Source organism: Acuticoccus sp. I52.16.1, assembly GCF_022865125.1.
GTDB lineage: Bacteria > Pseudomonadota > Alphaproteobacteria > Rhizobiales > Amorphaceae > Acuticoccus.
The window spans coordinates 2,275,428-2,330,927 of record NZ_CP094828.1 but is presented as its reverse complement, the minus strand read 5'-3'; the positions used below and the strand labels follow the sequence as shown (position 1 = coordinate 2,330,927).

Below are 55,500 nucleotides of genomic sequence, written 5' to 3'. Positions count from 1 at the left end.
GCCTCGTGTCGACCCCGAAGCCGACCGAGGTCACGACGAGCCCGCCGGCCTCGGACACCAGCTCGATGCGATAGGCCGGGTCGTCGGCCAGGGAGTTGGCCGTTTGCAGGACGGTCATCGCGGCGAGCGACATGAGCTGCATCGGGGGGACGGCGATGAGACCCACGGTAATCATGGCAACCTCGTCCGTTGGCGATGTCGCGAGTAAAGCCGATTTTCCCGGCTTCGACTTCTTATCTCCAAGTATAAATCAGATCGATATTGCGGACAGCCGATGTCCGGAAACGCGGTGCAAACGACCTTCGGCCCGCAGGCAGGGGTCGACTAAGCTTCCCGTATCCGCAGCCCGGACATACCGATGATCACGCACACCGACCCCGCCCGCGTGCCTTGCGTCCGCGCGGCTCCGCTTACGCGGTCACGCGACCTTCGCGGTGCTCGCACCGGTCTCGTCCGTGCTCAGGGCTACGCCGGAATGATCGACACCCCAGGCTCTCAGCGCCGACAGGACCGGCTCGAGCGTCCGGCCGCGTTCGGTGAGGCCGTACTCCACCTTCGGCGGGACCTCGGCATAGACGGTGCGGGTGATCAGCTCGTCCGCTTCCAGCTCGCGAAGCTGGTTCGTCAGCATGCGCTGAGTGACGCTGGGGATCGCCCTGCGGATCTCGTTGAACCGCATCGTCCCGGCGAGGAGGTGGTAGAGGATCACCCCCTTCCACTTCCCGTCGATGAATTGCAGCGCCGCCTCGACGGCGCATCCAGGCGAGCAATCGAACCGCTCGTGCCGAGCCTTCGCCATCCCGGTATCCTTTTCGACACTATGGGTTAGAAATGTGCGTTCTTGGTGAATTGAGAAGTAATCGTCACTTCGGCTGGCAGCAATCCGCAATGGAGACCCTTATGCGCGCTGTCGGCTATCAGACGTCCCTGCCGATCGAGGACGACCGCTCCCTCCAGGACATCACGCTCCCCCGGCCGACGCCGGTGGGCCGCGACCTGCTCGTCGCCGTGCAGGCCGTTTCGGTGAACCCGGTGGACACGAAGGTTCGCATGCAGGCCGCGCCCGCTGCGGGCGATTGGAGGGTGCTCGGCTGGGATGCGGTCGGCGTGGTCGAGGCCGTCGGCCGCGAGGCGACCCTCTACGCCCCCGGAGACCTGGTGTTCTACGCCGGGGCGATCGGCCGCCCGGGCACGAACGCCGAGTATCATCTCGTCGACGAACGCATCGTCGGCACGAAGCCGGCGAGCCTTTCGGCCCCCGAAGCGGCCGCCCTGCCGCTCACGACCATCACCGCCTGGGAGGCGCTGTTCGACCGGCTCGACGTGCGCCGGCCGGTGCCCGGCGCGGCGCGCGCGATCCTGATCATCGGCGGGGCGGGCGGTGTCGGCTCCATGGCGACGCAGCTCGCCGCGAAGCTGACCGATCTCACCGTCGTCACCACCGCCTCGCGCGGCGAGACGACGGCATGGGCGAAGGGCCTCGGCGCCACCCACGTCATCGACCATACGCAGCCGCTGGCCGCGCAGGTCGAGGCGCTCGGCATCGGCGCGCCCGCCTTCGTGTTCTCCACGACCCACACCGACGAGCACCTCCCCGAGGTGGCCAAGCTGATCGCCCCGCAGGGCCGGTTCGCGCTGATCGACGACCCGGAGACGCTCGACGTCTCGCCCTTCAAGCGGAAGAGCGTGTCGACGCACTGGGAGTTCATGTTCACCCGCTCGATGTTCGGCACCGCCGACATCGAGAAGCAGGGCGAGCTCCTGAACGAGGTCTCCCGCCTGATCGACGACGGCACGCTGAAGACGACGCTCGGCGAGAGCTACGGCGCGATCAACGCGGCCAACCTGAAGCGCGCCCACGCTCTGCTGGAGAGCCACCGCGCGAAGGGCAAGATCGTACTGGAGGGGTGGGACTGAGGCGCACCCCCGCGCCGGCGACGCCTGCGGCCTCGCTCGGTGCGGCCCCGAGCGAGGCGCCTGTGGGCCCGGCGCCGCGTCATGAGGGTCGCGCTCGTCGGAGCGCGTCGTCGAGCGCGCTGACGTGTCCGTTGCCGAGGGTCAGGTGGGACAGGCGGGAAAGGGTCGCCTCTCCGATCAGCGCCTCGGCGTCCTTGCGAACGATGAGCGTTGCCGCATCGTTGCCGCCGAGGAGGCCGCGCGGCTCCTCGAGTTCGCGGATCCGGTAGCGGTGGTTCAGCCACTGTGGGTGCCACAAGGGGACCACCACCCAGCGACGCTCGGCGACCGCCCGCTCGTAGCGGCCGAAGCAGTCCGCCTCGGTGCCTGTTTCGAAGTGGTAACCGACCGCATCGAGTTCGTAGGCGGATAGGATCGCCTTCGAAAAACGACTGATGCCGGCGCCGGGATTGATCCCCTGGATGAGCCGCTCCATCCGCCGGAGCGCCATAGGACCGACGAGGTCGGCGACGCTCGATCGCGTCCGGCACGTAGTGCGGCGCGCCCCAGAAGCAGTAGGGCTCGTAGAGAATGCCGAGCTTGCGCACGTCCGCCTCGAAAGGGGCGAGATAGGCGCCGTGACTCGCCGGCAGCCAGGCCGAGACGAGAACGTCCACCTCGCCGCGTCCGAGCCGGGCGAACATCTCCTCGTGCGGCGCGGCGGAGCGTTCGACCGCATGACCCACCTCCACAAGGATGGCCTCGACCGCGCGGGACGACGCGTCGTGGAAGGAAAGGTCGATGTGGCCGACGCGGATCGGCCGGCCGCTCATGCCTCGATCGTGTGGTAGGCGGCGACGGCGTCCATCACGCGCGTCGAGTAGACGAGCGAGGCGCCGGCACCGAGCGCGACCGCGACCCCGAGCGCCTCGGCGATCTCGTCCTCGCTCGCGCCGTTTTTCAGCGCCTGCTCGGTGTGGATCGTAATGCAACCGTCACAGCGCTGGGCGACGGCGACCGCCAGAGCGATCAGCTCGCGCGTCTTGGCGCCGAGGACGTCCTTCTTCGCGCCGGCGGAGGATAGGCCGACATAGCCCCGAACGGTCTCCGGGCTCAGCCGACCCAAGGCACCAACGCCGGCCTTGAGTTCGTCACGGTAAGTATTCCAATCAAGCATCATGACGGGATCTCCTTCTGCCCGATGGATAGACGAAGATCCGCGGCGTGATGATCCATCCATAGATATAGTAATCGCAGCCTCCCAGGCCGTGTAGCGTCCGGTCATGGTTTTCCCGGACGGTCCGGGCCTCAAGGAGCGACCATGACCACGAACACAGGCACCGCGCTCGTGACGGGCGCATCATCCGGCATCGGCAAGGCGTTCGCCCAGGAACTCGCGCGACGGGGGCACGACCTCGTCATCGTTTCGCGCGACGCCGAGCGGCTCGACGCCCTGGCAGCCGGACTGCGGGACGACCACGCCGTCGCCGTCGAGGTCTGCCGCGCGGACCTCACCGATGCCGGCGATGTCGCCCGTGTCGCGGGGCGGATCAGCTCGGACCCGCGGCTCGACCGTGTGGTCAACTGCGCCGGCCTGTGGGTCGCCGGGCCCGTACTCGGGGGCGAGACGCGCAGGTACGCGCCGCTGATGGCGGTCAACGTCGTCGCCCTGCAGGAGCTGACGCTGGCCGCGGCCGCGGCCTTCGCCGCGCGCGGGCGGGGCGGCATCACGAACATCTCTTCGGCGGTGGTGATGGCGCCGCAGCGGTTCCACGCGGTCTACGTCGCCGGTAAGGCGTACGTGCTGGCGCTGACCGAGGCGCTGCAGGGCGAAGTGGCGGGGAGCGGGGTCCGCCTGCAGGCCGTCCTGCCGGGCTTCACGAAGACCGAGCTGTTCGACCGCGCCGGGGCCGACGTGTCCGCCGTTCCCGACGTGATGAAGATGGCCCCCGGCCTCCTCGTCGAGGCCGCGCTCGCCGGCTTCGAGGCGGGCGAGACGGTGACGATCCCCTCCCTCCCCGATCTTGCAGACTGGAACGCCTTTCTCGCGGCCCGGGCTGCGCTGGAGCCGAACCTGTCGCACGACCGTCCGGCGCCTCGCTATCGGCTGGCCGAGGCGGTGTAGTCGACAGGCGGATCCAGGCCGGTGAGGCCAGCCAAGGCGCCCCGGCCGCAACCGCAGGAGCAGCGCCGCGCCACGCCAGCCGCGCTCAGCGAGCGCGGTCGAGCCAGTCCTTGTAGTCGATGACGCCGTCGCGGATATCGGCGAATTTCGGCGTGAAGCCGAGCGTCTCGCGGGCGCGCGAAATGTCAAGCGGCGCGCCGCGGTCGAGGAACTTGCCCGGCCCCATCGTGACGCGGGTGTCGCGGCCGACGACGTCCTGCACCGCCGCGACGATGTCACGATGCGTCACTGCGTTGCCGTTGGAGATGTTGAAGGACTGACCCGCGATGCCGGGGGTGTCGAGGACACGGACGATCCCGGCCGCGGTGTCGCGCACATGGGTCCAGTCCATCATCTGGTCGCCGCCGGCCGGCGTCGACACGCCGTCGATCCCCTCGAGCGGCCCGAACAGCGCCTGGTAGAGGACGTGCATGCGCGACGGCAGCTTGCCGGGCCCGTAGACGGCAAAAAGGCGCGCGTTGCGCACGTCGATCCCGTAGGTCGCGCCGTATTGGAGCGCCAGCACTTCGTTGGCGATCTTCGTGGCGCAGTAGAGATCGGTCGCCATGTACGGCGTCTCTTCGGTCTGGCCGCCCGGATGATTGCCGTAGACTGCGCCCGAGGAGAGGTTGATGAACTTCGGCACGCCGAGGATGCGGCATGCCTCGATGACGTTGAGCATCCCCATCGTATTGATCTCGATGTGGCGGAACGGCCGGCGCGCGAAGTTCGGCCCGGCGATCACCGCGACGCCGAAGATCACGGCGTCGATCCGGCCGTCATAGGCGCGCATGCGCTCGAACAGGGTGTGGGTGTCGAGGACGTCGACCTCCTCGAGGGCGAAGCGGTCGCGGTAGGGCTCGAGATAGTCGATCCCGAGACTGTCGAACCGGCCGGCGCCGGCGTCGAAGATCGCGACGTCGTCGCCGCGCGCCACGAGGTCGTGGGCCACCCACGATCCGACATGACCGAGGGCACCGAAGACGAGCGTAGTCATGGTTTGATCCGTTTCTGGATGGTCAAAGCAGAAGTCCCGGCAGGCCGAGGACCAGCCACGGCACGAAGGTCACGAGGAGGAGGACGACGAAGAGCGGGATGTAGAATGGCGCCACCTCTTTGACGAGCACGCCGAACGGGATGTCGGCGACCTTCTGCACCGTGAAAAGCACCGTGCCGACCGGCGGCGTGATCAGGCCGATCATCAGGTTGATGATCATCACCACGCCGAAATGGACGGGGTCGATGCCGAACTTGGCGATGAGCGGCACAAGCAGCGGCGTCAGCATGAACAGCGCGGGCACCGCGTCGATGAAGCAGCCGACGACGAGCAGGAACACGTTGAGGAGGATGAGCAGCAGATACTTGTTGCCGATGTTGTTCGACAGGAAGTCGACGATCTGCGTGTTCACCTGATAGCGGGCCAACACCCAGGCGTAGAGCGCCGATCCGGCGATGATGAGGAGGAGTGTCGCGGTATCCTTCGCCGTCTCGAGGCAGATCACCCAGAACTGCCGCAGCGTGATCGTCCGGTAGACGAGGAAGGCCACCGCCATGCAGTAAACGAGCGCCACCGCCGACGCCTCGGTCGGCGTGAACAGGCCCGACAGGATGCCGGCGATGATGATCACCGGTGTCAGGATCGGCAGGATCCCGCGGCCGATCGCGGTGGCGAAGGTGCGCAGATCGACCCGCGGCCCGACCGGATATTTGCGCCGGTGCGAGATGATCGCGACGAGCACCATCAGGCTGACCCCCATCAGGATCCCCGGCAGGATCGAACCGATGAACACCGCCGCGATCGAGACGTTGGCGATGGCGCCGTAGATCACCGCGGCGATGCTCGGCGGGATGATCGGGCCGATGGTCGACGAGCTGACCGTGACGGCGGCGGCGAAGCCGCGGACGTAACCGTCCTTCTCCATCGCCTTCATCTGCACGGGACCGAGACCGCCCGCGTCGGCCACCGCCGATCCCGACATCCCGGCGAAGAGCATGCTGGAGAGCACGTTGACGTGGCCGAGGCCGCCGCGCACCGGACCGACGATGGCCCGCGCGATGTTGAAGACGCGATCGGCGATCCCCGAGTCGTTCATCAGCCGGCCGATGAGGAGGAAGGCCGGGATCGCGAGAAGGGTGAAGCTGTTGACGCCGTAGAGCGTGCGCTGGGCGAGCATCTCGAACGGGATCTCGCCGAGCCCGCGGGCGTAGGCGAGGACCGCGAGCGACGCGCCGATCAGCGAGAGGCCGACCGAGACGCCGAGAAACAGGAGGACGAGCAGCGTCCCGAACAGGGCGGCGAAGATGATCATTCGGCGTGGCGTCCCCGGTTGGGCCCGATGCCGGTCCACAGGCTGCGCAGCAGGAGAAGGAGCATCAGCGAGAGGCTGAGGCCCTGGATGGCGTAGAGCCAGGAAAACGAGATCGGCAGCGTCGCCAGCATCTGGTTGCGGCCATTGAGCACCTGGTCGAGCGCGCCGTAGGCGAGCGCCGCGGCGATGATCGCGGACAAGACGTTCGCGGCGAATTCGCATGCGCGCCGCGCCGACGGCGAGAGGTGATCGAGCAGCACCGTGATGCGGGTGTGCTCGGACCGGCGCTGGCACAACGCCGCGCCGATGAAGATCGAGGCGATGAACAGGCAGCGCGACGTCTCGTCCGTCCACGGTACGGCGGTGCCGATCGCATAACGCGCCGCGACCTGCAGGAACATCACGAAGAGAGCGCCGAGAAACGTCGCGACGGTGAGGATTTCGATGGTTTTCCAGAAGGCTTGCATATGACCCCGATGCGGCGAGCCCGCCCGCGGTGGCGGGTCGCGAGGTGACGGCGAAAGGGGCCGGCCGAGGCCGGCCCCGATGTTCGCGCTGGCCCGGATCAGTTCAGCTTGGAGAGGACGTAGTCGCGGACCTCCGGGGCGAAATTCGCCGCTGCGTTCTCCACCGCCGGCTTGGCGAGCGCGCGAAAGGCGGCGAGATCGGGCTCAGTCACCTCCATCCCTGCCTCCTCCAGCTTCGCGTAGAGCTCGTCAGCGCTCTGCGTGACCTGGACGTCGCCCCAGGCGATCGCTTCTTCGGCGGCGGCGTCGACGATGGCACGGTCGTCGTCCGACAGGCCCTGGTACCACTCGTTGTTGGCCAGCCAGTGGAAGAACGAATAGACGTGGTTCGTCTTCGCGACGTGGCTCTGCACCTCGAACAGCTTTGCCGAATAGATGATCTCGACCGGATTCTCCTCCATGTCGATGACGCCGGTCTGCAGCGAGGTGTAGACCTCGGGCCAGGCGATCGGGCTCGGCAGCGCGCCGATCCCCGACCACACGTCGATCCAGGTCTTCACCTCCGGCACGCGCATCCGCACGCCCTTCACGTCCTCCGGCCCGTTGACCGCGGAATTCGACGTCAGGACGCGTGGGTTGCGCAGCGACAGGCCGAGGAGATGCAGGTTGGCGTTCTCCTCGAACGCCTTCTGCACGGCAGCGCCCATGTCGCCTTCATAGACCTGGCGCGCCTCGTCCGAGGAAGACCAGACGAACGGCATGTCGGACGCGGCATATTTCGGTGCGTAGAGCGACATCGGCACCGAGCCGCCGAGAACGATCTGGTACTCGCCGCTCGAGCCGGCCTCGAGCTGGTCGCGTTCGCCTCCCACCTCGGCGCCGAGCACCGCCGTGGACATCGCGCCGCCCGACTTCTCCTCAATACCGGCGGCCATCTTCTCAGCCAGCTTGTACATCACGTTCGAAGGGTCGACGTGGACCGCGATCGCGACGTCCTGGGCGTGCGCCGCGGTGGACATGAGGCCGGCGGCGAGTGCCGCCAAGATCAGGTGTTTCATTTCGTCCGTCCTCCCTGAGGTGTTTTCTGGTTGCGCGCCGGCGAGCGCCCGGCGGTTCGTCGTGGGGTGGGCCTAGGCACCACCCCGCATGCGCCCGAAGTAGTCTGGGCTGCCCATCTGACCGCCCTTCAGGGCGACCTCGAGGCCGTCCGCTTCAGGCGCGTCGGCGTGGGCGCGGAACAGTGCGGCGCCTGGCGTATCGGTCGGCGCCAGCGCGGTCAGCGCGTAGACGCCGAGCTCCGTGGTGGCGTGGCTCGAGGTGTCGCCGCCGGCGATGATGCCGCGCCGCGCCCCGGTGCGGGCGAGCACGTCGGCGAGCAGACGGCCGAGTCCCTGGCCGATCAACGCGTTCACCGCACCGGTGTCGGCGCCGGCGACCGCGATCGCCGCGTTCAGGGCGGCGACCGCGCCATCGTCCGGGCCGCGCGCGGTGAACACTAGCGGGTCGGCGCCCTCGGACGCCGCCGCGGCCGCGCTGTCGGCCGCCGCCGCGAGCGCGGCCTGCCACGGCCGGCCCCCGACCGCCGCGGGCGCGACGTCGAGCCGGATGGCACGGAACCCGTTCGTCTCGGCCCAGGCGATCTGATCGGCCGTCACCGGTGAGCAGGAGCCGGAGACGCACGCGATCCGCGCGGCGCGCGGCATCACCGGCGGCGCGGCCGGCTCGGCGAGCAGCCCGGCAGCGTACCAGTGGGCGAGGAGCGCATAGTTCAGCCCCTGCGAGGCGATCGCGAACAGCCGTTGGCCACGGGTCTCCCAAACCAGGCGCCCGGCTTCGGCCAATGTCTCCGGATCGATTACGTCGAGCGAGACAATCCTGGCGCCGCGCTCCAGCTCCCTTGCCAGCGCCTCGCCGGCCGTGCCGCGCCGCATCGCGACGATGTCGACGAGACCGATCTCGGCGTCCGTCTGGCGCGCGAGGTGGCGACCGAGGTCGGCCTCGGTCATCGGCGTCACCGGGTGGCGGCTCATCGTCGGGTGGCGGTCGATGCGATAGCCGGTCGCGCCGACCGAAGCGAACAGGTTGCCGAACACCTGGAAGCGGCTGTTGCCGGGCGCGGCGACGAGCATCGGCGTCCAGCGCCCAGCCAGGATCGGGGCGGCGAGGTCGTAGGCGTGCCCGATCGAGCCCACGGTCGGCGAGGAATCGAACGTCGAGCACACTTTGTATTGGGTGATCGCCGCGCCGAGCCCCTCCAGGAAGCGGAACACCGGCGGCAGCTCGCGATCCATCCAAGCCGGGCTCTGGGAGCGGGCGATGCCGGCGATACCGACCGCGCCATAGCCGGCGAAGCGGGCGAGCTGGTCGGCTGTGGGGAGCCCCAGGAACAGCACCGCGCCGACGCCGCCGAAGGTCATCGCCTCGAGCACGCCGGAAGCGCCGGTGAAATCGTCGCCGTACCAGGCGAGCAACGGCCGATCGGTGGGCAGAGGACTCATGCGTACGTCTTCATCGCTTCCGCCAGCGGCCCGTGGTCTCTGGCGTATACGTCCAGAGGGATGCCGGCCATGGCGGCCTCCCACCCCTGCCGCAGGCTGGCGAGACCGTCGGCCGGACCGCCGGGATGAGCCATGATTCCGCCGCCGGCGAGATACATGAGGTCGTCGGTTCCGATCGCCGCGAAGGTGTCCGGTGCCTGCAAGGCCGTCTGCCCCGACGAGAACACCGGCATCACGGTGCACGGCTTGGCCTCGAACATCGGCGTGAGGCACTCCTTCGCGGAAGCGATGACGCTTTCGTCCGGCTCCGAGAACTTGTTGCGCAGGCCGTTGACGTGCATGTGGTCGGCTCCCGCGAGGCGCCAGAACTTCTGCCAGGCGAGGTACGACCAGCCGAGCAGCGGATGGCGCGAGAGGTAGCCCCAGCCGTTGCGATGGGCGTGGATCGGCAAAGCCGCGTGCCGGCGCAGCTCGACGAAGCCGACGAGTCCGACAGAGTTGAGGCTCGCCATCACGCAGGTTCCGCCGAGCCGCATGACGAGGTCGTGGCGGCGGCGCATCTGGTCGAGCTCGCCTGTCAGGTTGAACGCGTACATCAACTTCTTGCCGGTGCGGTCGGCGACCTCGTCGATCACCGCCATCACCGCCTCGACACGCGCCTCGAACGGGCAGGACGGTCCGTCGGATTGCAGCTCGTCGTCCTTGATGAAGTCGATGCCGGCCTCGGCGAGCGTCTTCACCAGCGCCGCGGTCTCGGCAGGGCTGAAGCCGACGCTGGGTTTGACGATCGTGCCGATCAACGGCCCCTCGGCGACCCCGGCGAGCCGCCGCGTTCCCGCGACGCCGAACTGCGGTCCCTGGTAGGCCTCCGCGAAGACGTCCGGAAGGCGGATGTCGAGCACACGCAGGCCCGACACCTGCTTCAACTCGGAGAGATTGCCGGAGACGGTCGCCATCAGGTTCGGCAGCGACGGGCCGAGATTGTCGATCGGCCAGGACAGCGTGACCTGCGCCCGCGTCACCTTCGCGTCGGCGGCGACGCCGGCGGTCGGAAGCGACGGCGCCTCTGCGGTACCGACGATCTCGAGCCGCTCGACCCGGGCCGCGGCGCGCGCCTTCAGCTCCTCCGTCTCGCCCGGCACCGGGCGGAACGTGCCGCTCGACTGCTCGCCGGCCATGGTCTCTGCCGCGACCTGAGGCTCGTAGGCGGTCTCGATGAGGTAGTCGGCTTCGATCCGTTCGACGCTCATGCTGTTCTCTTCGATGCTTCTCGGGCTGAGGGCTCGCGCATTCGTTCGGCGGGCGCACCTTGTCGCGCCGCCCCTCGGCGGTATGCTCGCGAGGGCGCACGGCGGGAGGGCATGTCTTGGAAGTCGACGGGCTGCGCTACTTCGTCCGCACCGTAGAGCTCGCGAGCATCTCGCGCGCCGCCCAATCGCTCGGTCTCTCGCAACCGGCAGTGAGCCGGCAGATCCGCCGGCTCGAGGACGAGCTGGGGCAACCTCTGCTCGTGCGGACGGGGCGCGGCGTGCGGCCGACGACGTCTGGACACCGCCTCGCCCTCGAAGCCGCGCTCATCCTCGCCGACCTCGACGCCATCGGCGAGGCGCTGCGGGACGAGGCGGCGCCGAGCGGAACGGTCAGTCTCGCGCTCCCCGTGAGCGTCGGCGATTCCCTGCTGCCGCGCATCCTGTCGATCGTCGACGCCCGTTTCCCGGAGTTGAAGCTGCGGGTGATTGAGGCGCTGAGCCCGGTTTCCGCCGATCTCGTGCGGAGCCGCTCCGCCGACTACGCGATCATCTACGCGGGCGCCGACGTGAGCGGGCTCGCATCCGAGCCGCTGGTCGAGGAGCCCCTTTGCTTCGTCAGCGCGCGCGACGCACCGGTCGCCGACGGCGCCGACCTTGCGGCGGTTCAGCGGATCAAGCTGATCCTGCCCGGCCCCAGCAGCGGTCTGCGCCGCATCCTCGATGCGCAGACCGCCCGGCTGGGGCTGAAGCTCGCGGTGGCGGTCGAACTCGACAGCGTGTCGGCGATCAAGAAGCTGGTCGCGGCGGGGCTCGGGCACTCGATCCTGCCGGCCTTCTCCGTCGCGCCCGAGGTCGCGGCCGGGCTGCTCGTCGTCCAGCCGATCCTGCGCCCGCGGCTCACCCGCACCCTGGCGCTCGCCCACCTCGCCGTGCGACCGCCGAGCCGCGAGATGATGGCGGTTCGCGCCGCCACCCTGGAGGCGATCGCTCAGTCCGTGTGACAGGGCGACGACGGCGACGCTCGCGCGGCGCAATCTCATCCGTACGCTCATTGCTTCCCCCGGAGCTGGCGAAGCGTTCTGCCGACCCGTCCTCCGGCTGCCGGAGATAAGGTCGATCCTCCACCTGGCTCGATCATCGGACCCTAAGTCAGAGAGGTGCTGCCCGGAACGCGCGGTGGGGTACTAGCAGATTTCAGAATTTGTAATGTCTGTTATGCTGGCTTGATGCCGACCTTCCGTCATCTGCGCAGCGTCATCGTCATCGCCGAAACCGGCAGCGCGACCAAGGCCGCCCGGCTTCTTGGCACGGTACCCTCCGCTCTCACCGCCGACGTCGCCGCGCTCGAGGCCGAGTACGGGTGCCGCCTCTTCGAGCGCGACGGCCGCGGAATGCATCCGACCGAAAAGGGACGCGAACTGTCGCGTCGGGCCGAGCAGGTGCTCGCCTCGCTGCGTGCGCTCGAGCGTGGGATCAAAGTGCCGACTTCCGCGATCCGTGGCCGGGTGCGGCTGGGGCTTCTCGCGAGCCTGGCACCCTCGATCGCGCCTCCGACCGTCGCCGAGGTGGCGGCCCGGTTTCCCGATGTCGGCCTCACGCTGGTCGGTGCGCAAAGCGGCGATCTGGCAGATGGCCTCGCGTCGGGAACGCTCGATCTCGCATCGCTCTACCGCGACGAGATTCTGCCGATCCACGCCGCGGGGCCGTTCTGGCGCGATGACCTCGTCCTCGTCGGCTCGCAGACGTTGGTGGCGGATCACGCGGTGACGATCGAGGCCGCGCTCGCCCTGCCGCTCGCCCTCCCGAGCCCGCGGCATGGTCTTCGCCGTCTGGTCGAGCGGGCCGCCGCCGCGCGCAGTCTTTCCGTGGCGCCGAGGGTGGAGGTCGATGCGCCGACCGCGCTGCCCGCGCTGCTCGCCACGGGCGAGGTCGCGGCCATCGTCGCTGCGAGCCGGCGCCAGGCGCTCGACGCACACCTCGTTCAGGCGCCGATCGCCGGCCTTGCGCGCGAGGTCACCATTGCGAGGCTGCGCGGAACTCGGCTCCCTGCGGTGCTCGCGGTCGAGGAGATCGTGCGCCGTGTCGCGGACGAGCTGTTCGCGGGCGGCGCAGCACATGCCGTCGCGCAGCGTCCGGGACCGTAACCGACTCTCCCCTCTAACGGGGTCCCTCGTTCCACGCGAGTCTACACATCCGGACTGACGATCTGAGAGCCACCGACCGCCTGCGTCGTCGGGAAAATGTCAATCCGAGACAGGTCGACGTGCGCCGGCATGGTCAGCGCCGCGACCAGTGTTGCGGCCACGTCGTCCGGGAGAAGCGGCTCGTAGGCCTCGTAGAAGGTTCGGCGCGCCGCCTCCATGTCCATCGCGTCGCGATAGAGGCGGGTCGCGACGCGCCCCGGCGCGATCTCAGTGACACGCACGTTCGTGCCGAGTAGATCGCATCGCAGCGCCTGGGCGAAGAGCGACACGCCGGCTTTCGTAGCCCCATACACTGCGAGTTGGCCGTGCGGGACAAAGCCCGCGCTGGAGCCGATGAAGGCGATGTGTCCACGCCGGCGTTCCAGCATACCCGCGAGGCAATGCTGCGTCAGGAGCACCGCCGCGCGGAAATTGACGTCGATCATTGCGTCGATGTCCGGGACGGGCTGATCCTGAACCTTGCTGTGGGACGGGATCACACCCGCGTTGTTGACGAGGACGTCGACCGCATAGGGCGCCAGTTCGGCGGCCATTCGCTCCCGGTCCCTGATGTCACAGGCGATGGGAATCATCCCACATTCGCCGCCGAGGGCATCGAGCGCTGCGCCGTCGCGACCGACCCCGACGACCGTTAGCCCGATCCCCGCGAGTGCCCGGACTATGGCCGCGCCGATCCCGCTGGACGCGCCGGTCACGAGCGCCGTCGCGCCGGTCCAGTCCTGTGGTTTCATGAACTTGGTCCTCATAGGGCCATGAAGGCCTGGCGGGGGAAGCGGGACAGTTGCCGTGGCCGCTCGGCTTCCATGACGAAGGTATCGGCGACGTAACCGAGCGGTCCGGCAAGCTTCGAATGAATCATCGGGTGAAGCGCGACGACCATCCCCGGCTCGAAGGTTTGCTCACCCGGATCGCCCCGGACGATCATCGGCTGCTCGATCACGTCCTGGCCGATGGCGTGGCCGGACGCAGGGCACACCTCGAAGGCGGGATCGACCCCCTCCTCCAGTGCGCGCTGCACCTCGCGCCCGACCGTGCCGGGGCAGAGCGCCCTGAGGCCCGCTGTCGTGCTCGCCTCGCAAAGCTCGGCCATCTCGCCGGCCGAAGCGCCGGAAAAGCCGACGATGCGGCAGAACTCGACCCAATGTCCCGATGGGCCGGTCAACTCCAGAGAGAAGCAGAAGGGCGCGTCCGGTGCGATCTCACGCGCGGCCGGCGCTGTGATCCGCGGCACGGCGCCACCCGGCCCCTTCTCCGAGTACATCGTCAGGAAAAGCGTCTCGACGGCGCCCAGCGCGGTCGCCGTCCGCAACATTTCGGCGTGAACGTCGAGATGGGTTCGCCCCGGACGCGCGATGTCGAGAAGTCGCGCAAAGCAGGCGTCGGCGATGGTGGCAGCCTCCGCAACGCCGACGAGTTCGGCGGGGCTCTTGAAGCGGCGCACCCGCTCGAACATCGCGTCCGCGGAGACGAACCGGGTCATCGGCAGCGCTTCGACCAACGCGGCATGGTCGCTGACGCGCATGGCCTGATCCATCGCAACGAGGCCGACCCGGTGATGACGCGGAAATGCGGCGATGACCTGAGCCAGCGTCGACCCCGGGGTCGGAGAGAACCGCTTGTCGCTCACCCAGTCGCTCAGCGTGTCGTAGGCGAGGACGGGGTGCAGGACGGCGACGGGGTCCCCCTCCACAGGCAGCACCGCATAACCGAAGCGGTGGAAAGGCTGCATGTCGGTGACGTAGCGCAGGCCACCCTTCTGCCCGCGGAAGTCCGATCCGGCCACGACGAGAGCGTCGAGCCCATCCTCCCGCATCGCGACCCGAAGCGCGGCCCAGCGGCGGTCGCGCTCGGCGTGGCTGGCATAATCCATCATCGCGGATTCCTTTAAAGGCCGAACATTCGCGGCAACCAGAGCGATAGGCCGGGGACCAGCGTCACGAGTGCGAGCGTGACGAGCTGCGCGACGAAGATCACCGGCATTTGCCGCGAGATTTGCGCCAGCGACACCCTGCCGACCGCGCACGCGACGAAGAGGTTCACACCGACCGGCGGCGTCGTCTGGCCGATCGCGATGTTCACGAGCAGGATCACGCCGAAATGTGTCGGGTCGACCCCGAGGCGTATCGCGATCGGCAGCATGATCGGCGCGAAGATGTAGGTAATGGAGATCCCGTCGATCACGCAGCCGGCGACAAGGACGATGACGTTCACCGCCAGAAGGAAGAGGAGCGGATTGTCCGACAGCGTCGACAGCATGCCGCCGAAGGCCGCCGCGATGCCTTGCGTGTTGAGGAGGAAGGAGAACACCGAGGCGGAGGCGACGATGATCATGATCACGCCCGTGGTGCGGGCCGACCGAATTATGATCCGTGCGACGTCCCGAACCGACAGGTCGCGGTACACGACGACAGCGACGAACAGCGCATAGATGACGACGGCGGTCGCCACTTCACCCGGCGTGAAAACCCCACCATAGAGGCCGCCGAGTATGATCACCGGTGCGAGCAATCCCCAGAAGGCGCGGCCGAAGGCGCGGGCGACGTTGCGAACATAGCCGCATGCAAGTTCGTTCGGCGCGGTTGCAACCGAATCCCCGCCATCGACGCCGGCCGCCGGCGCGTCGCCTTGATCCCACCCGTTGCGGCGCGCCTTGACGTAGGCGACGACCGCGAGCGCCAACGCCAGGAGGATCCCCGGCAGGACGCCCGCCACGAACAGCTTGCTGACCGAAACACGCGCGACGACGCCGTAGATGATAAAACCGAGCGATGGCGGGAAGACGAGGCCGAGTGCCCCCGTCGCCGCAACGAGAGCGCTGGCGAAGGCCCGACTGTAGCCGCGTTTCTCCATCGCCGGAATCAGCGGTGCCCCCAACGCCGCCGTATCCGCCGGGCCGGAGCCGGAGATGCCCGCGAAGAAGAGGCCGACGCCGACGGTGACGAAGGCAAGACCGGCGCGAAGCCGCCCCACGATCGCGAGGGCGAGTTCGATGAGCCGGCTGCCGATCTGCGAGTCCGCAAGGATGTTGCCGGCCAGCACGAAGACTGGGATCGCGATGAGACTGAACGAGTTGATGCTCGATGAAACCGTGCTCGCGACCACGCGCAGCGGTTCGAGGTCGAGCAGGATGATCGCGGCGATCGACGTGGCACCGAGGGCCAGGTAGATCGGGAGCCCCAGGACCAGGGTCACGAAGAACCCGCCCAGGAGAGCAACGGCGACGACGCTCATGATGCTTTGAGGAGCTTACGCATGACGCCGAGGAAGCGTGCCAGAGCGATCGCCGAAGCCACCGGCAGCGCCGCCGTGACGATCCACGCCGGGTAACCGAATGCCGACATCGTGCCGCGACGCATCTGTGCAGCGGTCAGTTCCCACCCGGTCCAGAGCACAACGCCGAAGAAGAGGATGCCGGCGAGGACGTAGAACCAGTCGAGCAGTCGCTTGAAGACGGGCGGAGCACAATCGTGCAAGAGCGTCAGGCCGAGGTGCGCGCCGTGGCGTACGCCGGCGGCCGCTGCAACGAGGGCGAGCCACACGAAGAGATCCGGCAAGAGGATGTCGAGGTAGGCGATGTTGACACCCGGCAGGGCGTAGCGCGCCACGACAGAAGCGGCAGACAGCCCCACGATTCCGGACAGCAGCGCGAAGAGCAGCCAATCCTCCGGAGCAAATCCGCCGTCATCCACGCGGCCGCCCTCGTCGATCGTGGACGGGAGCGGCGGCGTACCGCTCCCGTTTGAAGGGCCGACCGAGGACTTATTCGGCTGCAACGGCGGCCTCGAGCTTCTCGAGGTTCTCCTCCCCGACGATCGGCGCCCACTCCTTGCGGATCGTCGGATAGACGATCTCCCTGAATGCTTCGAAGTCCACCTCTTCGAACGGCGTCACGGTCATGCCTCGCTCGGTCCGCAGAAGCTCCGGCATCGTCTTGTCGGCCTCGACGGCGATGGCGCGCTGGGTGTCGCGTGCGACGACGGCCGCATCGCGCAGGATCTGCTGATCGCCCTCACACATGCCGGCGAAAGTGGCTTCGTTCATCAACAGGATCAGCGGATCATAGACGTAGTTCCAGATCGCGACATAGTCCTGAACGTTGTAGAAGCTTGACGTTTCGATTTCAGACAGCGGATTTTCTTGACCCTCGACAACGCCTTGTTGCAGGGCCGGATAGAGTTCGCTGAAGCTCATCGTGATCGGATCTGCGCCGAGGAGGCCGACCGCCCGGATGAAAAGCTTCGATCCCGCAACGCGGATCTTCATGCCTTTCATATCGGCCGGCGTCTTCACCTTTTTGGACTTGTTCGTCAGCTGGCGGAAGCCGTTGACGCCCCAACCGATCGGCTCCAGCCCCTTCTCGCGCGCCCAGCCTTCCATGATCGTGCCGATCTCTCCGTCGACGACGCGTGCGGCCACCTCGTGGCTCGGCACCAGGAACGGCATGTTGATGAGATCGAACCGGTTGTCGAGGAACAGCGCGACGAGAAGCGTCGACGTCAACGTCGCATCGGCGATACCGTCGAGCACACCGTCGATCTCGGCCTTCGGGCTGCCAGAAAAGAGCTGCCGGTCCGAGTAGGCACGGATGCTGATCCGGCCTTCGCTCTTGTCCTCGACTTCGGCCTTGAAGGCCTCGACCCACTTGGTCCAGTCGGAGGCGATCGGTGAGCCGTAGCTCAGCCGGATCTGGGTGTCGGCGCACTCCTGCGCGACGGCGGTCCCGGCAAGGGAAGCGATTGCCGCGGCGGCGGCGAGGCGGGTCCAGAAGGGTGTCATAGAGTCCTCAAGGCTGGCGGACAGGGGAAGGAATTTGCGCAGCACCGGCAGTCGGTGCGGCGGGAGGGACGGCGAGTGCGACCGGCGTTCGCGGCAGACGGGAGAGCGGCGTGGTCCCCTCTTCACCGATGACGAAGGTGTCGCAGAGGCAGGCGCCTACGCCGCCGTCGGCCGTGACGATGTGCGGGTGGAGGGCGACGACCATACCGGCGGCGAGCGGCGTCGGGTCATCCCCGCCGATGACCGGGAGATCATGGTCGATGCCGACGCCGTGACCGGCCCAGAGGCCGGAGGTGACGCCGTGGCGACGCAGTACCGCCGCAATGTCGGCGAAGGCCTCGGAGGCCGCGCGGCCAGGGCGCAGAGCGGCGCCGGCCACTTCGATCGCTTCGACAGCCGCCGCGGCGACGGCGATCTGGTCGGGTCCGAGCGTTCCGACCGTCACCAGTCGGGCAAGTTCGACCCAGTATCCGTCCGGATCGGAAAACTCGACGAACACCGTGAGAAGATCACCATCCCGCGGCGGCACTCCGTCGGGCCGATGCAGGAAATGCGGCCCCGGGCTGGCATAGACGAGAATTTCGTGTGCGCCCGAGGCGCGCAGCGCCGCCTCGGCATCTCCGGCCGCGGCGGCGAGCGTCTTGCCGTCTCGGAGCGATGCCGTGAAGACCTCGAAGGCCTCGTCCGCAGTCCGTCCCGCGTGTTGCATCGCGACGATGTCGTCGGCGCTCTTCACCATCTTGATCGGCATCAGCACATCGGCTCCGTCGACGAAGGTGGCAGCCGGAGCGGCGGCCACCCAGCGCGCGAACTCTGCCGCGGGGACGACATCTTCCAGCCCGACCACACCGACGGTCCCCTCCCCGGCCATGGCCGCGATCAATGCGGCGAGGCTGTTGGGTGCCGATCCGAAGGCTGCGACCCGGACGTCGCGCAGTGGGGTCCGACCCGCACTGAGGGCGATGTCGGACGGCGTGGTCACGGCCAGGATCGGCTCGCCCGACAGAGCGACGATGGTGGCCGCGTTACGCAGTACCGGGGTGTAGCCGGAGAGGTAATGCTGGGCGCCGAACTCGGCGATGTTGCCGCGGCCGACGACGACGAGACAGTCGATCTCGGCGTCGGCCATACGCTCGCGGATCGCGGCAAGGCGGCGCTCGAGTGTCGGGCGATCGAGGGCGGGGCGGCGCGTGGGAAGGCTCATTGGCCCATGCTCCTGGGCAGGAAGGTCACGAGATCCGGAAAGGCGAACAGGATCGCAACGGTGGCGAGTTCGAACGGGATGAACCAGGCGAGACCGCGAAATGCCTCTTCGACACGCACGCCGGTCGCTCGCCCGGAGATGACAAACGCGTTGATCCCGACGGGGGGCGTGATGAGGCCGATCTCGATCATCTTCACGAGCATCACGCCGAACCAGACGCCGTCGTAACCGAGATTTGTGACGAGTGGATAGACCAGCGGCGTGGTGATCAATAGGATCGAGATCCCGTCCAGGAACATGCCGAGCGGCAGGTAGATCGCGAGGATCGCGACCATCACCAGCCACGCCGGAGCATCGAGGGCGAGCACGAACTCGGACAGAACTCGCGGCACGCCCGCCAGTGAGAGAAAGGCGGTGAAGATCGAGGCCCCGACGACGATGAAGAAGGTCATCGAGGTCAGCGAGGCCGTCTCCTTGAACGCCTCCACGATCCCGGCGAGACCCGGCCCCCAGGCCTTCCGCGCCTCCGCCAGAGCGAAGACGAAGGCGACGACGGCGCCGAGGGCCGCGGCTTCGGACGGGGTGGCGATGCCGGCATAGATGCTGCCGACCGCCACCAGGAAAAGGACGCCCGTCTTCCCCACCCCGCTGACCGCCGTCGCGAGGGTGCCGCTCTCGACATCGGCCGCTGCCCGGCGGGGCGCGACGGCGGGATCGATGACCACGCGCAACATCGCGGCCGTCATCATCATCACGAGCGAGAGGAGGCCCGGCACGATGCCTGCGATCAGCAGTGCGCCAATCGATTCGCCGGCGACGATCCCGTAGAGCACGAGCACGATGGACGGTGGGATCAGGATCCCGAGCGTCCCGGCGGTGCCGACGATCCCCGCGCAGAAGTCGTTGGCATAACCGTAGCGGCGCATCTCGGCGATCGCGAACCGTCCGATGCTCGCGGCGGTCGCCACGCTCGACCCTGTGACGGCCGCGAAGAAGCCGCAGGCGACAATCGTAGCGAGGCCCAGCCCGGCGGGGAGCCGACTGAGCCAGCGCGCCGCCGCCGCGTAGAGACCGGTCGCGATCCCGGCCTTCACCGCAAGCATCCCCATCGCGATGAAGAGCGGGACCGCGACCAGGTCGATGCTGCTGGTGGCCGTGAAAGCGGTGGCAGACAGCGTCTTGGTGGCTACCGTCTCGTTGCGAATGGCCCAGAGGCCCACGCCGCCGACCGCGGCCAGCGCGATCGCGACCGGCACACGCACGACAAGAAGGAGGACGAGACCGGCGAGGGCGACACCGCCGACACCGAGCGGACCGAGAGCCTGGATCATGCCACGCCCTCGGTGAAGTCGCTGGAGGGAAGCGGCGCACCGTTGAGAATGCGCTTCAGGTCCACCAGGAGTTCCAGGATGAGGACCGTGAGCCCGATCGCAATCGCAAACCGTGCTGGCCAGATCGGCACTGCGACGAGGCCGAACCGGTACTCCCCACGCGCAAAGGCCGTGAGGGCGGCGTCCCAGGCCGCGCAGGCGAACCACAGCGTGACGCCGAGGCAGACGAGGATCGCGATGAAGTGGGCACCGCGCTGCCAGCGGCCGCCCAGCCTGTCGACCACCATCGACAGGCTGACATGTTCCTGACGGCGCTGCGCCATCGCCAGACCGAGGTAGACGATGGCCACGAGCGTCACCTCCGTGACCTCGAGGACGCCGGGCACGGAGGCACCGGCGAGATTGCGCGCCGCCACATCGAGTACGACAAGTCCGACGACGGCGACGACGCACAGCGTCGACAGGATCGTGAGCGCGGCGGACAGGAGGCGTACCGGCGTGACGTCACGCTCACGCGTGGGGCCAGTGGGTGAAGCGGGAAGCTGGGTCACGTTGGATCTGGTGCCCTAAATCGTCGGGATCAGGACGGGCTGCGCTCTGCGCACTGAACGACACCCGACGTGTAGTCGGTTTCGGCCTCATACTCGGCGACGAGTTCGGCCCATTGGTCGGCGACCGCCTGAGCCGGGAGGCCGCGCGCCTCACGTTCGGCGATCCAGTTCGACAGGATGTCGTCGCCGAGCATCTCCTTCCAGCGCTCCACCTCGGCGGCGGGCAGCAGAGTGGCCGTGCCGCCGGCCGCGAGAATGGTGTCGCACACGGCGGTCTCGGCCTCGGTCATCACGGCCGCGGAGCGCAGGCTCGCTTCCTTGCTGACCTCGCCGATGATCGCCTTCAGGTCGTCCGGCAGGCCGTCGTAAATGTCCTTGTTCATCAGGAAGACGCCCTGGGAAAAGGCCCCCATGCCGACACCCGTGAGGTGCGGTCCGACCTCGTAGAGCTTCAGATCGCCGAGCACCTCGAAGATCACGCCGGAATAGGCATCGAGCACGCCGCGCTTGACCGCTTCGTAGATCTCGGCGCCGGACATCCCAGTGGGGCTCGCTCCCGCTGCGGCGAGCGCCTGGGAGAGGTAGCCGAAGGCGCGGATCTTCATGCCTTCGAGATCTTCCAGCTTGGTGATCGGCATCTTGGCACCGATCGACGCGCCACCGACCGGCGGCGCAAACAAAAGCTGCACACCGCGCTGGTCGAACTCCGCCTTCACGTCGGCATTCGTGGCGTAGAGCTCCTCGAGCGCCCGGCCCCAGGCGACCACGTTCTCCGTCATGAACGGGATCTCGGTGATCGTTGCGAGCGGCATGTCGGAAGGGTTGTAGGACGGCGTGGTCCAGACGATCGTCGCACGCCCGTCGCCGGCGGCGGCCAATTGGTCCGGCGCCTTCACGAGCGACTGGGAATAGAAGAAGTTCACCACCTCGATGCGGCCTTCCGAGCGCGACTTCACTTCGTCGGCCCACCATTTGAAGACCTGCATCTGCGGCCCGCTCGGACCGAGGTGGGACGCGAAATCGATCGCGACCTCCTGCGCCGCAACCGGCATGGAGAAGGGCAGTGCCGCGAGCGCGCAGAACACCGTCGCGCGGAGAACGTTTGCGAGAGCTTTCGGGGTCGTCATGGGCGAGGTCCTTGGGTCAGCCGGCGAACACGCCGTCGAGGATGAGCTTGAGCGAGACGAGGAACAGGGCCGCATCGAGGATGCGGTAGAAGACCGCCTCCGGGACGGTGCGGGTCAGCCAGATGCCGGCGAATGCCGCTGCGAGAGCGACGGGGATCAGCGCCAGCGAGAGGCGCAACGTCTGGGTCTGAAATCCGCCGAGAGCCACGTAGGGGGCGACTTTCACGGCGTTCACGATTGAGAAGATCACCACCGTCGTCCCGGCGAAGGTCGGCGGGTCGAGGCGCTGCGGCGACATGTAGATCTGCCATGGTGCGCCACCGGCGTGGGACACGAAGCTGGTGAAGCCGGACAGCGCCCCCCAGAACACCCCGGCGAGCGACGACGGGCGGCGGGCCCCGGTCGATTGCACGGCGAACCAGCGGGCGAGGCAGTAGACGACGCCGGTTAGGCCGATGACCACCATGACGGCGCCGGTCGAAACCATCGCCGCCGTCGCCCAGCCGAGCGCGACACCACCCAGCGCCGCCGGCAGCAGCAGGATCACGAGGCGCCGCTCGACGGTACGCCGGTAGGACAGAAGCCCGACGACGTCGCTCGCCATCAGCACCGGCAGCAACGTCGCCGCGGCGGTGATCGGCGGCATCACCAGCGACAGCGTCGGCACCGCGAACATCGACGCGATATGCAATCCGCCTTTGGCCAGGCCGATGAAACTCGCGGCGATGAATGCGGCGGCGACCAGGGTGGGATCGAAGGTCATCGACCGGCTGTCCGGACGAGTGGGACGCAATAGTCGCGGTCGAAATAGAGGAGCGGCATGGCCCCGCTGGTCTCCACGTCGGTCACTTCCCCCACGAAGAGCCGGTGCGATCCGAGGGCGATCGCGTCGAGCCTGAGACAGTCCACCACGATCGCCGCGTCTTCCAGGCTCGGCTCGCGGCCGTCGCCGCGGTCGATCCAGCTTGCGCAGTCGAAATCGTACGGCGTTCCCTCCGGTGGCCTGCCGGCGAACGTGTCGGCAACGTGGGCGTGGTCCTCTCCGAGGACGTGGACCGTGAAGTGCGTATGGTCCTCGAGGGCCGCGCACATCGGACTCGTCGCGCGGATACACACGGAAACGAGGGGAGGATCGGCCGACACGGAGGCGAAAGAGCCGACCGTGAGCGCGCGGCGGGCGTGCGGTGCCCCCGTCGAGACCACGCTCACGAGTGAGGCCGCCCGGCGCATTGCCGCGAGGAAGGCGTCGCGCTGCGGGGGGCTCGTCTCATCGGCCATGTGGAGGTAAGCCGCCCCCATCACAGCGCCGGATTGTCGATCGGCAGGCCGAGCTTCATGCGCCCGAAGGTGCCGAGGTTGGCATCCCAGTTCTGGGTGATGTGGCGCGCCGCGGCACTGATGTCGCGGTAGTAGCGTGACAGCGGATTTCGGTCGTAGATCGCACCGCCGCCGCCCGCGTCCCAAACCACGGCCATGGCACGGGCCGAGAGCTGTCCGGCGAGCGCGGCCTCGGCACGGAACTGGGCACGCTCCTCCAGTGTCGGCAGGCGGCCGCTCTCCAGGATCGCGGTGGCGAGGTCGCAGGTTCCGTAGATCAGCTGACGCGCCGCCTTCAGGCAGGTCACCGCTTCAGCCACCTTCACATGGTGGGTGTTGTAGTCGGCGACCTTCTTGGTGGACATGCGTGCCACCCGGCCGACCGCCTGATCCAGGTAGGTCGCGACGCCGCCTTCGGCGATGCCGAGCTGCGCCGAGCCGATCATGCTTCCGAACATGGCGTAGTTCGGCGCCTGAAAGACGACCGGCTCTCCATCGTATCGCGGCGCCCGCCCACGCAGGAATTCGCCGTCGAGGGTCATGTGCCGCGGCACGAAAACGTCGTCGATGCTCACGTCGTTGCTGGCCGAGCCCTTGAGCCCGATGGCGTGCCAGGTGTCGATGATCTCGAACTGCTCGCGCGGCAGGATGAGATGCAGGTCGATCAGGCGATCGCCATCTGGAACAAAGGCGGTGAAGAGTGCGAAATCGCAGACATCTACGCCGCTGACGAAGGGCCAGCGCCCGGAGAGCCGGTAGCCGCCATCGACGACCGTCGCCTTACCGATTCCGGGAATCAGGATCCCGGATAGAAGCGCCGTCGGGTCTGCCCAAACGGTCTCCTGCGCTTCCTGGGGCCACTGCGAGACCATCATGTTGTGGGTGATGTTCTGAGCGAGCACCCATGCGGTCGAACCGCAGCCGCGCCCGATCGCCGACAAGACCTCGACCCCCGTCCGAAACGGCGCCTCGGCGCCACCGAAACGGGCGGGCTGAAAAATGCGATGGATCCCGGCCCGACGGATGGCGGCGCAGTTGGCGTCGGCGGGACGACGAAGCCGTTCGGTCTCGTCGGCATGGGCCCCTACGACCTCGGTGAGGGCGTTGGCACGGGCGATGATGATCTCGGCGTCGGTCGCGTCCTCGGACGCGATGGATCGACCAGCGTCCGTGTCGGCGGGCAGGACATTATTCAAGAGTCGGCTCCGGAAGAGGGCATCGAGATGCCTTTATGGAATGCGTGTTCTAGAACACGTGACCCATAACCGGGGCAACTTGATCTTTTGTGCAGCATGGGTGATTTTTTGTGCAGCGCCACATGGCGGCGAACACGGAACGAAGGTCCCACCCATGCCAAAGCTCGGAATGGAGATCATCCGCCGCCGTCAGGTGATCGACGCGGTGGTCGTGATCTTGAGCGCTCAGGGCTGGCGAGACCTCACGATCCGCGAGATCAGCGACGTTTCGGGCGTTTCCGCCGGCGTCATCACGCACTACTTCGGCGCGAAGCAGTCGATCATCGCGGACACGATCAATGACGTGAACCAGAAGGTCATCGGCTATCTGAGCGCGATCGAGGAGACGTCCGCCGCCACAGCGCGGCTGGAAGGCTTTGTAGACCTCTGCGTCAACCATCAGGCGTATGGGCTTCCCCCGCCACGCTACTGGATGGCCGTGTACGGCCGCTCTCCGTTCGACGCAGGAATATTGTCGGAGATGCAGCGACTGCACGGTGCAATCACGGGCTTCGTCCAACGCGCGATCGAGGCCGGCGTGCGCGGCGGTGGGTTGAGGCCCGTTGGCCCGGTCGAGGATGTCGCCTTCGAGGCATCGGCGCTGATCTACGGCCAACTGATCGGCTCGGTTCTCGCCGCGTCCGAAATGCCGGTCGAGCGCAGTCGGGAGGCCCTGACCTCGGCCCTGAGTGGGCTGGTCGGCGCCACGCTCGAGCCGCGGCCGGTGCGCGTCCTCGGGACCGATGCCCTGTGATCGGAGCCGCCCTGCAGGTCGCTGGCGTACTTATTGCGTGGAGGCTCTTGCCGACCGAAAATTGAATGAAGGGCCGTTATCGATGTCTGTGATCCACAAATGGCCGGGGCAGCCTGCTGCGGGTCTGGACGAAGATTTGCTGATCGCGCGGGCCGTGGATCTTCTTCCGCAGTTGCGCACCCAGCGCGCGGCGACCTACGCCAATCGGGCGATCATCCCGGAGACGATGGACGTGATCCGCCGCTCTGGCTTGCAGCGCCTTTTTCAACCCGGTCGCTTCGGCGGAGCCCAGGCGCCTATCGGTGCCTGTATCGACGTGCTGATCCCGACGGCCGGCGGTTGCCCGTCGACGGCTTGGTGCCTGGCCCAATATATCATGCACAATTACATGCTCGCGCGCTGGCCGGCAGCGGCACAAGAGGCCATCTGGGGCCAGGATCCGACCGCCCTGATCGCCGGCATCATCATTCCGAAGCTGGGCCGCGCCGAGAAGGTGGACGGCGGCTACCGCGTCACCGGTCGTTGGCCCTTCGTGAGCGGGGTGATCGGGTCCGACTGGTGCCTCGTGGCGACGACGGTCAAGCGCGACACTGGCCGAGAGGACGAGCGCTATTTCATGATCCCGACCGCCGAGGTCGATGTCGAGGACACATGGCACGCGATCGGACTTCAGGGCTCGGGGAGTCATGACATCTCGCTGCACGACCACTTCGTGCCCGACGCGATGAGCCTGTCGATCGACGCGTTGAAGACAGGCCCCTCGCCAGGAGCGGCTTTGAACACGGCAGCGATCTACCGGCTGCCCGTCCATATGACGTTCGGCATTCTTCTGGCCTCACCATTGATCGGCATGGCGGAGGCCATGTTCGAGACGTTCCTCGAGGATTCCCGCGAGCGCCGCTCCCTGATGACCAATCTCGAAACGGCGACATACGGGACGGAGCAGATGCTGGTCGGCGAGGTATCCGCTGCGCTGCAGGCGGCCGAGGCGTTGCTGAGAGCCGACGCGGCGGAAATCGCGGCATTCGCCGCGAGCGGCCGGGAGCTTACGCCGCTGGAGCGCTCGAACTATCGAAGCAACGGCAGCTACGCCGGCAAACTGGTCCGCGAAGCCGCCCAGGCGGTCTGGGATCTCGCCGGCGCTCGTGGGGCTTACGACGACAACCCGATTGCGACCTACTATCAGGACATCGCTGTTGCGAGCCGCCACACCACGATGAATTTGCGAGTGAATGCGACCGAGCACGGGCGAGCGCGACTGCGTCTGCCTCTCACCAGCAACAGTTTGTAAGACGCGGCTCGTGGAGTGGGCGGAGCAGTGAGATCCGATCCAGCTCAGAGCGAGGAGACGAGGTGGCCGCCGTCGACGGCGACGACGGAGCCGGTCATGTAGCTCCCGGCCGCCGAGCACAGGAGCAGCAGCGGGCCGTCCAGTTCCTCAATCTGCCCGAGGCGGCGCTGCGGGATGCGCCGGACGAGCGCGGAGCCCGCCTCGCTGTCGAAGAAGTCGCGGTTGAGATCGGTCGACATGTAGCCGGGGCACAGCGCGTTGACCCGGACGCCGTAGCGCGCCCACTCCAGCGCCATCGCCTTGGTGAGTTGCACGAGGCCGGCCTTGGAGGTGGCGTAGCTCGCGACCTGGCCGGCGACGCGCAGCCCGAGGATCGAGGCCACGTTGACGATCGCGCCGCCGCCGTCCTCGCGCATCGCCTCGGCCACCGCCCGGCCGACGAGGAACGGTCCGCGCAAATTGGTATCGAGGACCCGGTCCCAGTCCGCGGCATCGTGATCGAGCAGCGATTTGGTGACGGTGACGCCGGCGTTGTTGATGGCGGCGTGGATGCGCCCGTGCCGTTCGCGGACCAGTGCGACGGCTTGGGAGACCGACGCCGCGTCGGTCACGTCGAGCGCGATCGCGTCCGCGCGGCCGCCGGCGCGGCGGATCTCCTCGCAGGCGAGGGCGAGTGCGTCGACCCGGCGCGCGGCGAGGACGACGGACGCGCCGTGCCCGGCGAGCATGCGGGCGAAGTGGGCGCCGAGCCCGCTCGACGCGCCGGTCACGAGCACGGTGGTGCCGTCAAGTTCGAACATGGCGGGCTCGTTCGGTCAGGGGTGCAGGCGTTCGGGTGGCCGAGGCGCGGGTCGAGGCGTGCGCCGTCATGCGGTCGGCTCGCGGATGCGCTCCAGGAACGGGGCCCCGGTCTTGGCGCGGACTTCGTCGAGCGTGACCGCAGGGGCGAGCTCGACCAGCGACAGCGGGCCGCCGCGCTGGGCGAACACGAACACGCCGAGGTCGGTGATGACCTGATCGACCACCTGCGCGCCCGTCAGGGGCAGCGAGCAGCGCTCGACGATCTTGGGCGCGCCGCTCCGCTCGACGTGTTCCATCAGCACCGTGACCCGGCGTGCGCCGGCGACGAGATCCATCGCCCCACCCATGCCCTTCACCATCTTGCCCGGCACCATCCAGTTGGCGAGATCGCCGGTCGCGGAAACCTGCATCGCCCCGAGGATCGACAGGTCCATATGCCCGCCACGCACCATGGCGAAGCTGTCGGCGCTCGACATGTAGGCCGTCGTCGGCGTCTCGGTGACGGTCTGCTTGCCGGCGTTGATGATGTCGGCGTCGGCCTCGCCTTCGAGCGGGAAGGGGCCGATTCCGAGCATTCCGTTCTCGCTCTGGAACGTCACCGTGAGGTCCGGCGCGAGGTGGTTCGCGACCAGCGTCGGAATGCCGATGCCGAGGTTGACGTAGAAGCCGTCACGAATTTCGCGGGCGGCTCGCCGGGCGATATCGTCGCGCGTCCAGGCCATCATTCGGCTCCGACGCCGTCGGGGATGCGCTGCCGCGTCGTCATGCGCTCGATCCTCTTTTCGTATCCGGGGCCCTCGATCAGGCGGTCGACGTAGATGCCCGGCGTGTGGACGTGGTCGGGGTCGAGCGTGGCGGCGGGGACGACGGCTTCGACTTCGGCGACGGTGGTCCGCGCGGCGGTCGCCATCATCGGGTTGAAGTTCTGCGCCGTCTTTCGGTAGACGAGGTTCCCCTCGGCGTCCGCCCGCCACGCCTTGACGATGGCAAGGTCCGCCGTCAGCGCCGTCTCCATGATGTGAGGGACGCCATCGAAGACTTCGACCTTCTTCCCCTCGGCGACCATCGTGCCGTAGCCGGTGCGCGTGAAGAATGCCGGGATCCCCGCGCCGCCCGCCCGGATCCGTTCGGCGAGCGTGCCTTGCGGATTGAATTCCAGCTCGAGCGCCCCGGCCAGGTACATTCGCTCGAACATCTTGTTTTCGCCGACGTAGGAGCTGACCATCTTCCGGATCTGGCCCGCCGCCAGAAGGATGCCGAGGCCGAAGTCGTCGACGCCGCAGTTGTTCGAGATCACCGTCAGGTCTTTGACGCCGGCGCGGCCGATCGCGGCGATCAGATGTTCCGGGATGCCGCACAGGCCGAAGCCCCCGGCCATCACCGTCATCCCGTCGCGCAGCAGGCCGTCGAGGGCGCAGTCCGCGTCGCTGTGCAGTTTCTGTCTCAAGTCGCGGATCCTTCGTCTCGATGATCGCGAGGGCGTGGAGGTCTCGTCCGAGCGGAGCCGGCGCCGCCTGTCGGTCGCGCCGGTCGGTCCGCGGCGCTCATCCCGGCAGCGCGGCGGTGTGCGCCTGCGTCTCGGCGTGCGAGCCGAACGCCAATTCCGGGTAACCGCCGGCTGAACTGTTCTCGCACCAGGTCCGGAAGTTCGCCGCGCCGCCGCGGTACATCACGACGTTGCGCGCTTGCTTGCCCTCGACGTTGGTGTTCACGCCCGTCATCCAAGAGTCGATCTTGCTGCTGAGGGGGATCTGCGCCACCTCGCGGGCGTGGTCCGTCCACGCCGCCTCGGCCTCCGGGCGTGCATCCACGACGTTGAACCCGTGCTTGCGCATGTGGACGATGACGTCGGTGATCCAGTTCACGTGGTACTCGAGGGCGCGCGGGATGTTGCCGAGCGCCGAGAGCGGACCGCCCGGCGTGAAGAAGTTGGGAAAGCCGGAGATCTGCAGGCCCAGGTAGGCGCGGGGCCCCTCGGCCCAGGTGTCCTTCAAGGTCCGGCCGTCGAGGCCGCGGATGTCGATCCGATCGAAGCTGCCGGTAATGGCGTCGAACCCCGTGGCGTAGACGAGCATGTCGAGTTCGACCAAACCCTCGGTCGTCTGAACGCCGGTCGGGGTGATCCTCACGATCGGTGTCGCCTTGAGATCGACGAGGTCGACGTTCGGCTGGTTGAACACCTCGTAGTATCCCGTCTCCAGAGGGACGCGGCGGTTGCCGAAGCCATGATCCTTCGGGATCAGCTTCTCGGCGGTCACGGGATCCTCGACCCGCTCGCGGATCTTGGCGTGGATGAACTCGGTGATCGTGCGGTTGGCGGCGGCGTCCGTCATCGTGTCACGGAAGTTGCCCTGCCAGATTCCGAGACCGGGCTCGCCGTACAGCTTCTCGAAGAAGGCGAGCCGTTCCTCGTCGCTCACCGACAGGGCGCCGCGCGGATCGGTGTCGTGGATGAACCAGTTGCCGCTGGTGGCGCAGCGCGTGAACACCTCGTCGTAGGTGGCCTTGAGCGCGGGCTGCTCGGCCTCGGTGATCGGCCGGTTGTTCAGCGGCGCACAGTAGTTCGCGGTGCGCTGGAAGACGGTGAGGTGGCGCGCCGTCTTCGCGGCCTCCTGGATCGTCTGCACACCGGTGGCGCCGGTGCCGATGACGCCGACGCGCTTGCCCGCGAAGGTGACGGGCTCCCGCGGCCAGCGCGCGGTATGGTATGCCTCGCCGGCGAAGCTTTCGACGCCGTCGATGCGCGGCAGCGTCGGCACCGTGAGTGGGCCGACCGCGGCGACGACAAACTGTGCCGTGGCGCTGCTCCCGTCATCCAGGGTCAGCCGCCAGCGATTGGCGTGTTCGTCATACTGCGCGCTGACGACGAGACTGTTGAAGGTGATCGAGGGCCGGAGGTCGAGCCGGTCGACGACGAAGTCGTAGTAGCGCAGCACTTCCGGCTGCGAGGCGAAGTGCTCCGACCAGTTCCACTCGTCGAGGATCTCCTTCGAGAACGAGTAGGCGTAGGAGTAACTTTCCGAATCGAACCGGGCGCCGGGATAGCGGTTCCAATACCACGCCCCGCCAGGGCCGGAGCCGGCCTCGAAGGCATGAACCCTCATGCCGAGCTCACGCAGGCGATAGAGCTGGTAGATCCCGGCGACGCCGGCGCCGATGACGACGGCGTCGTACTCGCGAGAAGGCTCTCTCACCTTCGGACGATGGCTGTCACCTGACGGAGTGATGGTCGCCGATTGAAGGCGCATGGCACCGTGCTCCCCACTGATTGTTCCGCCCCACGGGTCGCGCCCAAGAAGACAGAGGCGCGACGACGCCGTTGGCCGACGTTCTGAGTTACGCTATTATGTTGGTACTTATATGTTGATCGAGACACTCCGGCAAGCGGCTTTCTGGCGGGGCGGATCGGCAAAGCGACCGACCGCCTGACGAGGCTGGGAGCCCAACAGGAAAGAAACGACGAATGGCAACGCTATTTAGGGAGATCGCCTCGGGTCTACGCTTCCCGGAGGGGCCGGTCTGGTGCGCCGACGGCACGCTCCTGGTCGTCGAGCTGGAGGCCGGCGCGTTGACGCGGATCGGGCTGGACGGCTCGGCCGAGCGTGTCGCGATCCTCGGCGGCAGCCCGAACGGGGCGGCGATCGGACCGGACGGCGCCTGCTACGTCTGCAACAGCGGCGGCTTCGCCTGGCACGAAGACGCCGAAGGCCTGCGGATGACCGGACAGGGCACCGCCTACTCCGGCGGCCGGATCGAACGCGTCGATCTTGCGACCGGCGCCGTGACCCGGCTCTACGACCGCACTGAGCACGGCGAGCTGCGCGGGCCGAACGACCTGGTGTTCGACCGGCACGGCGGCTTCTGGTTCACCGATTCGGGAAAGACGCGCCCGCGCGACATGGATCGCGGCGGCGTGTACTACGCGCACCCTGACGGATCCTCGATACGCCAGGTGATCTTCCCGCTGATGACCCCCAACGGCGTCGGCCTCTCGCGCGAGGAGGACAAGCTGTACGTGGCCGAGACGCCGACCGGCCGTCTCTGGGAGTTCGACGTCGTGGCGCCCGGCGAGGTGGCGCCGCTGCCCTGGCCCTCGCCCAACGGCGGGCGGCTGCTCGCCGGCCTGCCGGACTATCAACTGCTCGACTCGCTGGCTGTCGACAGCGAAGGCTCGGTCTGCGTCGCGACGCTCATGAACGGCGGCATCACAGTCGTTTCGCGGGACGGGGTGCGCCATCTGCCGCTGCCGGACCGCTACACGACGAACCTGTGCTGGGGCGGGCCGGATTTGCGCACCGCCTACGTCACGTTCGGCCAGAGCGGCCGCCTCGTCGCGCTGGACTGGCACTGCGCCGGCCTGGCGCTGAATTTTTCCCGGTGAACGCGCGGACGGGGGGATCGGCGACAATGGATGTGAACGGAAAAGTCTGTGTGGTCTCGGGCGGTGCGTCCGGCCTGGGGCGCGGCGCGGTGCAGGCGCTGGCGGAGCGCGGCGCCCATGTCGCGGTGCTGGATCTCGCCGGGCCGGGCGCGTTACCGGCGGGCGGCGAGGGCAACATCGCCCACTACGCCTGCGACATTACCGACGACGCGGCCGTCGCTCGCGCAGTGGACGATGCCGTCGCGCGGTGGGGACGTATCGACGTGTGCGTCAACTGCGCTGGAATCGTGGCGAGCGGGTCCCTGCTCGGGCCCCAGGCGCAGGATCGCTTCGAGGCCTTCCGGCGCACGGTCGAGGTGAACCTCACCGGCACCTTCATCGTCATGGCGCGCACCGCCGAGCGGATGGCGCAAAATGCGCCGGGGCCGGACGGGGAGCGCGGCGTCATCGTCAACACCTCGTCCATCGCCGCGCTCGACGCCAGCAGCAGCGCCGCCTACGCGGCGAGCAAGGGGGGCGTCGCGTCTCTCTCGCTGACCGTTGCGCGGGAGCTGGGCGCGCACGGTATCCGCGTCAACGCGATCGCACCGGGCTTCATGGACACCGCCATGTTCAATGCCCTGCCCGACGATTGGACAGCCTCGCTGGTCGCCAGGACGGTGTTTCCCAACCGGCTCGGCGACCCCGCCGAGTTCGGGGCATTGGTGCTGCACCTGGTGGAGAACCGGTTCTTCAACGCGGCGCTGATCCGCTTCGACGCCGGTGCGCGGGTCTGATCCCGACGCGTATTGTTCGGCTGGTCCGCGCCGGCATATGCGGGCCCGCAGCGGCTCAGGCCGGCGCCCGCGTCGCCTCGCCCATCGGCTCGAAGAAGTAGGCGTACCGGTCGTCGGCCATCGCGTCGCTCAGCGGCATCAAGTCGGTGCCCGCCCGCTCGCGGAGCGCCGCGACGGTGGCGGCGAGGTCGTCGGTCTCCACCTCGTAGATCGCGAGGTAGCGATAGGGCGACGGCGTGGCGGCGCGTTGCAGCGGCGCGAGGTGAAACCGCTGCGCCGACACCACGCCCGGCAGCGCGACCACATCGGCGAGGTGCTGACCGGAGTACCATTCGTTGAACTCTTCCTCGCGCCCCGCGACCGCGTTCGTCAAAACGACCAGCGAATATTTTGGCATCGGTTCCTCCTATGACCTATGGGCGGCGTCGATGGCAGCCCGCATCGGGATCTCGCGGCGCTCCAACTCCCCGACCTCGTAGCGCCGCGGCCCGTCCGGCGTGCCCGCGTATTCGTGAATGACGCCGCGCGGATCGCCGACCGCCGCGAGCGAGAGCACGGCCTCTGCCATCTCGTCCGGCGAAAAGACGTAGCTGCCGGTGGACGTCGCGGCGCGTAGATTCGGCCCGCCCTGCGCCATCTGCGTATCGACGAGGCTGGGGATGAGCGCGTTGACGCGGATCCCGTGCGGCCAGAGTTGCTCGGCAAGGCCCCGTGTGAACGCCAGGATGCCCGCCTTGCTCGCCGAGTACGAAAGGATGTGCGGTTGACCGCGCGAGCCGCCGCGCGAGGACATGTTGACGATGACGCCGCCGCCGGCCGCCTTCATCACCGGGACCACGGCCTGCGCGGCCAGGAACATGCCGACGAGATTGACTTCGACGACGGCTTTGAACGAGGCCGGCGGCACGTCCTCGATCCGCTCGTGCCGGTGCATGATGCCGGCGTTGTTGTGGAGGAGGTCGACCCCGCCGAACGCCGAGACCGCCGTGTCGACGGCTTGGGCGACGGCCTGCACCGAGGTGACGTCGGTGCGCACAAACACGGCCCGCTCGCCGCCACCGAGTTCCTCGACGATGCGGCCCCCGGCCGCCGGGTCGAGGTCGGCAATGACGACCTGGCCGCCGGCCTTCGCGAAGCGACGCGCGACCGCGGCACCAATTCCGGTCGCGCCGCCCGTGACCAACGCGACCTTACCCGTCCATTCGCTCATGCACGCCGCCTCTCCAGCACGGGCCCTCTGAAGGCCCTGTCAATATGTTGGAACATATTGACGTGCGACGCTTCGATCAACGGCCCGTTGCGGCGACTTATTCCAGGCTGAAGGCCAGCTCGAACGCGTAGCGCTCGACGGGATAGACGCTGACGACGATCTCGCGGCAGTTTCCATCCTCGTTGATCATGCCGTGCATCACCTTGAGAGCGAGGCTGTTGTGCGGGACTTCGAGGGTCCGGGCGAGCGCCGCGTTGACTTTGATCGGAAGCAGCATGGTTTTCGTGCGCGTCATCTGCTCGCCGCGATGCTCCTCGATCAGACGGAACTGCTGTCCGGAGCGCCCGCCGACAAGCCGGGAAAGCTCGCCGAGATCCGGCGCGAGGTAGATCTGCGTCCACGACAGGGGCTGCTCGTCCTCGGAGACGCGGAGGCAGTCGACGCGATGCCACGCTTCGTCGCCGGCGTCGGACCAGACGGCGTCGAGTTCGGACGTCAGCGGACCCTCGACCCGGCGCTGCACCACGAGCTTGGTGCGCTGGCTGAGCCGCAGCAGCGAGGCCTGCGGGTCGAGGTCCAGCCGCACCTTCGACTTCGAGTGCTTCATCATCACTCGCGTCCCGGCCCGCCGCCGACGGTCGAGCATACCGGCGTCGGCGAGGTGACGGAACGCTTCGCGCACGGTGTTGCGGCTCACCGCCAGTTCGCTGGCGAGGTCGACTTCGCGTGGCAGGACGCTGCCGACCTCGTACTCGCCGCGCTCGATCCGTTCCTTGATCGTCGTCGCGACCTGGTTCCACAGCGGAGTTGGCATCTTGTCCTCAAAATCTTCACCGCGGCAGCTATCACGTTAGCACCACCGCCGGAAATCGTAGCTTCTCATTCTGCGCGCGAAAAATATGTTGGTACTTAAAGGCGCGCATGTTAGCGTGACTCTCAACGCAGAAAGAGAAACGACTTTAGGGATGGCAGGCAGCCGCAACGGCCGCCGTTCTCGGAATTCGCACCGGATTCTTCAAATCTCTTGATAGTCGCGCGGCGTCGGCCGGCGCTCGTCCGCCGTTCGGCCGGCCGCAGCTCGGTGCAGGATCATCAACGATACGAAGGAGGTGAGTTATGAAATACAGTCGCTCCGAAGCTAAGCAGTGGGTGAAAGACAATCTCCGAGGCTACTCGGTAACCACCACCACCGCGCTGAAGCCGGATCTCGAACTGGACATCGAGGGGATCCGGTCCAACGTCGACCGTTACCTCGCCCTGCCGGGTGTCAACGGGCTCTATATCGGCTCGCTCTACCAGGAATTCTGGACGCAGACGCTCGAGGAGCGCAAACGCGTCACCGAGACGATGCTGACGGAGGCCAACGGTCGCGTTCCGACCATCGTCAACGTCTCCCACACCTCCTACAAGGACACGATCGACCTCGCCAAGCATGCACAGTCCTGCGGCGCCGATCTCGTCATGGTGTGGCCGCCGTATTACGGCCCGCGCAACGACGACGGCATCCTCGGATACTATAAGAAAGTCGCCGACAGCCTCGACATCGGCCTGTGCGCCTACTCCGCGACCTTCGCCGAGCTCGGCTTCTACATCACTCCCGAGCTGATGGCGAAGATCGCCGAGATCGAGACCGTCGTCGCCGTCAAAGAGGCGTCGTTCTCGCTCGACCGCTTCTCGGCGATGATGCAGACGGCCGGCCACCTCGTCGAGGTCAGCGCGCCGCTCGAGGAATACTACTTCTTCGGCAAGACGGCCTTCCCGGAGGTGACGCCGAAATTCATCATCGGCTCGTCCCGGCCGATCTACATGCAGACGGCCGAGAAGCCGAACTGCGCCGAGTTCTGGGCAGCGATCGAGAGCGACGACATGGACGCCGCACGCAAGTCGCTGGACAAGATCCTGCGCGTCGCGAACGAGCTTCACAGCAAGTATCTCGCCAAGGGCACGCATCACGCGACGCTGATGAAGTACATCACCTCGCTCTACGGCTTCGCCGCCGGTCCCGTCCGCCCGCCGCTGACCATGCCGACCGAGGCGGAAAAGGAGAACGCACGCAACGTGCTGGCGGCCAATGGCCTGCTGCCGAGCGAACAGATCCTGCACGCCGCGCAGTAGTCTCGGAGGGCTGCGCGGGTCAGGGCACGCAGCCTCCCGCGCAACCATAAAAAGCCAAAACATAAAGGGGAAACGCATGTCTAAAACGCCTATCCGTACGCTCCTGTTCGGCGCGGCGCTCGCACTGGCCGTCGCGCCGTGGCCGGCCCAGGCCGAGCCCGGCGTCACCGACGACGAGATCGTGATCGGGATGTTCTCCGCACTGTCCGGTCCGCTCATGGTCAACGGTGCCGACCCGCTCAACGCCGCCCGTGCCTACTACGAGGACGTCAACGCGCGCGGCGGCATCCACGGCCGCAAGATCCGCACGGTCATCGAGGACGACAAGTGCGTCCCGGCCGAGTCGAACGCCGTCGCCCGCAAGCTGATCGCGGTCGACAACGTCTTCCTCCTCAACGGCGGGGCGTGTTCCGGTGCGGTCGTCGCATTGCAGGACCTCGTCAACCGCGAGAAGGTGCCGCACGTCTTCATCAACGCCTCGGGCGACACGGCCGTCTTCCCGCCGACGCGCTATCAGTTCGGCTCGATCCCCGGCACCCAGCGATCGACGATGGCCGCGGTGGTGAGCTTCTCCACCGAGCAACTGAAGGGCAAGCGCCTTGCGCTCATCGGCCCGGACGACGACATGGGCCGCGCCGCCTACCGGTTCGTCAAGGCAGTCGTCGAGAAGGGTGGAGCCGAGCTCGTCGCCTACGAGGTGGTGCCGAACAACGCCACCGACGTCACCGTGCCGATCGTCAACGTCCGCGCGGCCAAGCCGGACGTGCTCATGCTCGCGACCTACCCGGCGCCGACCATCCTCGTCGTGCAGAAGGCGTATGAATACGGCCTCGACCTTCCGATCGTCTCGGCGATCCAGGGCGTCTCTTCCGCGCCGGAGGTGTTCGCCAAGAGTGTCGGCGACAACGGTGCGCTGGAGAACTTCTACTACACCGTCCCCCTCGCCGGCCCGCTCGGCGGCCCCGAGTTGAAGCCGTTCTACGACCTCTTCGCCAAGTACAATCCGGACCGAGACACGCCGACCCTGACGATGCCCTACGGCTTCCCGTCCGCGATGGCTGTCGTCAAGGCACTGGAACTGGCCGGCCGCGACCTGACACGCGAAAAGTTCGTCGACGCGCTGGAGCAGGTGGACTTCGACTCCGGCATCATGGTCTCCCACATCAAATTCGGCCCGGATCGGCGTGACGCCATGCGCGGCCAGGTCGTTCTCAAGTACGACGGCGAGACCCTGACTCGGATGCCCGACGTCTACGAGTGGGACCAGATCGTCCCGCCGGACAGCCCTGCCCTGAACTGAACTCGATGAATCGGCCGGCGGCGAAACCGTCGGCCGTCCCCTTCGATCGGCCGCGTCGGCCGAACACAAGCAGGACACACCAGGGATGTGGCAGGGATTACTACAGGCCGCCGTCAGCGGCGTGGTGACAGGATGCGTCTATGCTCTCGTCGCCGTATCGATCGTGTTCGTCTACAAGTCTTCGGAAGCCGTGAACTTCGCCGCCGGTGATCTCGTGATGGCGGGCGCCTATCTCGGCCTGTTTCTGCTGACGTCGGCGGATGCCAACTATGCCGTCGCCTTCCTCGTCGTCGGGATTGCGATGTTCGCGGTCGGCGTCGCATTCGAGCGGACGGCGATCATCACCATCGTGCGGCGCAACGCCGGCCGCACGCGCGATGCCGCGCTCATTCCGATCGTCATCGCGACCTTCGGCCTCTCCTACATCATCAAGGGCCTCATTCGCGTCAGCCCCTATTCTGACGACGTCTACCGGCTCCCCACCGTGTGGCGCGGGCCGCCGATCTTCATCGGCCAGCTGGTCATCCCGCGGCAGGACATCGTCGTCGTCGGTGTGACGATCGCGATCATCGCCGGCTTCTGGTTCTTCTTCAGCCGCACGCTGATCGGCAAAGCCTTGCAGGCGACCAGCCAGAACGCGCGGGCGGCCGTCCTCGTCGGCATTCCGATCGGCCGGATGCGCGCCATCGTCTGGGCGGTCGGCGCCTGCATCGCCGGCCTCGCCGGGGTCCTCCTGGGCTCCAAGCTGCTGATCACGCCGGAAATGGGCAACATCATGATGTTCGCGATCGCCGCCGCCGTCATCGGCGGGTTCTCCAACCTCCCTGGGGCCATCGTCGGCGGGATCACCGTCGGCGTGCTGCAGAACATCATCGGGTTTACGCTCGGCTCGAACGTCCTCGCCGTCGCCCCCTTCCTCGTCATCATGATCGTGCTCGTCACACGCCCGCAGGGCTTGTTCGGCGGGTCGTCAAGCTCGGTCAAAAAAGTCTAGGTATGTTCGGACCGCTCCCTCGCGCGCACCTCATCGGGCCCGCGCTGCTCATCGTCGCGGGATGCCTCCTCCCGCTCGTCGCCAACCAGTACCAACTCTACATCCTCAATACGCTCGCCATGTACGCCGTGCTGGCGATCGGGCTCGACATCCTGGTCGGCCGGGCGGGACAATTCGCCTTCAGCCACATCGCGTTCTTCGGCATCGGCGCCTACACGACCGCGGCGCTGAAGCTGAACTTCGGCGTGACGACGCTGCTGGGCGTCGCGGCGGGCATGTTGATTTGCGCGGCCGTCGGCGCGTTGATCGCCTTCCCCGCGACCCGCCTCAAAAGCATCTACCTCGCCCTTGCGACCTTCGGGTTCGCGCAGGCCGCCCACTGGATCTTCCAGAATTGGATCACAGTGACGGGCGGGCCGGACGGGCTCCGCCCCGGCGGAGCGGACATCTTCGGCCTCCCGATCGAATCCGATCGCATGGCCTTCCGCACCCTCGCGATCATCCTGACCCTCACCATCGTCGCGACGCTTTACCTCATGCGCTCGCGGCTCGGCCGCTCGTTGACCGCGATCCGCGACAGCGAGCACGTCGCGGCGGTTTCGGGCATCAGCGTGCGCCGTACCAAGATCGCCGCGTTCACCATCTCCAGCGCCTACGCCGGACTGGCCGGCGGGATGCTGACGATGTTCAACTCCTTCATCCATCCGGACAACTTCGGCTTCGCCCCCGTGGTCCTGCTGCTCTCGATGCTCGTGGTCGGCGGCATGGGCTCCCTGCCGGGCACCCTCCTCGGCGTCGTCGTCATCGGGCTTCTGCCGGAGCTTCTGCGCACCACGATGAGCGATGTCGTCGTCTGGCAGGAGGTCGTCTACGGCGTCATCCTGGTCGGATCGATCATGTTCATGCCCAACGGGGTGTGGCACCTCGTCAAGCAGCTCGCCGGGGGAGGTCGGCCATGACCGATGCGCTCCTTTCGCTCCGGGACGTCACCGTTCGCTTCGGCGGTCTCACCGCCCTCGACAGGTTTTCGATGGATGTAGAGCGCGGCTCCATCACCGCACTGATCGGCCCGAACGGCGCCGGCAAGTCGACCGCCTTCAACGCGATCTCGCGCGTCTACGCCACCGCCGCCGGCGAAATCATGTTCGACGGCCGCCCGATTACCCGCCGCCCGCCCGAGGCGCTGGCAAGGCTCGGCGTCGCCCGCACGTTTCAGAACATCGAGGCGTGCGGCCAGCTCACCGTGATCGAGAACGTCCTCGTCGGGATGAGCAGCCGCATCCCCTCCTACAACCCGTTCCTGCCCGGCCGGCGTCGTGCGACGGCCGAGAAGGAGGCGATCGACGCGGCCGATGCGCTGCTCGAGCGCACCGACCTCTCGCGCTACCGCGACACACGGGCCGACGAACTCGACTTCGGCCACCAGAAGATGCTCGACATCGCCCGTGCGCTCGCCTCGAAGCCCAAGCTGCTCCTCCTCGACGAGCCTGCAGCGGGACTGCGCAACCGCGAGATCGCCGCGCTCGACGATCTCCTCACGCAGCTTTGTCGCGAGGAGGGGATCACGATCCTCCTCGTCGAGCACGTGATGCAGCTCGTGATGGCGATCGCCGATCGCATCACGGTCCTCAATTTTGGTCGGAAGATTGCCGAGGGAGCCCCCGCCGAGGTGCGCGCCAATCCCGAAGTCGTCGAAGCTTATCTCGGGAGCGGTTATGCTGCGGGTTGAGGGCATCGTCGCCAACTACGGCGCGATCCAGGCGCTGGACCGGGTGTCGCTCGACGTCGAGCGCGGCACGTTCGTCGCCCTCCTCGGGGCGAACGGGGCCGGCAAGTCGACCACGCTCAACTGCATCTCCGGCATCGTTCCGGTGCGCGACGGGCAGATCACCTTCGAGGGCGAGCGGATCGATACGCTGACGCCGGAGCGGATCGTCGAGCGCGGCGTCGTGCAGGTGCCGGAAGGCCGCGAGATCTTCCAGGAGCTGAGCGTCCGCGACAACCTGATCCTCGGAGCGTGGCTGCGCCGCCGCGACCCGGCGGTGCGGCAGGACCTCGAGCGCGTGTTTCACATCTTCCCCCGGCTCGAGGAGCGCAGCAAGCAACACGCCGGCACGCTGTCGGGCGGCGAGCAGCAGATGCTGATGATCGGTCGCGCGTTGATGGCACGGCCGAAGCTCCTCCTCCTCGACGAGCCGAGCCTCGGCCTCTCGCCGGTTCTCGTCGAGAGCGTGTTCAAGGTGCTGGCGGACCTCCACCGGGACGGGCTGACGCTGCTAGTGGTGGAGCAGAACGCACAGCTCGCGCTGGCGATGAGTTCCTACAGCTACATCCTCGAAAATGGCGAGTTGGCCGTCCGCGGCCCCTCCGACGAGCTGCGCCGCGACCCGCGCGTGCGGGAAGCCTACCTTGGAACCTGAACGCGCGGTCGCCGCGGCGGGCGGCGGAGTGCCGCCGCGGGACACGGCGATCTGGCGGAGGACGACATGAGAACGATCATAACCGGAGCCGCCAGCGGCATCGGCCTGGCCACGGCGCGGCTGTTCGCGGCCTCGCCCGCGGCGGGCGTCCTGCTCGTCGACCGTGACGGCGAGCGCCTCGATGCGGCCGCGCGGGAGCTGGGCGGCGCCGGACGGGTCTCGACCCACGTCGCCGACCTCGCCGACCCCGCCGCACCGGCCGGCGTGATCGCCGCGGCGCGTGCCGCCTTCGGCGGTCTCGACGCGCTCGTCAGCAACGCCGGCGCGATCCACAGCTTCGCACTCGCCGAGTTGAGCGGCGCCGAATTCGACCGCCTGTTCGCCGTGAACGCGCGCGCGACGTTCCTACTCGCGCAGGCGGCCTATCCGCTCCTCAAGGAGAGCCGCGGCGCAATCGTGGCGACGGTGTCCACGGCGGCCGAGCATCCCGCCGTGCCGCTCGGTGCCTACAGCGCGAGCAAGGCGGCGCTGCTGATGCTGGTGCGCCAGATCGCCTCCGAATGGGGGCCGGACGGTATCCGCTGCAACGGCGTCTCGCCGGGGCCGACCCACACGGCGATGACGAGCGCCTCCTACGACGATCCGGCCAAGCGCGACCAGCGCGGCCGCGACATCCCGCTGGGAAGGGTCGGCCGGCCCGAGGACATCGCCCGCGCCATCCATTTCCTGGCGGGACCCGAGGCGGCCTATATCAGCGGCGTCAATCTTCTCGTGGACGGCGGCTTGTCCGCCAACCTCGGCCGCTCCGGCAACAGTGCGGCCAACGCGATGACCTCGCGCTGAGCCGCGCCGTCGGCGCGGTGCTCCGTCGCCGCGTCAGCTCTCGAACTCCATGATCAAGGCGTCGAGGGCCAGGCTCTCGCCGACCTTCACGGGGATGCGCTTGACCTGCGCCGCCTTCTGCGCGCGCAACACGTTCTGCATCTTCATCGCCTCGACCACGGCGAGCGCCTGACCCTCCTGAACCGCATCGCCTTCCGCCACCGCGAGGGAGACGACGACGCCCGGCATCGGGCACAGCAGCAGGTTCGAGGTGTCGGCCGGGATCTTCTCCGGCATCATCGCGGCGAGCTCCGCGACGTGCGGCGAGTGGACCCGCGCCACGAGGTCGAGACCCCGCAGGCGCAGTCGCCAGCCCCCCGCCACCGTGTCCACGCGCACGACGCTCCCCGCCTCCCCGAACCGCGCGAACGCGTGCAGCGCGCCGCGGGTGTAGGCGAAGTCGACGCGGCCGAGGTCCTCCCCGTCCACCGTCACCCGGGTTCCGTCCCGATCGCTCGCCAGTACGACCGCGTGCGTGCCCGTCCCCAGCACCACGACGCGCTCGCCCTCCGCCCCCGCGAGGTTGAGGAGACCGCCGACGGTCGCAGCGCCGACGGGCCGCCGGATGGAGGCGCGCTCGACGAGGGCCGCGACGGCGGCGAGCCGGCGCAGCGTCGCCGCGTCCGCGGACGCTCCGCTGAAGCCGTCCGGATATTCCTCGGCGATGAACCTGGTCGAGATGTCGCCGGAGCGCCACCGCGGGTGCTGGTAGATTGCGGCAAGCAGCGGAATGTTGTGGCCGATCCCTTCCAGCACGAAGGCATCGAGCGCGTCGGCCATGGCGTCGGTGGCGTGCTCGCGGGTCGGCGCCCAGGCGCAGAGCTTGGAGATCATCGGGTCGTAGAACATCGAGATCTCGGCGCCCTCGGCGACGCCGGTGTCGTTGCGGATCGTGGCGCCGCTCGCGGTCGGTCCCTCGGCTGGCGCCACGTATCGCACCAACCGCCCCGTGGACGGCATGAAATTGCGGTACGGATCCTCCGCATAGATGCGGCTCTCGATCGCCCAGCCGTGAATGCCGATGTCGGACTGCGAGAGGCGCAGCCGCTCCCCGGCGGCGATGCGGATCATCTCCTCCACCAGATCGACGCCGGTGATGAGCTCGGTCACCGGGTGCTCGACCTGGAGGCGCGTGTTCATCTCGAGGAAATAGAAGTTGCGATCCCGGTCGACGATGAATTCGACGGTACCCGCGCTCTGGTAGTCCACAGCGCGAGCGAGGGCGACCGACTGGGCACCCATCGCCTGGCGGGTCGCCGCGTCGAGGAAGGCGGACGGCGCCTCCTCGATGACCTTCTGATTGCGCCGCTGGATCGAGCATTCGCGCTCGTTGAGGTAGATCGCATTCCCGTGCGCGTCCGCCAGCACCTGGATCTCGATGTGCCGCGGCTCCTCGACGAACTTCTCGATGAAGATGCGGTCGTCGCCGAACGCCGAGGCGGCTTCGTTCTTCGACAGATCGAACCCTTCGCGCGCCTCGGCGTCCGAGTAGGCGACGCGCATGCCTTTGCCGCCGCCGCCGGCGGAGGCCTTGATCATCACCGGGTAGCCGATCTCTCTCGCGATCTTCACCGCATGATCGGCGCCGTCGATCAGGCCCATGAAGCCCGGCACCGTGCTCACCCCCGCCTCGGCGGCGATCTTCTTGGACGTGATCTTGTCGCCCATCGCTTCGATGGCGCGGGGCTTCGGGCCGATGAAGACGACGCCGGACGCCTCCAGTCTCGCGCAGAAGGAGGCGCGTTCGGACAGGAAGCCGTAGCCGGGGTGGACGGCCTCGGCGCCGGTCGCCTCGCAGGCGGCGATGATTTCGTCCTCCAAAAGGTAGGATCGGTTCGCCGGGGGTGGACCGATCCGCACCGCCTCGTCGGCCATGCGGACGTGCATCGCCTCGCGGTCGGCGTCGGAGTAGACCGCGACGGTCGCGATGCCCATCCGGCGGGCGGTGGCCATCACGCGGCAGGCGATCTCGCCGCGGTTGGCGATCAGGATCTTCTCGAACATGGCGGCCATCAGAGTGGGATGTTGTCGTGCTTGCGGTCAGGCTCACCGACCCGCTTTGTCTTGAGAATCTCGAACGCGCGGATCACCCGGCGGCGGGTTGAATGCGGCATGATCACCTCGTCCAGGAAGCCGCGCTGCGCCGCGATGAACGGGTTGGCGAAGCGGTCCTCGTATTCCTTCGTGCGCGCGGCGATCCGGTCCGCGTCGCTCAACTCCGAGCGGTAGAGGATTTCGACGGCCCCCTTGGCGCCCATCACCGCGATCTGCGCCGTCGGCCACGCGTAGTTCACGTCGGCGCGGATGTGCTTCGACGCCATCACGTCGTAGGCGCCGCCGTAGGCCTTGCGGGTGATGACGGTGACCAGCGGCACGGTCGCCTGGGCGTAGGCGAACAGCAGCTTGGCGCCGTGCTTGATGATGCCGCCGAATTCCTGGGTCGTCCCCGGCAAGAAGCCCGGCACGTCGACCAGCGTCAGGATCGGCACGTTGAAGCAGTTGCACAAGCGCACGAAACGCGCCGCCTTGCGGGCCGAGTCGATGTCGAGCACGCCGGCCAGCACCATCGGCTGGTTGGCGACCACCCCCACCGTCTGCCCGTTGAGGCGGATGAAGGCGGTGATGATGTTCCCGGCGAAGGCCTTCTGCACCTCGAAGACGTCGCGCTCGTCGGCGATCTTCTCGATCAGCTCGGCCATATCGTACGGCACGTTCGGATTGTCCGGAACGAGGGTGTCTAGGCTCGGCTCGATGCGCTGCGGGTCGTCCGCCGTCTCGAACCGCGGCGGCGCCTCCCGCCGCGACAGCGGCAGAAACTCGAACAGGCGGCGGACCTCGACGAGTGCCTCCACGTCGTTCTCGAAGGCGCCGTCGGCGACGGAGCTCTTCCGGGAGTGGGTGGCCGCGCCGCCGAGGTCCTCGGCGGTCACGATCTCGCCGGTCACGGTCTTCACGACGTCCGGGCCGGTGACGAACATGTAGGACGTGTCCTCCACCATGAAGATGAAGTCCGTCATGGCGGGAGAGTAGACCGCGCCGCCGGCGCACGGTCCCATGATGACCGAGATCTGCGGAATGACACCGGATGCTTGTGCATTGCGCCAGAACACTTCGGCATATCCGCCGAGCGATGCGACGCCCTCTTGGATGCGCGCGCCACCCGAATCGTTGAGGCCGATGACCGGCACGCCGTTCTGAACCGCGAGATCCATGATCTTGCAGATCTTCTCCGCGTGCGTCTCGGACAACGAGCCGCCGAAGACGGTGAAATCCTGACTGAAGACGTAGGTCGGGCGACCGCCGATGGTGCCCCAGCCGGTGACGACGCCGTCGCCGGGGACGATCTGCTCGGCCATGCCGAAGTCGGTCGCACGATGGGTCTTGAAGGTGTCGTACTCCTCGAACGAGCCGGGATCGAGCAACACGTCCAGACGCTCGCGCGCGGTGAGTTTGCCCCGCGCGTGCTGCGCCTCGATGCGCCGCGCGCCACCCCCCGCACGCGCCTCCTGCCGGCGGCGTTCGAGCTGTTCGATCACGTCGTGCATACAGCGGTCCTCCCCGCGCAGCCTTACGGCATGGCGAGGGCCGACTCACGATTGAAGCTGTGGCACCGCGATGGTAGCAAATTTGCGGAATGCCAATAGCGAAGTTGCAAATGCGCGAGCGAAAACACTTCATCGGCGTGAAGCTGCGGCAGATCCGGCTGGAGCGCGGCTTGACGCAAGCCGCGCTCGCGGAGGCGCTGGGCGTGTCCGTGAGCTATCTCAATCAAATGGAGAACAACCAGCGGCATGTGAGCGTCCCGGTGCTGCTCGGGCTGGCACAGAAATTCTCCGTCGACATCGCCGAGCTGTCGCACGACGACGATGCGCGTCTGCTCGCCGACGTCGCCGAGGCGCTCGCCGATCCCCTGGTGCGCGGAGAGGCGCCGCCGGCCGCGGAGCTGCGCGCCGTGGTCCGCAGCGCTCCCGGTGTCGCGCGGGCGCTGATCTCGGTGCATCAGGCGCTGCGCCGCTCCAACGAGCAGCTCGCCGAGATCGACGATACGCTGGCGCGCGCCGGCGCCGAGACCACGCCGACGCCCTACGACGAGGTGCGCGATTTCTTCCACTATCGTGACAACTACATTCCCGCGCTCGACGAGGCGGCGGAAGCGCTGGCGGCCTCGCTCGGCGAGGGGGCCACTCACGGCGAACGTGTCGCGCTCTTCTCCGCCCACTTCGAGCGCGTCCACAAGGGGCGCGTCGTGGCCGACCTGCCGCCGGGATTGATGCGGGTTTTCGATCGCGCCAGCGGAACGCTGCACCTCGATCCGCGGGCCCCTCGATCCGCCCAGACATTCCAGATCGCGCACCAGATCGCCCTGATGGAGCATCGCGACACCATCGACGGTATCGTCGACGCGGCCTCTCTGTCGACGGCGGATGCCGAGGCGGTCTGCCGCATCGGCCTCGCCAACTACTTCGCCGGCGCGGCGCTGCTGCCGTACAATGTCTTCGCAACGACCGCGCGCGAACTACGGCACGACCTCGCGCTCTTGTCAGACGGGTTCGGGGCGAGCCTGGAGCAGGTCTGCCACCGCCTCTCGACCCTCCAGCGGCCGGGCGCGCGCGGCCTGCCGTTCTTCTTCGCCAAGCTCGACCAGGCGGGCAACATCACCAAGCGCCATTCGGCGACGAAGCTGCATTTCGCGCGGCTCGGCTCGGCTTGCCCGCTTTGGAACGCGCATTCGGCGTTCACGATGCCGGGCCGCATCATCCGACAGCTCGGCGAGACGCCCGACGGCCGGCGCTACCTCTGCCTGGCAGTGGCCGTCGCCAAACGCTCCGGCGGGTTCCGCGACCCCGTGCGGACCTATGCGCTGGCGCTCGGATGCGAGACCAGCCATGCCGCGGACATCGTCTATGCGGACGACCTCGCCACCGATCACGCGCCGGCCTACGAGAAGATCGGCGTCTCGTGCCGGATCTGCGAGCGATCGGACTGCCACCAGCGCGCGGTCCCGCCACTGAAACGCCGCTTGTCGATCGATCCGCAGCGCCGCGAGGTGGTCCCGTACAGGTTTTGACGCCCGGACGCCGTACGACCCGCGATCGCGGCGGCGGCGGCGGCGGTCACGTTCAGCGCCGGGAGCGGCGCATCGCAACGGCCGGCTCGGGAGCCGGCGGCGCCGTTTCGACCCGTGCCACGACCGACATGCCAGGCGCCAGGAGGTCATACGCCGGCTGCGTGCGCTCGATCGCAATGCGGATCGGCAGACGTTGCGTGATCTTGATGAAGTTGCCGGTCGCGTTGCTGGACGGGAGCAGGCTGAATTCCGAGCCCATCGCCGGTGAGAACCGCTCGATCGTCCCATTGATCTGCATGTCGTTCAGCGCATCGACCGTGATCGTCACCCTCTGGCCGACGACGAGGTCCGCCACCTCGGTCTCCTTGAAGTTCGCCACGACCCATACGTCTTTGGCCACCAGGGAGACGAGCCTCGTCCCCGGGGTGACGTACTGTCCCACACGTGCACCGACTTCACCGAGACGACCGTCTGTCGGCGCCTTGATCTGCGTATCGGCGAGATTGATGCGGGCGATCTCGACGGCGGACTCGGCGTTGGCAACGGCCGCCTCGAGCGACTGGCGCGTCGCCGCGAGCGCCGCGAGCGATTGGCGCGCCGATTCCGCATCGGCCGCCGCCTGTTCGAGCGCCGCGCTCGCCTGATCGCGGGCGAGGCGGGCCTCCTGCGCGGCACGGGCGGTGGTGACGCCGCGGCTCTGGAGCTGCTGCGCGCGATCGAGATTGTCCTGCGCGACCTCGAGCTGGGCTTTTGCCGAATGGACCCCCGCCTCGGCGGACGAGATCCGCGCCTGCGCGACGAGTTTGTCCTGTGCGATCCCGGCGAGGGCGGCCTTCTGCATCGCGACGGCCGCTTCGGCCTGGGCAAGCTTCTCGCGGTAGCTGGCATCCTCGATTTTCACGAGGACATCGCCGGCCGAGACCGGCTGGAAGTCCACCACCCTGACCTCGGCGACCCGGCCTGCGATTTCGGGGGCGAGAGTCGTCACCGTGCCGCGCACGGTGGCGTCCTCCGTCAGCTTCACGGTGGAGGTGAACGGCGGCAGATGCCAAGCGTAGAGCACGGCGAGGACGCCCGCCAACCCCAGAGCGGCGGCGAACACGGTAGCGACGAGGCGGGTCAGACGCGAGAGCATAGGTGAACGTCATGCGGTTGGCTGCGCCGCCGGCGGCGCGCGATGCGCACGCAGCCAGTCGATCGCGATGTGGGCGAGGAGCGCGAGAAGTGCGGTCGCGCTGATGGCGGCGACGACGAGGAAGGCGTCGTTGTAGGCGAGCACGGTGGCCTCCAGATTCGCTTGGCCGCTGAGGACGCGCACCGCGTTGGCCTCGAGCATGGCGGAATCGGCGATCGCGGGCCGGTATGCGCCGCCCAGGAGTGCGAGCCGCTCGACCACCGCGGGGTCCGTCAGCCTCATCGCCTCGCCGAGCCGCTCGAAGTGAAGCGCTTGGCGGACCTTGACGAAGGATGAAAAGATGGCGCTGCCGAGCGTGCCGCCGAGCTTCTGCGTGACCAGGAAGACGATGACGAAGGAGAGGATGTAGTCCCGCCCCTTCGCCAACGCCGACATGAGTCCGGACAGAAGCGCGGGGGGCATGAAGAGCGCCGAGGCGAAGCCGAGAAGCGCCTGACTGAGGAAGAGCTGTCGCGGCGCCGTCTGACTGGTGGCGTTCGCGTCCATGAGCGCGCCGATGATGATGAGAAGCAACGCGATCACGTGGAAGATGCGCTCGCGCCCCTGCTTCATCCAAATGGCGCAGGCGATGCCCCCGGCGACCGTCGCCGCCAGGATGATCGCGTTCAGATCTCGCGTCTGCTCGTTCGCCAGCCCGAACGCCCGGAACAGGCCCGGCGCGCCCGACGTCTGCTCCGACAATACGATCCGAAAGAGAAGCAGCGCCGCGGTGAAGTGCAGGACCGAAGGGCTCGCGAGCCACCGTACGTCGATGAGCGGATGATCCCGGTTGAGCTCGATCACGACCGCGATCGCGAGGGCGGCCACGGCGACCACCAGGAGGCACCCGATCCAGGGCGCATCCAGCCACCAGTAGACCGGCCCCAGGATGAGCGCGACCGTCGCGCAGCCGAACCCGATCGCGATCAGGAAGAAGCTGACGATGTCGGCCGCGTGGATGACGTTCTCGCGCGGCGGCGAGGCGAGCGGGAAAAGGTAGATGCAGCCGAGCCCCACCATGGCCAACGCGACTTCGAGCGCCGTGAGGCCGTGCCAGAGCCCGACGTCGAGGAGGTGGGGCGAGACCAGCCGCGTCAGCGGCGAGCCCATGAAGATGAGCGTCAGGGCGAGCGAGAGACCGACCGTCATCTTGCGTTGCGCGTGCAGCGGCTCCAGCATGTAGAGGAAGGCGAGGGTCGTCATGGGCGCGGCGGCACACCCACTGACGAACCGCACCACGAGGTTGGACGACAGGTCGGCGGCGGCGTAATTGAGCACCGCCGCGCCGAGAAACGCCAGGATCGCGAGCTCGGCGAAGTTTCGCAGCCCGTACTGTGTGCGGATCTTGATGAGCGCCAGACTGAGCGAGGCATTCGGCGCGAGGTAGGCCGCGGTCAGCCAGGTCGTCTCGGCCTGGGTCGCACCGAACGAGCCCTGGAGCTGCTGCAGGTTCGCCGAAACGACGCTCTGCCCGAACCCCTGCGCGAGCGCCAGAACCAGCGCCGTGAAGACGTAGCCAGCGGCGCGCGGGACGGGAACGAGCAGGAACCCGGGCGTCGGCGGCGCGACGGCGGCCTCGCTGGGCGGCGGCGAGCCGTCGTCGTTCGCGTCGATCGATGGCGGCGGGGGAGCCGGGGCGGCACTTGCGGCGTGCGGCCCTCGCTCATGCGTCTCCTCGGCGAGAGCGATCTCGCCTCGATGTCGACCATCGAGCAAGGCGGGTGCATGGTCATTCATCGCAGGCTATCGCGGCGAGGTTCGAGAGGATCTTCGCGACGACGCGCTGCGCGGCCTGCAGGTCGGCCGGGTCGATCCCGTCCAGAGCGTCCTCGCGCAAGCGATCCGCCAGTTCGACGAGGTTCGTCGCCTGCGTGCGCCCGGCGTCGGTCAACGTGACGACACGGGCGCGGCGATCATGCTCTGCCGGCGCGCGCACGACGACGCCGACCTTTTCCAGCCCGTCGATCAGGCGTGCGATGGTCGGGCGTTCGACCTCGATGGCTTCCGCAAGCTCTGCCTGGTTCGCGCCAGACTTGCGCTCCAGATGGAGAATGAGGCGAGCCCGCGCGAACGTCATCCCGCTCTCGCGCGCCCGCGAGTCGAACAGGTTCCGCAGCTTGCGCGCCGCGGTGGCCAGATCCTGCAGAAAACTCGTCGTATTCGTCTCGATCAAGCTCACAATCACGACCCAGCGGAGCCACGGAGAGGCATATATAAAGGTGCATAGCTATCAGATGCAAAGCTACCTATCAGGGTGAACGACCCCGGGCAAGTGTGGTCCTGCGTCGTTTGCGTGACCCCTCTATGCGCGCGCCGCAGCGCTCGGCGAGCCGGCTGGCGCAGCCGTGACGGCCATCCCCGCCACCGCGCGCAATCGCGCGATGGCGAAATCCGTGAAGGCCCGGACGACGGGGCGCATGAAGCGGACCGACGGATAGGCGAAGAAGGCGTCGGAGGCGTGCAGCTCGTACTCCGGCAGGATCCGCACGAGCCGACCGTCCGCGAGTTCGTCGGGGACAAGGAGCGGTTGGACCGGGCCGACCGCGCGCCCCGCGATCAGCGTCTGCACGACCACATCGGGATTGTTGGTGCGCAGGATGGGGTTGATGCGCGCCTCGCATGCCGTGCCGCCTCGGTACAGCGTCAGCGTGTCGAGTGGCGGCGCCATCGACAGCATGCTCACCACGGGCACTTCGGCGAGCTGTTCGATCGTGTCGATCGGCCCGATCCGGGCCAGAAGCTCCGGAGTGGCGACGAGGATGCGCCGGACGATGCCGATCTGGCGAACGATGAGGCCCTGGCTCTCCGGCCGCCCGAGGCGGAGTGCGAGGTCGAAGTTCTCATAGACGAGATCGACCGTGCGGTTCTCCAGCGCGAGGTCGACGGCGACGGCCGGATAGCGCTCCTGGAAGTCGAGCACGAGCGGGTAGAGATGCTTGGCGCCGATGCAGGTCGGCGCGTGCACGCGCAGCAGTCCTTCCACGGCGCCCATGTCGCGGCGCACGCCTTCCAGCGCGGCGTCGATGGTCGCGAGACCTTGCCGGCTCGCCTCGTAGAGGGTCTGGCCGAGCGGGGTCGGCCGCACGATCCGATTGGAGCGCTCCAGGAGGCGCGCGCCGACATGCTCCTCGAGATTGCGAATGTGCTTGCTGACCCCCGGCTGCGACACCGACAGATCCCGAGCGGCGGCGCTGATGGAGCCACGTTCGACGGTCCGGACGAAGGCCCGCAGGGCGAGGGACAGGTCCATTCATAACTCCTGGCTATAGACCGTAGAAACATATAGCCGATGGACATCCCACTGTCTCTCCACGCATGTGCCCGGCACAAGTGGAGGCACTCATGATCTTCAGCCGACGGGCCTTCGTGCTCACCACCCCGTTCGCTCTCGCTGCGTGCGTCACCCGCGAGGAGGACCTCGCCGCGCAGCGGACGCACCTCACGCGGGTCCGCTACGCCGAGATGTACGCCGCCATCGACACGGAGCCGTTTGCGATCCCCGCGGTCGATATCGGCCATGTCGACCCTCGCTTCCTCCGCCAGGAGGTCGAAAATCCGACCGGCCAGCCGGCCGGCACGATCGTCGTCGATCTCGGGGCACGCCATGCGTACCTTGTGCTCGCGGGCGGCCGGGCGCTGCGGTACGGGATCGGCGTCGGCAAGCAGGAGGCGTTCAATTTCGCGGGCGAGGCGACGATCGACCGCAAGGCCGAATGGCCCCGGTGGACGCCCACCCCCGCCATGATCGCCCGTGAGCCGGAGCGCTATGCGCAATATGCCGACGGGCTTGCCGGCGGTCTGGGCAATCCGCTCGGACCCAGGGCGCTCTATCTCTACCGCGACGGCCGCGACACGCTGTACCGTCTGCACGGAACGACGGAACCTCGATCGATCGGGGCCATGGTCTCCTCGGGCTGCGTCCGCTTCTTCAATCAGGACATCATCGACCTCTACGCCCGCGTCCCCCTCGGCACGCGCGTCGTCGTGCTGCCGAATCTCTCGCACGCCGTGAGCTGAGACCGGGCACCATAAAAGCCGAATGCACGACCGATGTTGCATGCCGGGGCCGCCACGAAGTCGACGGCGTCCTCTCCCACATCCGCATGGATCGCGTGCAAAGCGCGGCCGATCCGGCTGCGCGCCAGGGTCTCGGCGATAGCCAGGCCGTCGCGATACCGCCCGACGCGATCGCCCGTGCGATCCAGTTCGCCATGGAGCAGCCGCGGGACGTGGACGTCGGCAGCATCGTCGTGCGGCCCACCGCCCAGGCCCGACCCGGCGACCCGGCGTCCCGGCTTCCGCCGACCGCGCCGCGCCCGCTGGTGGGATGCAGCGGGCGGCCGGCACCTCAAGGGACGCGAAGTACCGCCACCTCCACTTCCATCGACGTCTGTGATCCGCCGCCGATGGTGCGGAAGGTGCCGCTGACGGGGATCGCCTGCGCCGGTGTCCGGGTGGTTGCCACGCGGACGAGGTTGCGACTGGCGACGATCCGGTTGGTCGGGTCGAACTCGACCCAGCCGGCACCCGGCAGGAAGACGTCCGCCCAGGCGTGGGTGGCGCCGCCGCCCGTCATGCGCTCGGCATCCGCGGCGTCGGCGGCCGGGTCGTACAGGTAGCCGGTGACGAAGCGCGCGGCATACCCCAGCGAGCGGGCCGCCTCCATGAAGAGAAAGGCGAAGTCGCGGCACGTGCCGCTGCCGGTCGTGATGGTCTGGGCCGGAGATTGCACGCCCTTCTCCTCCCGGCGCCGGTAGACGAAGCTTTCGTTGACCGCCATCGACAGAGCGCCCAGCGTTTCGGCGCTTCCCTCCGGCCGTTCCGGCAGGGCCGCCGAGATCCAGGCCTCGACGACGTCGGCGTCCCGCGGCCGGTCGATCGCGAGCAGCGGAGCGAGGTCGAACGCCTCGTCCGGAGCGTACTGCGGCGGGTGCGCCCCCGCACGGCGACCGATGCGCACGAGCGGATCGTCGAATGCGTATCGCCGCAGCCGGAGCTGGCTGGCGATCACCAGTTCCTGAGCCGGTTCGTGGAACGTCAGCTGCGCCACGGAGTTACCGAATGTGTCATAGGCCCACCCGACGTCCGCGGGGGGCGAGACGGTCAAGCTCGACTCCAAAATCCGCATGTCATGGCCATCACGGGGCCGGAGCATCAGGTCATGCGGCCCAAATTCGACCGGGCGATCATACGAATACCGCGTCTTGTGAGAGATCGACAGGGTGCTCACAATCGTATTTCCATGCCACTTGCCTTTTTCTGCAGTTGAACTCCTATATCTGGCGCAATGCAAAAAGAACAATGCTTGGAATTTCAGATTGAGGAAAGACTATGCATCGGGCATGGAAAGGTAACGAATGTATATCCGCTTCGGGTTTGAGATCGCACTGACCTGCAAAACACCCACGACGTTGATTCTCGGCTTGTCACCGCACTCGGCCTACACCGGGCGCATCATCGGATCGGACCGCCTGAAGATCGAGCCGGACCTTCCGGTCGACGATATCCTCGATCCGTTCGGCAATCGGCTCGTCCGGCTGCACGCCCCCGCCGGTCCTCTCAGACTGTCGACCGATTGCATAGCCGACGCCGACGGCGCACCCGATCCGTACGACTGGAACGCGGCACAGCACGAGGTGGCCGATCTGCCGCCCGAGACGCTGCCGTACCTGATGGCGAGCCGCTACTGCGAGTCGGACGTCCTCAGCGACGAAGCGTGGCGCCTGTTCGCAGGCACGCCGATGGGTTGGGGCCGCGTGCAGGCGATCAGCAACTTCGTGCACAACCACCTGACGTTCGGCTACGGCTTCGGCCGTCCGACGAAGACGGCGGCGGAGGCCTACAAGGAGCGCACCGGCGTGTGCCGCGACTTCGCGCATCTGATGATCGCGCTGTGCCGGGCCATGAGTATCCCGGCCCGATACGCCAGCGGCTACCTCGGCGATATCGGCGTTCCCCCGTCGGGCCCCGGCGACTTCAGCGCGTGGACCGAAATCTACCTCGGAGATCGGTGGCACACCTTCGACGCGCGCCACAACATTCCCCGCATCGGGCGCATTCTGATGGTTCGCGGCCGGGATGCGGCGGACGGGGCCATGATGACCACGTTCGGCGCCTACGACCTGAAGCTCTTCAAGGTGTGGACCGAGGAGGTCGCGGGCGGAACCGACAGCGAACTCGAGGCGATGCTCGGCCGCCACCCGGATGTCGAAGCATTGACGCTCGCGCCGGCGAATCCGGCGTTCCCGGCACAGAACGGGATCGGCGCCGGATAGCGACGTCGGGCCCGGCCCCGTCCCGACGCGCCGGCCCTCGAACGGGGCGCCGCCGCGGCCCACGGCGCGTGAAACGGGCCGGGCGGGCCGCGATCGCGTCGGGCGGGCCGATGCATCCAAATTCGATGTCGTGAGGGGATCGGCGGGCCACTCCCCGGCGTTTCCTCCCTCGATGGATCCCGCGCAGTAAATGCGCACAAGGCAACGAGGCGCGGCGTGCCGATGCAACCTCAACAGATCTCGATCGTGCGGCATCAGCCGAGCTGGGCCATGGTCGGCGTCTTCATCATCCTGCTCTTCGCGGCGATCACGCTGGCCCGTGGCCTGCTCATGCCGCTGACCCTTTCGATCCTGCTATTCTTCGTCTTCACGCCGGTCTGCCGCGCGATGGCGCGCGTGGGGATCCCGCAGGCCGTCGCCGCCATGCTGGTGACCCTCGGTCTGCTCGTCGGCGTCGTGGTCGCCATGGTCGTGCTTGCCGTGCCGTTGTCGACCGCGGTGGACAACGCGCCGACGATCCTTGCCGCCCTTCAGTCCAAGTTCGCCGCCCTGCAAGGCCCCCTCACGGACGTTCAGGACGCGTTTTCCCGACTGAGCTCGCTGTCGATCGGCGGCCCGAAGCCGGACGCGACCGTCGCGACCACCCAAGGTGACGGCTCGGGAATGCTGACCAGCATCGCGATCACGACACCGGCGGTCTTCGGCCAGCTGATTTTCGCGATCGTCCTGCTATTTTTCGCACTCGCCTCGCGGGAGCTGCTCTATCGCCGCATCGTGCAGAGCTTTGCCGCGACGGAACAGCGCAAAGAAGCCCTGTCGGCGATGCATGCGATCGAGACGAGCCTCGGACACTATCTCGGCGCCATCACGCTCATCAACGCCGGGCTCGGCGTCGCCGTGGGAGGCGCGATGTGGGCGTGGGGGATGCCGGCGCCGATCCTCTTCGGGGTCGGTGCGTTCGTCCTGAACTACATCCCCTATGTCGGCGCGGTCGTGGGCGTGCTCGTCGCAACCCTCGTGGCGCTCGTCTCGATGGACGGCTTCGTCGTTCCGATCCTGGTCGGCGCGACCTACCTCGCCCTCACGTCGGCCGAGGGACAAGTCGTGACGCCCTACCTCGTCTCGCAGCGGCTTCAGTTGAATACGGTGATCGTCTTCATCGCCGTCGCCTTGTTCGCCTGGCTGTGGTCCATCGTCGGGATGATCGTCGCCGTCCCACTGCTCGTCGTCCTCAACGTCATCTGCCAGTTCGTCCCGAGCCTCGCGGGTCTGGGGTCGTTCCTGTCCGGCGGCGAACCCGACGAGATCGACGCCGCTGCGCCCCGGCCCATCGGAGCGCGCGGGGAGCCCGACGACCGAGCGACGTGACCTCCGCGACAAGCGGAGATCCGTCGTTTCCGGACGACTAGGGTCGTCCGTCCTGGGCGAGGAAGAAGCGTACCATCGCGGCGGACGCGTCGGGGCCGGCCGGATCCGTGTAGGAACCGGCCTCCGAGCCGCCCGACCAGGCATGGCCCATCCCGTCCACCATCCGCATTTCGGCGACGATCGAGCCGCCCTGCTCCAGCCGGTGGACAACCTCCGGTCGCCCGTGCGGCGGACCCGCGACGCGCTCGACGTTGCGCTCCACGGCGGGCAGGAGGTCCTCCATCGCATTGAAGATGGTCGCGGCGTTGCTCGGGGCCACGGTGGTGTCGGCCGTGCCGTGGACGATGATCAGCCGCGGGCGC

At 67.8% G+C, this 55,500-nt stretch carries 56 protein-coding genes and 1 pseudogene (2 of these 57 running past the window's edge); 19 read left to right on the top strand and 38 right to left on the bottom strand.

The window, feature by feature from the left end; all coding sequences use genetic code 11:
- Positions 1-175, bottom strand: partial view of a GlxA family transcriptional regulator gene (locus MRB58_RS10570; protein WP_244781670.1) — the start only. The gene continues 770 nt to the left of window position 1, outside the view; 175 of the gene's 945 nt are visible here — the first part of the coding sequence; it begins with the start codon at positions 173-175; its stop codon lies off the left edge, out of view.
- 243 nt (positions 176-418) lie between these two features.
- A complete protein-coding gene (locus MRB58_RS10565; RefSeq protein WP_244781669.1) occupies positions 419-799 on the bottom strand; it encodes a helix-turn-helix domain-containing protein in 381 nt (126 codons plus the stop codon).
- Positions 800-900: 101 nt separating this feature from the next.
- Here MRB58_RS10565 and MRB58_RS10560 point away from each other — a divergent pair, with 101 nt between their 5' ends.
- A complete protein-coding gene (locus MRB58_RS10560) occupies positions 901-1,917 on the top strand; it encodes a zinc-binding alcohol dehydrogenase family protein (protein WP_244781668.1) in 1,017 nt (338 codons plus the stop codon).
- Between the two features lie 79 nt (positions 1,918-1,996).
- Here the strand turns inward: MRB58_RS10560 and MRB58_RS10555 are convergent, their stop codons facing one another.
- The 3 genes and pseudogenes from MRB58_RS10555 to MRB58_RS10550 form a co-directional block, all read right to left on the bottom strand.
- A complete protein-coding gene (locus tag MRB58_RS10555) occupies positions 1,997-2,527 on the bottom strand; it encodes a glycine betaine ABC transporter substrate-binding protein (protein ID WP_371747290.1) in 531 nt (176 codons plus the stop codon).
- A pseudogene (locus MRB58_RS24945) lies at positions 2,451-2,729 on the bottom strand (glycine betaine ABC transporter substrate-binding protein); the annotation flags it as partial. The gene MRB58_RS10555 and the pseudogene MRB58_RS24945, both read right to left, overlap by 77 nt.
- Positions 2,726-3,073, bottom strand: a complete 348-nt coding sequence (locus MRB58_RS10550) for a carboxymuconolactone decarboxylase family protein (protein ID WP_244781958.1) — start codon at positions 3,071-3,073, stop codon at positions 2,726-2,728. The gene MRB58_RS10550 and the pseudogene MRB58_RS24945, both read right to left, overlap by 4 nt.
- 144 nt (positions 3,074-3,217) lie before the next feature.
- Here MRB58_RS10550 and MRB58_RS10545 point away from each other — a divergent pair, with 144 nt between their 5' ends.
- Positions 3,218-4,021 (top strand): SDR family oxidoreductase, encoded by an 804-nt coding sequence (locus tag MRB58_RS10545; RefSeq protein ID WP_244781667.1) that lies wholly within the window; start codon positions 3,218-3,220, stop codon positions 4,019-4,021.
- Between the two features lie 85 nt (positions 4,022-4,106).
- Here the strand turns inward: MRB58_RS10545 and MRB58_RS10540 are convergent, their stop codons facing one another.
- The 6 genes from MRB58_RS10540 to MRB58_RS10515 all read right to left on the bottom strand — a co-directional run bounded on the left by MRB58_RS10540 (position 4,107) and on the right by MRB58_RS10515 (position 10,584).
- A complete protein-coding gene (locus MRB58_RS10540; protein ID WP_244781666.1) occupies positions 4,107-5,057 on the bottom strand; it encodes an NAD(P)-dependent oxidoreductase in 951 nt (316 codons plus the stop codon).
- A gap of 22 nt (positions 5,058-5,079) precedes the next feature.
- On the bottom strand, positions 5,080-6,369 hold the full coding sequence (locus MRB58_RS10535) for a TRAP transporter large permease (RefSeq protein WP_244781665.1): 1,290 nt from the start codon (positions 6,367-6,369) through the stop codon (positions 5,080-5,082).
- Entirely contained in the window at positions 6,366-6,836 is a 471-nt protein-coding gene (locus MRB58_RS10530; protein ID WP_244781664.1) for a TRAP transporter small permease, read from the bottom strand. The genes MRB58_RS10535 and MRB58_RS10530 overlap by 4 nt, the downstream gene beginning before the upstream one ends.
- 98 nt (positions 6,837-6,934) lie before the next feature.
- Positions 6,935-7,894: a TRAP transporter substrate-binding protein gene (locus MRB58_RS10525; protein WP_244781663.1), complete on the bottom strand. Its 960-nt coding sequence runs from the start codon at positions 7,892-7,894 to the stop codon at positions 6,935-6,937.
- Positions 7,895-7,966: 72 nt separating this feature from the next.
- Positions 7,967-9,334, bottom strand: coding sequence for a four-carbon acid sugar kinase family protein (locus tag MRB58_RS10520; RefSeq protein WP_244781662.1), 1,368 nt, complete (start codon positions 9,332-9,334; stop codon positions 7,967-7,969).
- Positions 9,331-10,584 carry a ribulose-bisphosphate carboxylase large subunit family protein gene (locus MRB58_RS10515; protein ID WP_244781661.1) on the bottom strand — a complete coding sequence of 418 codons (1,254 nt, stop codon included), beginning with the start codon at positions 10,582-10,584 and terminating at the stop codon, positions 9,331-9,333. Before MRB58_RS10515 ends, MRB58_RS10520 begins: the two co-directional genes overlap by 4 nt.
- 116 nt (positions 10,585-10,700) lie before the next feature.
- Between MRB58_RS10515 and MRB58_RS10510 the strand changes: the two genes are divergently transcribed.
- Positions 10,701-11,585, top strand: a complete 885-nt coding sequence (locus tag MRB58_RS10510) for a LysR family transcriptional regulator (protein WP_244781660.1) — start codon at positions 10,701-10,703, stop codon at positions 11,583-11,585.
- A gap of 225 nt (positions 11,586-11,810) precedes the next feature.
- A complete protein-coding gene (locus MRB58_RS10505) occupies positions 11,811-12,728 on the top strand; it encodes a LysR family transcriptional regulator (RefSeq protein WP_244781659.1) in 918 nt (305 codons plus the stop codon).
- Positions 12,729-12,769: 41 nt separating this feature from the next.
- Here the strand turns inward: MRB58_RS10505 and MRB58_RS10500 are convergent, their stop codons facing one another.
- The 12 genes from MRB58_RS10500 to MRB58_RS10445 form a co-directional block, all read right to left on the bottom strand.
- On the bottom strand, positions 12,770-13,519 hold the full coding sequence (locus MRB58_RS10500; protein ID WP_244781658.1) for an SDR family oxidoreductase: 750 nt from the start codon (positions 13,517-13,519) through the stop codon (positions 12,770-12,772).
- Between the two features lie 11 nt (positions 13,520-13,530).
- Positions 13,531-14,661, bottom strand: a complete 1,131-nt coding sequence (locus tag MRB58_RS10495; protein ID WP_244781657.1) for a Xaa-Pro peptidase family protein — start codon at positions 14,659-14,661, stop codon at positions 13,531-13,533.
- An 11-nt stretch (positions 14,662-14,672) separates the two neighbouring features.
- Complete coding sequence (locus tag MRB58_RS10490; protein ID WP_244781656.1) at positions 14,673-16,019, bottom strand: TRAP transporter large permease; 1,347 nt, start codon at positions 16,017-16,019, stop codon at positions 14,673-14,675.
- A complete protein-coding gene (locus tag MRB58_RS10485) occupies positions 16,016-16,477 on the bottom strand; it encodes a TRAP transporter small permease (RefSeq protein WP_244781655.1) in 462 nt (153 codons plus the stop codon). The genes MRB58_RS10490 and MRB58_RS10485 overlap by 4 nt, the downstream gene beginning before the upstream one ends.
- 70 nt (positions 16,478-16,547) lie before the next feature.
- A complete protein-coding gene (locus tag MRB58_RS10480; protein WP_244781654.1) occupies positions 16,548-17,564 on the bottom strand; it encodes a TRAP transporter substrate-binding protein in 1,017 nt (338 codons plus the stop codon).
- Positions 17,565-17,571: 7 nt separating this feature from the next.
- On the bottom strand, positions 17,572-18,768 hold the full coding sequence (locus MRB58_RS10475; protein ID WP_244781653.1) for a Xaa-Pro peptidase family protein: 1,197 nt from the start codon (positions 18,766-18,768) through the stop codon (positions 17,572-17,574).
- On the bottom strand, positions 18,765-20,099 hold the full coding sequence (locus MRB58_RS10470; RefSeq protein WP_244781652.1) for a TRAP transporter large permease: 1,335 nt from the start codon (positions 20,097-20,099) through the stop codon (positions 18,765-18,767). Before MRB58_RS10470 ends, MRB58_RS10475 begins: the two co-directional genes overlap by 4 nt.
- A complete protein-coding gene (locus MRB58_RS10465; RefSeq protein ID WP_244781651.1) occupies positions 20,096-20,650 on the bottom strand; it encodes a TRAP transporter small permease in 555 nt (184 codons plus the stop codon). The genes MRB58_RS10470 and MRB58_RS10465 overlap by 4 nt, the downstream gene beginning before the upstream one ends.
- Before the next feature lie 29 nt (positions 20,651-20,679).
- Positions 20,680-21,777, bottom strand: coding sequence for a TRAP transporter substrate-binding protein DctP (gene dctP, locus MRB58_RS10460; RefSeq protein ID WP_244781650.1), 1,098 nt, complete (start codon positions 21,775-21,777; stop codon positions 20,680-20,682).
- A 16-nt stretch (positions 21,778-21,793) separates the two neighbouring features.
- On the bottom strand, positions 21,794-22,540 hold the full coding sequence (locus MRB58_RS10455; protein WP_244781649.1) for a sulfite exporter TauE/SafE family protein: 747 nt from the start codon (positions 22,538-22,540) through the stop codon (positions 21,794-21,796).
- Positions 22,537-23,055 (bottom strand): flavin reductase family protein, encoded by a 519-nt coding sequence (locus MRB58_RS10450; RefSeq protein ID WP_244781648.1) that lies wholly within the window; start codon positions 23,053-23,055, stop codon positions 22,537-22,539. Before MRB58_RS10450 ends, MRB58_RS10455 begins: the two co-directional genes overlap by 4 nt.
- A gap of 20 nt (positions 23,056-23,075) precedes the next feature.
- A complete protein-coding gene (locus MRB58_RS10445) occupies positions 23,076-24,290 on the bottom strand; it encodes a hypothetical protein (protein WP_244781647.1) in 1,215 nt (404 codons plus the stop codon).
- A 169-nt stretch (positions 24,291-24,459) separates the two neighbouring features.
- Between MRB58_RS10445 and MRB58_RS10440 the strand changes: the two genes are divergently transcribed.
- Together MRB58_RS10440 and MRB58_RS10435 are read left to right on the top strand one after the other, a co-directional pair.
- Positions 24,460-25,083: a TetR family transcriptional regulator gene (locus MRB58_RS10440; RefSeq protein ID WP_244781646.1), complete on the top strand. Its 624-nt coding sequence runs from the start codon at positions 24,460-24,462 to the stop codon at positions 25,081-25,083.
- An 82-nt stretch (positions 25,084-25,165) separates the two neighbouring features.
- A complete protein-coding gene (locus MRB58_RS10435) occupies positions 25,166-26,374 on the top strand; it encodes a hypothetical protein (RefSeq protein ID WP_244781645.1) in 1,209 nt (402 codons plus the stop codon).
- A gap of 44 nt (positions 26,375-26,418) precedes the next feature.
- Here the strand turns inward: MRB58_RS10435 and MRB58_RS10430 are convergent, their stop codons facing one another.
- The 4 genes from MRB58_RS10430 to MRB58_RS10415 all read right to left on the bottom strand — a co-directional run bounded on the left by MRB58_RS10430 (position 26,419) and on the right by MRB58_RS10415 (position 30,369).
- Positions 26,419-27,174 carry an SDR family NAD(P)-dependent oxidoreductase gene (locus tag MRB58_RS10430; protein ID WP_244781644.1) on the bottom strand — a complete coding sequence of 252 codons (756 nt, stop codon included), beginning with the start codon at positions 27,172-27,174 and terminating at the stop codon, positions 26,419-26,421.
- Between the two features lie 66 nt (positions 27,175-27,240).
- Complete coding sequence (locus MRB58_RS10425; protein WP_244781643.1) at positions 27,241-27,897, bottom strand: 3-oxoacid CoA-transferase subunit B; 657 nt, start codon at positions 27,895-27,897, stop codon at positions 27,241-27,243.
- Positions 27,897-28,622 (bottom strand): CoA transferase subunit A, encoded by a 726-nt coding sequence (locus MRB58_RS10420; RefSeq protein WP_256461719.1) that lies wholly within the window; start codon positions 28,620-28,622, stop codon positions 27,897-27,899. Before MRB58_RS10420 ends, MRB58_RS10425 begins: the two co-directional genes overlap by 1 nt.
- 97 nt (positions 28,623-28,719) lie before the next feature.
- Positions 28,720-30,369 carry an NAD(P)/FAD-dependent oxidoreductase gene (locus tag MRB58_RS10415; RefSeq protein WP_244781642.1) on the bottom strand — a complete coding sequence of 550 codons (1,650 nt, stop codon included), beginning with the start codon at positions 30,367-30,369 and terminating at the stop codon, positions 28,720-28,722.
- Between the two features lie 269 nt (positions 30,370-30,638).
- Here MRB58_RS10415 and MRB58_RS10410 point away from each other — a divergent pair, with 269 nt between their 5' ends.
- Positions 30,639-31,556 (top strand): SMP-30/gluconolactonase/LRE family protein, encoded by a 918-nt coding sequence (locus tag MRB58_RS10410; protein WP_244781641.1) that lies wholly within the window; start codon positions 30,639-30,641, stop codon positions 31,554-31,556.
- 26 nt (positions 31,557-31,582) lie between these two features.
- Positions 31,583-32,332, top strand: coding sequence for an SDR family oxidoreductase (locus tag MRB58_RS10405; protein ID WP_244781640.1), 750 nt, complete (start codon positions 31,583-31,585; stop codon positions 32,330-32,332).
- 55 nt (positions 32,333-32,387) lie between these two features.
- On the opposite strand, the gene MRB58_RS10400 is transcribed toward MRB58_RS10405, so the two are convergent.
- The 3 genes from MRB58_RS10400 to MRB58_RS10390 form a co-directional block, all read right to left on the bottom strand.
- The gene (locus tag MRB58_RS10400; RefSeq protein ID WP_244781639.1) at positions 32,388-32,729 is read right to left on the bottom strand and encodes a VOC family protein; all 342 of its coding nucleotides are present in this window, start codon (positions 32,727-32,729) and stop codon (positions 32,388-32,390) included.
- Positions 32,730-32,738: 9 nt separating this feature from the next.
- Positions 32,739-33,542 (bottom strand): SDR family NAD(P)-dependent oxidoreductase, encoded by an 804-nt coding sequence (locus MRB58_RS10395; RefSeq protein ID WP_244781638.1) that lies wholly within the window; start codon positions 33,540-33,542, stop codon positions 32,739-32,741.
- 97 nt (positions 33,543-33,639) lie between these two features.
- Positions 33,640-34,356 carry a GntR family transcriptional regulator gene (locus tag MRB58_RS10390; protein WP_244781637.1) on the bottom strand — a complete coding sequence of 239 codons (717 nt, stop codon included), beginning with the start codon at positions 34,354-34,356 and terminating at the stop codon, positions 33,640-33,642.
- 335 nt (positions 34,357-34,691) lie between these two features.
- Between MRB58_RS10390 and MRB58_RS10385 the strand changes: the two genes are divergently transcribed.
- The 7 genes from MRB58_RS10385 (at position 34,692) to MRB58_RS10355 (ending at position 41,214) form a co-directional block, all read left to right on the top strand.
- Positions 34,692-35,657 carry a dihydrodipicolinate synthase family protein gene (locus tag MRB58_RS10385; RefSeq protein WP_244781636.1) on the top strand — a complete coding sequence of 322 codons (966 nt, stop codon included), beginning with the start codon at positions 34,692-34,694 and terminating at the stop codon, positions 35,655-35,657.
- A gap of 76 nt (positions 35,658-35,733) precedes the next feature.
- Positions 35,734-36,957, top strand: a complete 1,224-nt coding sequence (locus MRB58_RS10380; protein WP_244781635.1) for an ABC transporter substrate-binding protein — start codon at positions 35,734-35,736, stop codon at positions 36,955-36,957.
- A gap of 85 nt (positions 36,958-37,042) precedes the next feature.
- Positions 37,043-37,951 carry a branched-chain amino acid ABC transporter permease gene (locus tag MRB58_RS10375; protein ID WP_244781634.1) on the top strand — a complete coding sequence of 303 codons (909 nt, stop codon included), beginning with the start codon at positions 37,043-37,045 and terminating at the stop codon, positions 37,949-37,951.
- A 2-nt stretch (positions 37,952-37,953) separates the two neighbouring features.
- A complete protein-coding gene (locus MRB58_RS10370) occupies positions 37,954-38,910 on the top strand; it encodes a branched-chain amino acid ABC transporter permease (RefSeq protein ID WP_244781633.1) in 957 nt (318 codons plus the stop codon).
- A complete protein-coding gene (locus MRB58_RS10365) occupies positions 38,907-39,680 on the top strand; it encodes an ABC transporter ATP-binding protein (RefSeq protein WP_244781632.1) in 774 nt (257 codons plus the stop codon). The genes MRB58_RS10370 and MRB58_RS10365 overlap by 4 nt, the downstream gene beginning before the upstream one ends.
- Positions 39,667-40,371 (top strand): ABC transporter ATP-binding protein, encoded by a 705-nt coding sequence (locus MRB58_RS10360; protein ID WP_244781631.1) that lies wholly within the window; start codon positions 39,667-39,669, stop codon positions 40,369-40,371. Before MRB58_RS10365 ends, MRB58_RS10360 begins: the two co-directional genes overlap by 14 nt.
- Positions 40,372-40,437: 66 nt before the next feature.
- Positions 40,438-41,214 carry an SDR family NAD(P)-dependent oxidoreductase gene (locus MRB58_RS10355; protein ID WP_244781630.1) on the top strand — a complete coding sequence of 259 codons (777 nt, stop codon included), beginning with the start codon at positions 40,438-40,440 and terminating at the stop codon, positions 41,212-41,214.
- A 33-nt stretch (positions 41,215-41,247) separates the two neighbouring features.
- Here the strand turns inward: MRB58_RS10355 and MRB58_RS10350 are convergent, their stop codons facing one another.
- The gene (locus tag MRB58_RS10350; RefSeq protein WP_244781629.1) at positions 41,248-43,257 is read right to left on the bottom strand and encodes an acetyl/propionyl/methylcrotonyl-CoA carboxylase subunit alpha; all 2,010 of its coding nucleotides are present in this window, start codon (positions 43,255-43,257) and stop codon (positions 41,248-41,250) included.
- A gap of 8 nt (positions 43,258-43,265) precedes the next feature.
- On the bottom strand, positions 43,266-44,798 hold the full coding sequence (locus MRB58_RS10345; RefSeq protein WP_244781628.1) for an acyl-CoA carboxylase subunit beta: 1,533 nt from the start codon (positions 44,796-44,798) through the stop codon (positions 43,266-43,268).
- 110 nt (positions 44,799-44,908) lie between these two features.
- Between MRB58_RS10345 and MRB58_RS10340 the strand changes: the two genes are divergently transcribed.
- Positions 44,909-46,321, top strand: a complete 1,413-nt coding sequence (locus tag MRB58_RS10340) for a short-chain fatty acyl-CoA regulator family protein (protein ID WP_244781627.1) — start codon at positions 44,909-44,911, stop codon at positions 46,319-46,321.
- A gap of 52 nt (positions 46,322-46,373) precedes the next feature.
- On the opposite strand, the gene MRB58_RS10335 is transcribed toward MRB58_RS10340, so the two are convergent.
- The 4 genes from MRB58_RS10335 to MRB58_RS10320 form a co-directional block, all read right to left on the bottom strand.
- Positions 46,374-47,456, bottom strand: a complete 1,083-nt coding sequence (locus MRB58_RS10335) for an HlyD family secretion protein (protein ID WP_371747261.1) — start codon at positions 47,454-47,456, stop codon at positions 46,374-46,376.
- 9 nt (positions 47,457-47,465) lie between these two features.
- A complete protein-coding gene (locus tag MRB58_RS10330; protein ID WP_244781625.1) occupies positions 47,466-49,232 on the bottom strand; it encodes an MFS transporter in 1,767 nt (588 codons plus the stop codon).
- Positions 49,225-49,674, bottom strand: a complete 450-nt coding sequence (locus tag MRB58_RS10325) for a MarR family winged helix-turn-helix transcriptional regulator (protein ID WP_244781624.1) — start codon at positions 49,672-49,674, stop codon at positions 49,225-49,227. Before MRB58_RS10325 ends, MRB58_RS10330 begins: the two co-directional genes overlap by 8 nt.
- A gap of 123 nt (positions 49,675-49,797) precedes the next feature.
- Positions 49,798-50,745: a LysR family transcriptional regulator gene (locus MRB58_RS10320; RefSeq protein ID WP_244781623.1), complete on the bottom strand. Its 948-nt coding sequence runs from the start codon at positions 50,743-50,745 to the stop codon at positions 49,798-49,800.
- A gap of 92 nt (positions 50,746-50,837) precedes the next feature.
- Between MRB58_RS10320 and MRB58_RS10315 the strand changes: the two genes are divergently transcribed.
- Positions 50,838-51,512, top strand: coding sequence for a L,D-transpeptidase (locus tag MRB58_RS10315; protein WP_244781622.1), 675 nt, complete (start codon positions 50,838-50,840; stop codon positions 51,510-51,512).
- Positions 51,513-51,843: 331 nt separating this feature from the next.
- On the opposite strand, the gene MRB58_RS10305 is transcribed toward MRB58_RS10315, so the two are convergent.
- Positions 51,844-52,725 carry a transglutaminase family protein gene (locus MRB58_RS10305; RefSeq protein WP_244781621.1) on the bottom strand — a complete coding sequence of 294 codons (882 nt, stop codon included), beginning with the start codon at positions 52,723-52,725 and terminating at the stop codon, positions 51,844-51,846.
- Positions 52,726-52,852: 127 nt separating this feature from the next.
- On the opposite strand from MRB58_RS10305, the gene MRB58_RS10300 reads away from it, so the two are divergent.
- On the top strand, positions 52,853-53,770 hold the full coding sequence (locus MRB58_RS10300) for a transglutaminase family protein (RefSeq protein WP_244781620.1): 918 nt from the start codon (positions 52,853-52,855) through the stop codon (positions 53,768-53,770).
- A gap of 222 nt (positions 53,771-53,992) precedes the next feature.
- Positions 53,993-55,138, top strand: coding sequence for an AI-2E family transporter (locus MRB58_RS10295; protein ID WP_244781956.1), 1,146 nt, complete (start codon positions 53,993-53,995; stop codon positions 55,136-55,138).
- A gap of 37 nt (positions 55,139-55,175) precedes the next feature.
- On the opposite strand, the gene MRB58_RS10290 is transcribed toward MRB58_RS10295, so the two are convergent.
- A protein-coding gene (locus MRB58_RS10290) for a PHB depolymerase family esterase (protein ID WP_244781619.1) crosses the window boundary here: on the bottom strand, positions 55,176-55,500 show its final stretch. Its footprint extends 815 nt past the window's final position; 325 of the gene's 1,140 nt are visible here — the last part of the coding sequence; the start codon falls outside the window, past its right edge; its stop codon occupies positions 55,176-55,178.

Excerpts from the sequence above, each read along its gene's own strand:
- MRB58_RS10565 (WP_244781669.1), bottom strand. The coding sequence starts at position 799 with ATGGCGAAGGCTCGGCACGAGCGGTTCGATTGCTCGCCTGGATGCGCC.
- MRB58_RS10560 (WP_244781668.1), top strand. The coding sequence starts at position 901 with ATGCGCGCTGTCGGCTATCAGACGTCCCTGCCGATCGAGGACGACCGC.
- MRB58_RS10550 (WP_244781958.1), bottom strand. The coding sequence starts at position 3,073 with ATGCTTGATTGGAATACTTACCGTGACGAACTCAAGGCCGGCGTTGGT.
- MRB58_RS10545 (WP_244781667.1), top strand. The coding sequence starts at position 3,218 with ATGACCACGAACACAGGCACCGCGCTCGTGACGGGCGCATCATCCGGC.
- MRB58_RS10540 (WP_244781666.1), bottom strand. The coding sequence starts at position 5,057 with ATGACTACGCTCGTCTTCGGTGCCCTCGGTCATGTCGGATCGTGGGTG.
- MRB58_RS10535 (WP_244781665.1), bottom strand. The coding sequence starts at position 6,369 with ATGATCATCTTCGCCGCCCTGTTCGGGACGCTGCTCGTCCTCCTGTTT.
- MRB58_RS10530 (WP_244781664.1), bottom strand. The coding sequence starts at position 6,836 with ATGCAAGCCTTCTGGAAAACCATCGAAATCCTCACCGTCGCGACGTTT.
- MRB58_RS10525 (WP_244781663.1), bottom strand. The coding sequence starts at position 7,894 with ATGAAACACCTGATCTTGGCGGCACTCGCCGCCGGCCTCATGTCCACC.
- MRB58_RS10520 (WP_244781662.1), bottom strand. The coding sequence starts at position 9,334 with ATGAGTCCTCTGCCCACCGATCGGCCGTTGCTCGCCTGGTACGGCGAC.
- MRB58_RS10515 (WP_244781661.1), bottom strand. The coding sequence starts at position 10,584 with ATGAGCGTCGAACGGATCGAAGCCGACTACCTCATCGAGACCGCCTAC.
- MRB58_RS10505 (WP_244781659.1), top strand. The coding sequence starts at position 11,811 with ATGCCGACCTTCCGTCATCTGCGCAGCGTCATCGTCATCGCCGAAACC.
- MRB58_RS10500 (WP_244781658.1), bottom strand. The coding sequence starts at position 13,519 with ATGAAACCACAGGACTGGACCGGCGCGACGGCGCTCGTGACCGGCGCG.
- MRB58_RS10495 (WP_244781657.1), bottom strand. The coding sequence starts at position 14,661 with ATGATGGATTATGCCAGCCACGCCGAGCGCGACCGCCGCTGGGCCGCG.
- MRB58_RS10490 (WP_244781656.1), bottom strand. The coding sequence starts at position 16,019 with ATGAGCGTCGTCGCCGTTGCTCTCCTGGGCGGGTTCTTCGTGACCCTG.
- MRB58_RS10480 (WP_244781654.1), bottom strand. The coding sequence starts at position 17,564 with ATGACACCCTTCTGGACCCGCCTCGCCGCCGCCGCGGCAATCGCTTCC.
- MRB58_RS10475 (WP_244781653.1), bottom strand. The coding sequence starts at position 18,768 with ATGAGCCTTCCCACGCGCCGCCCCGCCCTCGATCGCCCGACACTCGAG.
- MRB58_RS10470 (WP_244781652.1), bottom strand. The coding sequence starts at position 20,099 with ATGATCCAGGCTCTCGGTCCGCTCGGTGTCGGCGGTGTCGCCCTCGCC.
- dctP (WP_244781650.1), bottom strand. The coding sequence starts at position 21,777 with ATGACGACCCCGAAAGCTCTCGCAAACGTTCTCCGCGCGACGGTGTTC.
- MRB58_RS10455 (WP_244781649.1), bottom strand. The coding sequence starts at position 22,540 with ATGACCTTCGATCCCACCCTGGTCGCCGCCGCATTCATCGCCGCGAGT.
- MRB58_RS10450 (WP_244781648.1), bottom strand. The coding sequence starts at position 23,055 with ATGGCCGATGAGACGAGCCCCCCGCAGCGCGACGCCTTCCTCGCGGCA.
- MRB58_RS10440 (WP_244781646.1), top strand. The coding sequence starts at position 24,460 with ATGGAGATCATCCGCCGCCGTCAGGTGATCGACGCGGTGGTCGTGATC.
- MRB58_RS10435 (WP_244781645.1), top strand. The coding sequence starts at position 25,166 with ATGTCTGTGATCCACAAATGGCCGGGGCAGCCTGCTGCGGGTCTGGAC.
- MRB58_RS10430 (WP_244781644.1), bottom strand. The coding sequence starts at position 27,174 with ATGTTCGAACTTGACGGCACCACCGTGCTCGTGACCGGCGCGTCGAGC.
- MRB58_RS10425 (WP_244781643.1), bottom strand. The coding sequence starts at position 27,897 with ATGGCCTGGACGCGCGACGATATCGCCCGGCGAGCCGCCCGCGAAATT.
- MRB58_RS10410 (WP_244781641.1), top strand. The coding sequence starts at position 30,639 with ATGGCAACGCTATTTAGGGAGATCGCCTCGGGTCTACGCTTCCCGGAG.
- MRB58_RS10405 (WP_244781640.1), top strand. The coding sequence starts at position 31,583 with ATGGATGTGAACGGAAAAGTCTGTGTGGTCTCGGGCGGTGCGTCCGGC.
- MRB58_RS10400 (WP_244781639.1), bottom strand. The coding sequence starts at position 32,729 with ATGCCAAAATATTCGCTGGTCGTTTTGACGAACGCGGTCGCGGGGCGC.
- MRB58_RS10395 (WP_244781638.1), bottom strand. The coding sequence starts at position 33,542 with ATGAGCGAATGGACGGGTAAGGTCGCGTTGGTCACGGGCGGCGCGACC.
- MRB58_RS10390 (WP_244781637.1), bottom strand. The coding sequence starts at position 34,356 with ATGCCAACTCCGCTGTGGAACCAGGTCGCGACGACGATCAAGGAACGG.
- MRB58_RS10380 (WP_244781635.1), top strand. The coding sequence starts at position 35,734 with ATGTCTAAAACGCCTATCCGTACGCTCCTGTTCGGCGCGGCGCTCGCA.
- MRB58_RS10375 (WP_244781634.1), top strand. The coding sequence starts at position 37,043 with ATGTGGCAGGGATTACTACAGGCCGCCGTCAGCGGCGTGGTGACAGGA.
- MRB58_RS10370 (WP_244781633.1), top strand. The coding sequence starts at position 37,954 with ATGTTCGGACCGCTCCCTCGCGCGCACCTCATCGGGCCCGCGCTGCTC.
- MRB58_RS10365 (WP_244781632.1), top strand. The coding sequence starts at position 38,907 with ATGACCGATGCGCTCCTTTCGCTCCGGGACGTCACCGTTCGCTTCGGC.
- MRB58_RS10360 (WP_244781631.1), top strand. The coding sequence starts at position 39,667 with ATGCTGCGGGTTGAGGGCATCGTCGCCAACTACGGCGCGATCCAGGCG.
- MRB58_RS10355 (WP_244781630.1), top strand. The coding sequence starts at position 40,438 with ATGAGAACGATCATAACCGGAGCCGCCAGCGGCATCGGCCTGGCCACG.
- MRB58_RS10350 (WP_244781629.1), bottom strand. The coding sequence starts at position 43,257 with ATGTTCGAGAAGATCCTGATCGCCAACCGCGGCGAGATCGCCTGCCGC.
- MRB58_RS10345 (WP_244781628.1), bottom strand. The coding sequence starts at position 44,798 with ATGCACGACGTGATCGAACAGCTCGAACGCCGCCGGCAGGAGGCGCGT.
- MRB58_RS10340 (WP_244781627.1), top strand. The coding sequence starts at position 44,909 with ATGCGCGAGCGAAAACACTTCATCGGCGTGAAGCTGCGGCAGATCCGG.
- MRB58_RS10335 (WP_371747261.1), bottom strand. The coding sequence starts at position 47,456 with ATGCTCTCGCGTCTGACCCGCCTCGTCGCTACCGTGTTCGCCGCCGCT.
- MRB58_RS10330 (WP_244781625.1), bottom strand. The coding sequence starts at position 49,232 with ATGAATGACCATGCACCCGCCTTGCTCGATGGTCGACATCGAGGCGAG.
- MRB58_RS10320 (WP_244781623.1), bottom strand. The coding sequence starts at position 50,745 with ATGGACCTGTCCCTCGCCCTGCGGGCCTTCGTCCGGACCGTCGAACGT.
- MRB58_RS10315 (WP_244781622.1), top strand. The coding sequence starts at position 50,838 with ATGATCTTCAGCCGACGGGCCTTCGTGCTCACCACCCCGTTCGCTCTC.
- MRB58_RS10300 (WP_244781620.1), top strand. The coding sequence starts at position 52,853 with ATGTATATCCGCTTCGGGTTTGAGATCGCACTGACCTGCAAAACACCC.
- MRB58_RS10295 (WP_244781956.1), top strand. The coding sequence starts at position 53,993 with ATGCAACCTCAACAGATCTCGATCGTGCGGCATCAGCCGAGCTGGGCC.